The sequence below is a fragment of the Kitasatospora sp. NPDC056184 genome (genome assembly GCF_042268405.1).
Classification (GTDB): domain Bacteria; phylum Actinomycetota; class Actinomycetes; order Streptomycetales; family Streptomycetaceae; genus Kitasatospora.
Window position 1 is genome coordinate 1 of sequence record NZ_JBHJUI010000002.1, and the last position, 57,671, is coordinate 57,671.

Genomic DNA, 57,671 nt, shown 5'->3' on the forward strand with positions numbered 1-57,671 from the left:
GTGCGGCCCCGGCTCGGCGGGGCCGCACCACCGGACGTCAGCTGTTGTAGGCGCGACGCTTGTCCTCGCTGCTGCCGCCGCCCTGACCCTCGGTGAGAGCGGTGAGGTCGCCGATCTCGACCACGAGGTCGCCGTCCTCCGGGTCCGTGTTCTGCTGCTCGCTCATGAGTGCCTCCTTGAGAAACGAGGTGGGATTCCCCGGGGCCGCCCTGCAGCGGTCCGGGTTCGACCGCCCGTGAAGGGGGTCATTCCTGCTCCGGCGCTCGGGGCAGGAAGCTGTGGGGGTGGTGTGAGGTGCCTGGGGCTCGGCGGGAGGTGTTCTCGGCGCCGGGTGTATCCGAGCGCCACGGCGGCGGGAGAGCCGACGGACGGCGGCGCGGAGTGAGCGATGGGGATGGGTCAGCACCTGGCGTCGGGTCAACGGCTGGGCAGGGAGTTCCACCTCTGCCCAGACCCTCTTGCCGTGGCCGATCCGTTCGACGCCGTGGTTGAGGGCCAGGCGCTGGACCAGGAAAAAAGCCACGGCCGGACTCCTCGTCCGGCGTGGCGGAACGAGCAGCCGGAAGGTCGGCCGAGCCGTCGTGAACCTCGATCAGCAGCCGCTTTCGAACCGGGTGGATGTGCAGGCCGACCGTCAGGGTCGTTCCGGTGCCGTGTTGGACCGCGTTGGCCACGAGCTCCGAGGTGATCACTGCAAGGGCGTCCTTGGTGCAGTCGTCGAGGCTGGCTGGCTGTGAGTTTGGTTGGCGGCCCGTTGCCGATTGAAACCCTTGAAACCCGAGCCGGGAGGCGAGGCGCATGGCGCGTGGGCGGACGGCGAATCAGAAGCTGGCACACTTGCTCATGGAGTGCCGGTGGAAAAGCAACGGCGAGTTCGCCCGGTCGGTCAACCGGGTCGGAACCGAAGCCGGGTTCAGGCTCAGGTACGACGAGTCGGCCGTCTCCCATTGGCTCGCCGGAACCCGTCCCATGGCGAAGTACCGTCAAGTGGTCGTGGAGGTCCTGAGCCGGCGCCTCGGGAGGGTTGTCACCGCATTCGAGGCCGGTTTCGTGGATCAGCCTGATGAGCAGGAGCAATCCGTAGACATGATGAAAGGGCTACTTGATCTGGGGAGCGCTGATATGGATCCATCGCGCCGAGGCGTCCTCGCGGCCGGCCTCTACTCGGTCGCGCTGGCCGTTCCCGGGTGGCCGGATGTGGTGGGCCGGTTCGAAAGGCTGAGGGCCGATCCGCACAGCAGGATCGGGATGGGCGAGGTCGAGTCCGTCGTGGCGATGACGGAGCGGATCAGCGAGATTGACGACCAGTTCGGCGGGCGGACCGCACGGCCGATGGCGGCCGCGTTCATGGTCAACAACATCGTCCCGTATCTTCGCGCCACCGCCTCGGATGGAGTGCGCAAGGCGATGCTCTCCGCGGCGGCCGATCATCTCTATCTCACGGGATACATGGCCGTGGACGAGCGCTTGGACGCGCTCGGGCAGCACTACTACACCAAGGCGCTGGAACTTGCGCTCGCAGCGGGAGATCACCTCACCTACTGCACCACGCTGCGAGGCATGAGCGTGCAGGCCGTCGACCTCGGTCACGGTTCGCAGGCGGTGAGGCTCGCGGAAGCCGCGTCGAGCGCGTCTCCGCAGGCTGGGCCACGGATGCGTGCGTTTCTGGCGGGTCAGCAGGCGCATGCCCTCGCCCGGACCGGCGACCGTGCCGGGGCGCTGGCGATGCTGCGTGCGGCCGAAACCGCGATGGAGCAGGCCGAGTCCAGGGCCAAGGCCCACGGCTCGTACGATCCCGCGTCGCTCGCCTATCACGTGGCTCAGGTGAACCACGAACTGGGTGACCGGGAAGGCGCGATCAGGGCGCTGCAGCGTTCGGAGCGGATCAGGCCTGCCGTGTATCGGCGGGCCCGGGTTCGCCATCGGGCGATGCTTGCCGAGTGGCAAGTCGAAGTCGGCCGGCTCGAAGAGGGCGTCCGGAACCGGCACTTGGCCCTGGATGACTACCCGCAGGTGCGGTCGGGGCGGGCGGATGACCGGTTCAGGGCGATGATCGCTGCGACCGGGCCGCACGGCCGCAGTGTGCGGGTGCGTGAACTGCTGGAGCGGGCCCGGCCGATGGTGCCGGGGCGGGTGGGCTGAATCAGTCGAGCAGGGCGGTGAGTTCGGCGTCGAAGAGGACCTCGGGGTCGAACCGCATGCCGGTGAAGTGGCCGGCGAGTTCGAGGGACAGGACGCCGTGGAGGCGGGTCCAGAAGGTCAGGAAGAGGGCGAGGGCCTCGGGTGGGGCGGGGTGGTCGGCGGCCCAGGTGCGGTGGTCGGCGAGGTGGGTGCCGAGGGGGGTGGGGGCGGTCGGGGCGGCCGGGTGGAGGGTGGCGGCGCAGGCGTCCAGCAGGGTGGTGGCGATCTCCTGGGAGATGGCGGTGGTGTCCTCGGGGGCCTCGTAGCCGGGGATCGGGGTGCCGTAGACCAGCAGGTAGCGCTGGGGGTCGGCGAGGGCCCAGTCGCGCAGGGCGTGGGCGAGGGCGGTCAGGTCGGCGCCGTCGGAGGCGGCCGCGGCGAGGGTGTCGGCGAGGCTGCGGTAGGCCTCGCGGACGAGTTCGGTGATCAGCTCGTCGCGGTTGGCGAAGTAGCGGTAGAGGGCCGGGCCGCTCATGCCCATCTGCTTGGCGATCGCGTTGAGGGAGAGCGCGGAGGCGCCGGCCGTGGCGATCTGCTCCCAGGCGCGTTCCATGACCTCGGCGCGGACCTGGGTGCGGTAGCGCTCGCGGGGGGTGGTGGGGTCTGACTCGGCCATGGTTAGAAGGTATCACGGAAGCTATTGACTGTTGGATCGGTGAGGAGTTAGAACTTCTAACGAGAGAGATGGCCTCTAGGGAAGGAAACGCCATGTCGGGAATCCGGGCTGCCGTGATCACCGTTCCGCTCGCCGCCGTGCTGCTCGCCGGGGCCGCGGTTCCGGCCGGGGCGCACCCCGTCAAGGGGCTCACCTGCCGGGGCGCGGGCGTCGACCCCGCCGCGCAGGTGCGGTACCGGACGGAGGCGGTGATCGACGCTCCGCTGGGCGTGATCTGGAAGCTGCAGACGGACGTGGACCGCTGGCCGTCCTGGCAGCAGTCCGTCACCGGCGCCGAGCGCCTCGACCACGGCCGCTTCCGGGCCGGGTCGGCGTTCCACTGGACCACCCCGGTGCCGCCCGGGACCGGGATCCCGGCCACCGGTCTGGACATCACCTCGACCGTGCGGCAGGTCGGGGAGGGGTCCTGCATCCGCTGGACCGGTCCGGCGGTGGGGGAGGGGGTGCACATCGACGGCGTGCACGTCTGGACCTTCAGCAGGGTCGCCGGCGGGGTGAAGGTGAGCACCGAGGAGACCCACACCGGGCCGCAGGTCGACGGCAACGTGCCGATGGCGACCGCGATCCTCAGGGCGGGCCTGGAGGGGTGGCTGGCGGACCTCAAGGCCGCCGCCGAGGCGCAGGCGTCCGGGTGGACGCCTGCGCCCCGGTCGTGATCAGTCGGACAGGCGCTCCGCCGCCTCGTCGTCGCTCAGCGCCTCGATCTCCGCGATCAGCAGCTCCTCGACCCGGGCGGCGAGCGCGGCGGCCGTGGAGAGCTCGAAGGCGTCGCGGATCGGGACGTCCAGGCCGACGCCCGCGCGGATCCGGGCGACGACCCGGGTGACCAGCAGCGAGTCCCCGCCGAGTTCGAAGAAGTCGTCGAGGACGCCGACCCGCGGCACCCCCAGGACCTCCTGCCACAGCTGGGTGACCAGCTGCTCGGCGTCGGTCCGCGGGGCCACGTACCGGCTCGCGGCGGCCGCGGCCGGCTCGGGGAGGGCGGCGGTGTCGAGCTTGCCGTTGAGGGTGAGCGGCAGGGTGTCGAGGAGGACGACCGTGTCCGGGACCAGGTAGGCGGGGAGCCGTACGGCGAGGTGCTCGCGCAGCACGCCGGGGTCCGGCTCGGCGCCGGGGGCCGGGACGGCGTACGCGACCAGGCGGCGGCCGCCGAGCACGACGGCGGCGGCGCGCAGCACGTCCGGACGGGCGGTCAGGGCGGTCTCGATCTCGGCCGGCTCGATCCGGTAGCCGCGCAGCTTGATCTGCTCGTCGGTGCGGCCGAGGTAGTCGAGGGTCCCGTCGGTGCGCCAGCGGGCGCGGTCGCCGGTGCGGTACATCGTCCCGTCGGCGAACGGGTCCCCGACGAACGCGGCGGCCGTCAGGTCGGGACGGCCCAGGTAGCCGCGCGCCAGGCCGGTGCCGCCGATGTGCAGCTCGCCCTCCGAGCCGCGCGGCAGCAGGGCGCCGCGCTCGTCCAGCACGTACAGCCGCACGCCCGGCAGCGGGCGGCCGAGCGGCGGGCGGCGCCCGGCGTCCGGGGCACCGAGGTCGGCGGCGGTGACGATGACGGTGGCCTCGGTCGGGCCGTAGGTGTTGACCAGCCGCACCGTGTCGCCGTGCCGCTCCCGCCAGCGGGCGACGGCGTCGGCGCGGGCCTCGGAGCCGCCGAGCACCACCAGCCGCAGCGCGGCCGGCCACGGGGTGCGCTCGTCGTGCGAGACCAGCTCCTCCCAGTAGGCGGTCGGCAGGTCGAGCACGGTGACCGACGGGCCGTGCGGGCCGCGCAGCAGCTCGGGCAGGGTCCGGCCGCCGCCGGGGAGCAGGACGACGCACGCGCCGCCGGCGAGGGCGGGCCACAGCTCCTCGGCGTGGGTGTCGAAGCCGATCGAGGCGAACTGGACGATCCGGTCCCCGGGCGCGAGGCGGTAGCCGTCCGGGCCGGCCATCCAGTCGACCCGGGCGGCCAGGGCGGCGTGGTCGACGGCCACCGCCTTGGGGGTGCCGGTGGAGCCGGAGGTGTAGAGGACGTAGGCCAGGCCGGCCCGGTCCTCGGACGCCGCCGGGCCGGCGCCGGGCAGGACGCGCAGGCCCTCGCCGTCCTCGTCGGTCAGCAGCAGGACGGCGCCGGACTCGCGGACCATCAGCCGCCGCCGCTCCTCCGGGTGGGCCGGGTCGAGCGGCAGGTAGCCCGCGCCGGCCTTCCAGATCGCCAGCAGGGCCGTCACCAGCTCGAAGGAGGGCGCCAGCCGGACGGCGACCAGCTGTCCGGCGACCGGGCCGAGCCGCTCGGCCAGTTCGGTCGAGCGGCGGTCCAGCTCGGCGTAGGACAGGGTCCGGCCGTCGCACTCCAGCGCCGGGGCGTCCGGGGCGGCGGAGGCCCGTTCGGCGAAGCGGGCGAGGACGGGGCGGACCGTGGACGGAACGGCGGGACCGGTGCCGAGGGCGAGCAGCTCGGCGCGCTCCTCCGCCCCGATCAGCCAGTCGCCGTGCAGCGGCACCGCGGCGTCCTCGACGGCGGCGGCCAGCAGCGCGCGGCAGCGGGTGCCGAGCGCGGCCACCGTCGCCGGGTCGAGGACCTCCCGGTCGTACGAGAAGGAGAGCGTCAGACCGCCGTCCGGGGTGCGCCAGCTGTCCAGCAGCAGATCGGTCTTGGCGCGCTCGAAGCCGGAGTCCATGGAGGCGGTGCGCACCCCGGCGGGCAGCGGTGCGCCGCCCTCCTCCCCGGTCAGGTCGTACTGGCTCTGGTGGACGAACACCGCCTGGTAGAGCGGCGCCGCGCCGGCCTCGGCGGGCAGGTCCAGGTGGGCGGCGAGCCGCTCCAACGGGACGTCCTGGTGGCTCAGCGCACCCAGGGTGGCGGTGCGGACGCGGTGCAGCACGGTGCGGAAGCCGGGCTCGCCGGTGAGGTCGGCGCGGAGCACGCCGGTGCGGGCGAAGTAGCCGATCAGCTCCTCCTGCGCCGCCTCGGTGCGGCCCGCGAGCGGGGTGCCGACCACGAAGTCGGTGCTGCCGGTCCAGCGGGCCAGCACGCACTGGTAGGCGGCCAGCAGCACCATGAACGGGGTGCAGCGCTCGCGCCGCGCCAGCGCGTCCAGCGCCGCCGTCAGCTCCGGCTCCAGTGCCACCGCGGCGAAGCCCGCGGGGTGCCGCGGCTCGGCCGGGCGGGGGTGGTCCAGCGGCAGCCGCAGCCGGCCGGTGCCGGCCAGCTTCTCCGCCCAGTAGCGGAACGCCGTCTCGGCGCCGCCCGCCGCCGCGCGCTCCTGCTCGGCGCGCGCGACGTCGCCGTACCGCACGGCGAGCGGCGCGAGGTCGGCCGGGGCCTCGCCGAGCGCCTCCCGGTACAGCGCGAGCAGCTCGCGCCAGAGGATCTTGAACGACCAGCCGTCCGAGACGATGTGGTGGACGACCAGCATGAGCGCGTGCTCGTCCGGCCCGGAGGAGACCAGGACGGCGCGCAGCGGCGGGCGTCCGGCGAGGTCGAAGGGCGTGTTGACGGTGGGGCGGCAGGCCTCGGTGAAGTCCTGTTCGCCGGCTCCGGGGGCGAGCGCGACCAGGTCGAGCGGGACGGGCGCGGGCGCCTCGACCAGTTGGACGGGCGCCTCGCCGTCCAGGGCGAAGCGGGTGCGCAGCGGTTCGTGCCGGGCCGTCACCCGGTCCAGCGCGGTGCGCAGCGCGGCGACGTCCAGCGGGCCGCTCCAGCGGCGGCTCAGGTACATGTTGAAGCCGGCGTCGGCGGGGTGGAGCTGCTGCAGGAACCAGAGCCGGCGCTGTTCCTCGGTGAGCGGGTGGACGGCCTCGGCCGGGCGGGCGGCGCCGAGGGTCCGGTCGGTGGTGGTCATCGGGCGGCGGCCTCGGTTCCGGTACGGCGCGCGGGCGCGGCGGAGGGATCGGCGGAGGGTTCGGCGGGGAGGGAGTCGGACGGGGGCACGGCCTCGGCGCGGGCCGAGAGGGTGGCCAGGCCGACCAGGTCGTCGGGCTCGGCGTCGGGCACGTCGCGGTCGAAGTGGCGCAGCGCCGGGACGGCCAGGCAGACCGCCACGAGCAGGGCCATGGCGAGACCGAACAGCAGGTAGAGCAGGCCGATGCCGCGGCCCTCGCCGGTGCCGATCAGGCGGCCGACGGTGTCGGCCAGCGCGCCGTTCTCGTCGATCCACGGCTGGACCAGACGCGGCCCGAGCGGGGCGACGACGGCGAAACCGACCGGGAGGGTGGACCAGGCCACCATGGTGTTGACCGCGATCACCCGGCCGTGGAAGCGCAGCGGCACCTTGGTCTGCACGATCGTCGCGTAGACGCCGTTGACCAGGCCCAGCGTGTACGCCATGCCGAACGCGCCGAGCGCCACCGGCCAGACGCTCGGGCGCAGGCCGGTCACCAGGCAGGCGGCGGCCAGGCCGAGGGTCGAGAACAGGACGCCGCGCAGCCGCAGCCGGCGCGGCCCGCCCCAGATCAGCAGGGTCAGACCGCCGAGCACGGCGCCGAGCCCGGCCGCGACCGAGACCCAGCCCGCGGCCGCGAGCGGGGCGAAGGAGAGCACCAGCGGGGTGGTGAGCAGGAACAGCGGGGACAGGAAGATGTTGAGCACCGCGAAGAACAGCAGCATGGCCCGGAAGTGCCGGCTGCCGAGCGCCCGCCGGAACCCGGCCCGGATCTCGGCGGTGACGCTCTCGCGGCGCCGCGCGGCCATCACGTCGGGGAAGCGCACGGCCAGGGTGACGCCGGTGGCGACCACGTAGCTGGCGACGTCCATCACGAGGATGCCGCCGAGGCCGAGCGCCGACAGCAGACCGACCGCGAACAGCGGGACCAGGAACTGGGCGAGGCCGAAGGCCATCTGCACGACGCCGTTGGCACGGCCGAGGAAGCGCTTCGGGACGAGCTGCGGCACGGCCGAGTTCCAGGCCAGCCGTTGGAAGGTGAGTGCCGTCGACAGCATCGCGATCAGCACGTACGCGTGCCAGACCTGGAGGGAGTCGGCGAGGTAGAGCAGCAGCATCACCGCCTGGGTGAGGCCTGCCGCGACGTCGCCGTACAGCATGATCCGGCGGCGGTCGCCGCGGTCCACGAGGGCGCCGGCGATCGGCGCGGTGAGGATGCCGGGGACGAGGCCGCAGGCGGCCAGCAGGCCGAACTGGGCGAGCGAGCCGGTGGTGAGGTAGATCCACACCGGGAGGGCGAACTCGGTGAGCGCCGAGCCGATCATCGAGATCTGCTGGCCGGCGGCGACACCGAGGAAGCGGCGCATGGTCGGGCGCACCGCGGTGGACGCGGCGGGGGCCTGTGCGGCGTCGCGGGACAGCCCGGCCAGCCACCAGGTGGCGCCCTCGGTGCGCCGGTGCCGGTCCTCCTCGCCGTCCGCCACCGAGCGGTGCACGGTGGTGAGGATCTCGGCGAGTTCGGCGGCCCGGTACTTGAGGTAGAAGTGGCCCGCCTCGTCGAGCACCACGACACCGGTGGTGTCGCTGAGCCGGTGCCACTCGTGGTACCGCTCCTCGTAGAACTCGGTGGCCGGGTCCCGGTCGCCGCAGACCGCGTAGACCGGGGCGTTGATCCGGCCGTCCTCGCTCTCGAACAGCCGGGTGAAGTACTGCTCGGCCTCCCGGGTGCCGATCCGCCGGTTGGCGACCATCAGCCGCAGCTGCTCGGTGCCGACCTCGTCGGTGTCCAGGCCGGCCGCCGCGAGGGCGTTGATCATGCCCTGGTCGCTGCGGAGCCTGTCGGCGGTGCGGGCCCACCACTCGCCGACGGCGGCGCCGCGGCCGCGCGGGCGGGCGAACGGGAAGATGCCGCCGAGGTGGATCGCGTCGATCTCGCGGCCCGCGGCCTCGACCCGCCGGGCGATCTCGACGGCGAGCCGGACGCCGACCCCACAGTGGCCGTACAGGACGATCCGGCCCTCGACGTTGTCGAGGATCTCCTGGGCGCAGCCGGCCGCCACCTCGTCGACGTCCATCGCCTCCTCGCCCAGCTCGTGGCCGGGGACGGCGAGCGAGTGCAGGGCCCAGTCGGCGGGCAGGGCGTCGGCGAGCGGCTTGTAGATGAGCGCGCTGCCGCCGCCGTACGGCGCGCAGACCAGGCTCGCGCCGACCTTGCGGCCGGGCGGGGTGAGCAGGTGCAGCAGGCTGCGCGGTCCGCGGTCGGCGTGCGGGTCGCTGACCAGGGCGGCCAGCCGGCGTACGGTGGGGTACTTGAAGAGGTCCATCACCCCGACAGGGGTGGGGAGTTCGGGGTAGCGGCGGCGCAGCTTGGCGACCACCTGGGTGGCCAGCAGGGAGTGCCCGCCGAGCTCGAAGAAGTCGTCCAGAGCGCCGACCCGGGGCACGCCCAGCAGCTCGGCCCACAGCGCGGCGAGGAACTCCTCGGCCTCGCCCTCGGGTTCGACGAACTCGCCGCTGGCGGCGGGTTCCTCGGGCTCGGGCAGGTTGCGCCGGTCGACCTTGCCGTGGGCCAGCAGCGGAAGCCGCTCCAGCACCACGAAGCGGGCCGGGACCATGTAGTCGGGCAGCACCTCGGAGAGGGTGTCGCGCAGCTCGGCCGCGGCCGGGGCCGGGCCGTCGCCCGGGTGCTCCAGGTAGGCGACCAGGGTCTGCCGCAGCCCTTCGCCGCGGGCCAGTACGACGGCCTGGGTGATGCCGGGCAGGGCGGTGAGGGCGGCCTCGACCTCGCCGGGCTCGACCCGGTAGCCGCGCACCTTGATCTGGTCGTCGGCCCGGCCCAGGTAGTCGAGCGTGCCGTCGGCGCGCCAGCGGGCCAGGTCGCCGGTGCGGTAGAGCCGGTCGCCGGCGGCGCCGAACGGGTCGTCGACGAAACGCTCGGCGGTCAGGTCGGGGCGGCCCAGGTAGCCGCGGGCCAGCCGGTCGCCGCCCAGGTACAGCTCGCCCGTGACGCCCGGTGGCACCGGCTGCATCGCCCCGTCGAGGACGTAGCAGCGGGCGCCGGCGAGCGGGGTGCCGATCGGGGTGCTGCCGGGGCCGGCGGCCTCGGCGGTGACCTCGTGGACGGTCACGCCGACGGTCGCCTCGGTCGGGCCGTAGTGGTTGAAGACCGCGCACCGGCCGAGGGCGGCGAGCTCGGCGGCCCACGGCCAGGCCGAGGCCTCGCCGCCGAGCACCAGCGCCCGGCGCGGCAGCAGCCGCTCCATCGGGGCGTCGGCGCCGAGCGCGGCCAGGTGGGAGGGCGTCATCTTGAGGTAGTCGAGCTCCAGGCGCTCGATCCGCTCGGCGAGTTCGGCGCCCGCGATGCGGCGCGGCAGCAGGTGGACCCGGCCGCCGGTGCTCAGCGCGAGGTAGAGCATGGTGATGCTGAAGTCGAAGGAGAGCGACTGCAGCAGCCCGTAGCCGGCCCCCGGTTCGATCCGCAGCCGCTCCCGCACCCCGGCCAGGTAGTTGAGGATCTGGCGGTGTTGGACGGCGACGCCCTTGGGGGTGCCGGTGGAGCCGGAGGTGTAGATGACGTAGGCGAGTTGCTCCGGCCCGGAGGTCTCCTCCAGCGGCCGCGGGTCGCGCTGCGCGGGGTCGGCGTCCAGCAGCAGCGCGGCGCCCCCGTAGCCGGGGAAGCGCTCGCGCAGCGCCGAGTCGGTGAGCAGCACCCGCACGTCGGCGTCGGCCACCAGGTGGGCGAGGCGGGCGGGCGGCTGCTCCGGGTCCAGCGGCAGGTAGGCGCCGCCGGCCTTCAGGACGGCGACCAGGGCGACGGCCAGATCGGGCGACTGCTCCAGGCAGACCGCGACCCGGTCGTCCGGCCCGACGCCGAGCGCCCGCAGCCGGCGGGCGAGGCCGGTGGCGCGCTCGTCCAGCTCGCGGTAGTCGACGGTGCGGCCCTCGAACTCCAGGGCCGGGCGGTCCGGGTGGGCGCGCGCGGTGTCGGCGAGCAGGGCGGTGAGGGTGCGCGGGCCGTCGGCCGGGTCGGGCAGCGCCGGTCCGGCCGCCCACCGCTCCAGGACGTCCTGCCGCTCGCCGGGGGTGAGCAGCGGCAGCCGGGACACCGGCCGCTCCGGGTCGGCCACCGCCGCCGCGACCAGCAGCTCGAAGCGCTCGACCAGCTGCCGCACGGTGGCGGCGTCGAACAGGTCGGTGCGGTAGGTGACCAGCCCGTACAGGCCGCCGTCGGACTTCTCCCGCAGGTAGAAGGCGAGGTCGGTGCGGGTGGTGGCGGCCTCGTGCCCGAAGCCCTCGGAGGCCGGCACGCCGGGGGCGTCGGGGGCGGTGGCGGCGCCGCGGTCGCCGTAGTTCTGGAAGGCGAAGCTGACCTGGAAGACGGCGGAGCGGCTGACGTCGCGCTCGATGTCGAGGTCGGCCACCATCTGCTCGAACGGCACCTCCTGGTGGGTGTACGCGTCGAGGGTCGTGCCGCGCACCCGGCCCACCAGCTCGGCGAAGCCGGGATCGCCCTCCAGCCGGGCCCGGATCGGCAGCATGTTGACGAACAGGCCGACCATGCCTTCGAGTTCGCGGTGGAGGCGGCCGGCGACGGCCGATCCGATCGCGAAGTCCCGCTGCCCGGCGTGCCGGCCGAGCAGGGCCTGCAGCGCGGCCATCAGCACCATGTACCCGGAGGCGTTCGAGGCGCGCGCCAGGGCGGCGACGCCCCGGCCGAGTTCGGGGCTCCAGTGGAACTCGGTGGCGGCGCCCTCGAAGGTCACCACCGGCGGCCGGGGCCGGTCGGTGGGCAGCTCCAGGGCGGGGACGTCGCGCAGCTCCTCGCGCCAGTACGCGCGGGAGCCGGCCAGCGCCTCGCCGGCCAGCCGCTCGCGCTGCCAGCACGCGTAGTCGCCGAACTGCACGGGCAGTTCCGGCAGCCGGTCCGGGGTGCCGTGCGCGTGCCGGGCGTAGAGCGCGTCGAGTTCGCGGTGCAGCAGGTCGAGCGACCAGCCGTCGCTGACGATGTGGTGCATGACCAGGGCGAGCACGTGCTCGTCCGGGGCGGTGCGCACCAGCAGGGCGCGCAGCAGCGGGCCGGCGGCGAGGTCGAACGGCTCCGCCACCCGCGCGCCGAGCTCCCGGGCGGCGCGGGCCGCCGGGTCCGGGTCGTCCGCCGCGTCGACGAACTCGGCCGCGCACGGGGCCGGTTCGGCGATCCGGACCTGCGCGGTGCCGTCGGGGGTGGCGGGGAAGGACATCCGCAGCGCCTCGTGCCGGGCGAGCAGGTCGGTGAGGGCGGCGTCGAGCGCGGTGCGGTCGAGCGGGCCGCGCATCCGGCGGGCCGGGGCGAGTGTCCAGGCGGTGGAGCCGGGGGCGAACTGGTCCATGAACCAGAGCCGTTCCTGGCCGCTGGAGAGCGGCACCTCGGCGCCCGGGGGCCGGGCGGGGACGGTGCTCGCGGGGGTGGGTCCGGTGGCGTCCGCGGAGCCGGCCGCGGCGGCGCGCAGCCGCTGGGCCAGCAGGGCGCGCTTGGTCGCGGACAACCCGGCGGCGGGGTCCTGGAGGTCGGTCATCGGGTGTTCCATTCGGCGCACGTCAGGGCGGTGGGCGTCGTGCCGTCGGGCGGGGTCGCCGCGAGGCCGGGCCGCCGCGGGGAAGGGGAGGCGAGGGCGCAGGGAGGGAGACGCGGGAGCAGGGAGACCGCGGGCGCGGGGCGCGGGCGGCGCGGTGGTGACCGCGCCGCCCGCGGGTCAGCGCAGTTCGCGGACGGCCGCGGCGATGCCGAGCGGGGTCGGGGTGGCGAAGAAGACGTCGAAGTCCAGCTCGACGCCGAGCAGGTCGCGGATCCTGGCGGTGATCTGGATGATCGTCAGGGAGTGCCCGCCGAGTTCGAAGAGGTCCTCCTCGGGGCCGAGGTCGGGCAGCCGCAGCACCTCGGACCAGATCCCGAGGACGGCGGTGAGCACCTCGTCCCGGTCCTGTGCGCCGTCGGGTGCGGCGGCGGCCGTCTCGACCGGCACCGGCGGGACGGGCAGCGCGCGCCGGTCCAGCTTGCCGTTGGGCGTCAGCGGCAGCCGGTCGAGGACCAGGAAGCGCTGCGGGACGGCGGCGCCGGGCAGCTTCTGCTGGAGGAAGGCGCGGAGTTCGGCGGGGGCGGGGGCGGCGCTCCCGGCGGCCGGGACGAGGTACCCGGCGACGAACGGCTCCTCGCCGTCCTCCTCCCGGTGCACCGCGGCGGCGGCCTCGGCGAGGGCCGGGTGGGCGAGCAGCGCGGACTCGATCTCGCCCAGCTCGATCCGGTGGCCGCGGATCTTGACCTGGTCGTCCAGCCGGCCGAGGAACTCCAGGTCGCCCTCGGGGGTCCAGGCGACCAGGTCGCCGGTGCGGTAGAGCCGGTCGCCGGGCGCGCCGAAGGGGTCCTCGACGAAGCGCTCGGCGGTCAGCTCGGGCCGCCCGAGGTAGCCCTCGGCGAGGCCGTCGCCGCCCAGGTACAGCTCGCCCGGCACCCCGATCGGCAGCGGCCGGCGCCGGGCGTCCAGCACATGGGCGCGGGTGTTGGCGATCGGCCGGCCGATCCGGACGGCCTCGGGGGCGGCCGGGAGTTCGGCGCAGGTGGACCAGATGGTGGTCTCGGTCGGTCCGTAGACGTTGAGCAGCCGGTCGGTGCCGGCCCGCAGCTGCCGGGCCAGCGGCAGCGGCAGGGCCTCGCCGCCGACCAGGCCGGTCAGCCCGGACGGCAGCGGTCCGGCGCCGAGCAGGACCCGCCAGCCGGAGGGGGTGGCCTGGACGTGGGTGACGCCCTCGCGCTCGACCAGGGCGCGCAGCCCGGGCCCGTCGACGGCCAGGCCGTCGGGGGCCAGCACCAGCCGCCCGCCGGTGGTCAGCGGCAGCAGCAGTTCGAGGGCGGAGATGTCGAAGGAGAGCGAGGTGAGGCCGAGCCAGACGTCCCGGGGGCCGGAGCCGAGCCGGTCGGCGAAGGCGGCGAGCAGGTTGACCAGTGCCCGGTGGCCGATCTCCACGCCCTTGGGGCGGCCGGTGGAGCCGGAGGTGTAGAGGACGTAGGCGAGCCGGCCCGGGGCGGTCCCGGCGGGCGCGGGCGCGTCCCCCGCCGCCGGGAGGCGGAGCACGGCCGGGGCGGCGGCGGCCACCTCGGGCGCCGGCTCGCGGTCGGCCAGCAAGAGGGCGGCGCCGGAGTCGGCGAGCACGAAGGCCAGCCGCTCGGCCGGGTAGCCCGGGTCCAGCGGCAGGTAGCCCGCGCCGACGGCGTGCACGGCGAGCAGCGCGGCCGGCAGGTCGGCGGTGCGGGCGAGGTGCAGGCCGACCAGGTCGTCCCGGCCGATGCCGGCCGCGGTCAGCGCGCCGGCGAGCCGCTCGGCGCGCTCCAGCAGCTCGCGGTAGGTGAGCCGCTGCTCGCCGGCGACCACGGCGAGCGCGTCCGAGGCGGCGGCGGCCCGCTCGCGGACCAGGTCGAGCACGGTCCGCTCGGCCGGGTAGGCGTGGGCGGTGTCGTTCCAGGCGGTGGTGACCAGGCGCTGCTCGGCGGCGTCGAGCAGCGGCAGGTCGCCCAGCGCCGTGCCGGGGTCGGCCGCGGCGGCGGCGAGCAGGGTGGCGAGGTGGCCGGCGACCCGCCGGGCGGCGGGCGCGGCGAGCACGGCCGGGTCGTACTGGAGGGAGAAGTCGATCGCCTCCGCGTCCTCGACGGCCTGCAGGTGCAGGGTGTTGCGGGCCGCGTGGTGGAAGACCGCCCAGTCGACCCGGGTCCCGCTGCCCGGGAAGACCGGCTCGGCGGTGGTGCGGCGGCGGTAGCCGAAGGAGACCGGGGCGAGCCCGGCCCGGGGGGTGAGTCCGGGCACGGCGGTGCCGAACGGGACGGCCCGGTGGGCCGAGACCAGCCGGACCTCGCGGCGCACGGCCCGGGCGTAGGACGCGAAGCCGCTGTGCCCGTCGGCGTCGGCCGGGGCGTACACGGGCAGCTCGTTGACGAACAGGCCGATCGCCTCGTGCTGCCCGGGGCGGCGGGTGCCGAACGGGACGGCGACCGGGACGGCCTCGCCGCCGTAGCGGTGCAGCAGGCCGTGCAGGGCGGCGAGCAGGAACTCGAAGACGGTGACCCCGGCCTCCCGGGCGGCCCGCGCGACGGCGGCCCGGCCGGGGCCGTCCAGCCGCCAGGTGACGGCCTCGCCGGGGCCGGCGTCGGTGGTGGCCCGCGCGCCGCCGGGCAGCACCGGGTCGGTGGCGGCGGCCCAGCGGGGGCCGTGGAAGGCGGCGGCCGCCTCGACGAGGGCGGCGTCGGGCTCGCGGGGGGCTTCGGCGGCCACGGCCGCGGCGGGCTCCCCACCCGCGAGGGCGGCGGCGTACGCGGCGGCCAGGTCGGCGACGAGCACGTCCTTGGAGTTCCCGTCGAAGACCGCGTGGTGGGCGACCACCAGCAGCTCGGCGCCGCCGTCCGGCCGCTGGTGCAGGGTGAACCGGGCGAGCGGTCCGGCGGCGAGGTCGAAGGGGAGGGCGAGCTCCTCGGCGAGCCGCTTGGCGATCGCCTCGCCGCTGTCGGCGGCCGTGTCGAGGACGGCGAGCGCGGGGGCCCGTCCGGCGGGTATCCGGTGGACCACGCCGTCCCGCTCGACCAGGGCGGCCCCGAGCGCGGGGTGCCGGGCCGCGGTGGCGGCGACGGCGCGGGCGAGCGCCGCGGTGTCGATCCGGTCGAAGGCGAGGCGCAGGGCGAGGTGGAAGACCTCGGGAACGTGCGTGAGTCTGCTGGTGAGCCAGATCCCGTGCTGGGCGGGGGAGGCGGGCCCGGTGGCGTCCGTCGCTCTCACGGGTTCCCCCGCGGCGGAGGCGGGGTCGGGCCGGTTGGGGGAGTCGGACATGCTGTGCTCGATTCGGGAGTCGGAGACGGAGCTGCGGGGCACCCGTCCGAGCGGTGTCCGTGGCGGCGCGGACGCGGCACGGCGCGGTCGGGCGGCGCGGCTGCCGAAGGGTGGCCGGCCCGCCCCGCGGACCGGTCGGCAGGACGCCGAGGCATGGCCGGCCCGACTCCCAGGATTCCCCCCTGAAGCGTCAGGCGATCCGATCCTCTCCCCCGTTCGAAGATCATTGGCCTGGACCTGCCGAGAGATTTCCACAGACCACATGCCTCGTCAAGGGTTGTCCACGACCTGGCCGGTGCCTGCCGACGGTTCGTCAACTACCTTCCTTTTCCGGGATTCCCGGGAATTTGAAGGAGTGCCGTCAAATACCGTGCGGAGGGTGCTGTCAAGAGTTCTGCGCCGGGTGTCGCCGGGGGTGGCGAGTGCGGGCCAAGTTGTCTGTACAGCTCAGGGTTCATTGTCCGTCACCGACGCGCCATCGAACCCGCCGCTCCCGTCCACCTGGGGCCCGTACACATAACGGGTCTGGACCAAAGCGTCCGACCACCCCCGCTGTGTACAAGGAGCCACCCCCGATGAGTCCGAAGCCCGAACTGTCGCGCCGCACCCTGCTCGGCGGCGCGGCGGCGGCCGCCGTGCTGTCCGCCCTCCCGCTCAGCGTGCGCGAGGCGCTCGCCGCGCCGGCCCGCCCCGGCCGGCTGGCGGACATCCAGCACGTCGTGGTGTTCATGCAGGAGAACCGCGCCTTCGACCACTACTTCGGCACCCAGGCCGGCGTCCGCGGCTTCGGCGACCGCACGGCGGTGCGCGGCGTCAACGGCCGCTCGGTCTTCCACCAGCCCGACCCCGGCCGCAAGGAGGGCTACCTGCTGCCCTTCGCGATGAACGCCGCCCACACCAACGCCTACCAGCAGGGCGCCCCCGCGTTCGGCTTCGTCGACTCGATGAAGGCCTGGAACGACGGCCTCGCCGACGGCTCGGTCACCCGCCGCTCCGGCGGCTGGCTCGGCCAGGGCTACTACGAGAGCGCCGACATGCCCTTCTACCACGCGCTCGCCTCGGTGTTCACCACCTGTGACGCCTACTACGCGTCGGTGCAGTGCAACACCAACACCAACCGCGACCACCTCATGACGGGCACCAGCGGCGGCACCGTCCGGGACACCCCGGTCACCGACAACACCGAGATCCCCGGCGGCTACGAGTGGACCACCTACGCCGAGCGCCTGGAGAAGGCCGGCGTCAGCTGGAAGACCTACCAGGCGCTGGACAACTTCGACGACAACGCGCTCGCCTGGTTCACCCCCTTCGTCAAGGCCGAGCCCGGTGAGCCGCTCTACGAGCGCGGCATGCGCGCCGTCGGCGACCCGGCCAAGAAGAACGACCCCTTCGCGATGGGCGACGCCCTGGTCGAGGCCTTCGCCGCCGACGTCCGGGCCGACACCCTGCCGCAGGTCTCCTGGATCGTCGCCCCCGCCGCGCTCTCCGAGCACGCCAACTACGCGCCGCCGAACGGCGAGCACCTCACCGCCCGGCTGCTGGCGGCCCTCGCGGCCGAGCCCGAGGTGTGGCAGAAGACCGTCTTCATCCTCAACTACGACGAGCACGGCGGCTTCATGGACCACCAGCTGCCGCCCGTCCCGCCGCTGGCCGCCGGCCGCGGCAAGTCCACCGTGCCGGTCGACGGCGAGGTCGTCGTCCGGGTGAGCAAGGGCGGCTCCAGCTACCACCGGGTGGTCGGCCAGGACGGCAGGTACCGGGTCAAGGCCGCCGACGGCTCGCTGACCTGGTCCGACACCCTGCCCGCAGGCGAGACCCTGGTCTCCGGCCCCTACCCGATGGGCCTGGGCGTGCGGGTGCCGATGGTCGTCGTCTCGCCGTGGACCCGCGGCGGCGTCGTCGACTCCACCGTCTACGACCACACCTCGGTGCTGCGCTTCCTGGAGCAGCGCTTCGGCATCCAGGAGCCCAACATCAGCCCCTGGCGGCGCTCGGTCTGCGGCGACCTCACCAACGTCTTCGACTTCTCCGGCCGCGACCCGCGCTGGCCCGAGCTGCCGGACACCAGCGGCAACCGCCAGAAGGTCACCGACACCGGCAAGCTGCCCGCGCCCACCGTGCCCAACCCGCAGGTCTTCCCGCAGCAGGCGCGCGGCACCCGGGCCGCCCGCCCGGCCCCGTACAACCTGATCGTCAAGCCGCGCCTCAAGGGCGACCAGCTGACCGTCGACTTCATCAACCAGGGCAAGCAGGGCGCCGTCCTCGCCGTCTACCCGGAGCCCGGCACCCCGCCGCGCCACTACACCGTCGGCGCCAAGTCCCGGCTCTCCGACGTCTGGACGGTCGGCCGCGACGGCTACGACCTGCGCGTGCACGGCCCCAACGGCGCGCTGTGGCACCTGCGCGGCACCGTCGACGCGCCCTACGAGATCTCGCTCTCCGAGGAACACGACGGCAAGGTGCTGGAGGTGGACGTGATCAACCGCTCGCGCACCGCCCAGACCTTCCTGGTCGGCGACCTCGCCTACGGCGACGGCCTGCGCGAGGTCCGGGTCGCCGCCGGCGACGACAGGACCGTCAACGTCAAGGTCGGCCCCGAGGGCTGGTACGACGTCGCCGTCGGCGTCCGCGGCGAACTGGGCTTCCGCCGCCGGATCGCCGGCCGCTTCCCCTGGGACGGCGAGCGCCTGCTCACCGACCCGGCGATGGGCCTGGCCGACCCGCTGGCCGTGGACGTCGCGCTCAAGGCCGCCTCGACCACCATCGACGAGGCGATCCTGCTGCCCGGACGCCCGGCCCGGGTCACCGCCCGCTTCACCGCCGCCACCGCGCTCACCGCGCTGGAGGCGCAGCCGGTCGTCCCGGCCGGCTGGACGGTCGCCGCCGTCACCGCCGCGCCCGCCTCGCTCGCCGCCGGGGCCACCGCCACCGCCGAGTGGGACGTCACCCCGCCCGCCCAGCTGCCGGACGGCGCCACCCACCGCGTCCTGGTCACCGCCCGGGCGCAGGCCGGCGACCGCTTCGCCGTCGCCGACGGCGAACTCGCCGCCCGCACCGCGCCGGTGATGGCCGGCCACCTGCTCGGCGAGGACTTCGAGTCGCTGGCCGGCGCGCTCCAGCCGGTCGGCGGCGTCCTCGGCTGGACGCCGCAGGCGCCGCAGGGCTGGTCGGTGGTCAACGCGCCGGGCATGCCGCAGGGCACCACCCGCCTCCAGGGCTGGACCTTCCACGCCAAGCGCGAGTGGTCGAGCCCGGCCGGCCAGGACCGCGGCAACTTCACCCGCGGCCTGGGCATCCTGGCCGTCGCCGACCCGGACGACTGGGACGACACCGGCTCGCCGTCCAAGAAGGGCGTCTTCGACTCGACCCTGGTCTCGCCCGCCGTGCCCGTCCCGGCCGGCGCCGCCACCCTGTACCTGGGCTTCGACTCGCACTACCGGCAGGAGGCCCCGCAGAAGGCCGCGGTCACCGCGGTGTTCGACAACGGCACCGAGACCCGCCTGGTGTTCTACAGCTCCGACGCCACCGGCAACGACAACGCCGGCAAGGACGTCCAGAACACCTTCGTCGCCAAGCAGTTCGCCGTCCCGGCGGGCGCCCGCAGCGTGACGCTGAAGTTCCGGATGTACGACGCCGGGAACAACTGGTTCTGGGCCGTCGACCACATCCGGCTGGACACCAAGCCGATCACCGGCTGACGTCCCGCGCGCAGCGCGCCGACGGCCCACCGGTCCGGCACCGGGGGCCGTCGGCGCGTTCGGGCCCGGCCGGGGCGCAGGCGGGAGCGCGCATATGCCGGAAACAAGTGCGCCGGCGCACTGTCAACCGTCGCGAACGCGTCGCGCGCCGCCCCGCGCCGGGCCGGAAAGCCACTGGCCGTGTACATGATCACCCCGGTAGGAATGGGTGACCGGCGCGGATCGCCCGCGCCGTGGAGAGGAGCCGCTCCGTGTCCCGTCTTCGTGCCGCCGCCCTGGCCGTCGGCTGCGCCGCCGCCGCGCTGACCCTGACCACGACCACCGCTCAGGCCGCCCCCGGCGACACCCAGAACGTCTGCGCCAGCCAGCTCACCCCCAGCGGCTGGGTCGACGTCCAGTGGTGGAACGACCTGAGCTGTTCCTCGACCTTCAGCCCCAACAAGAAGCAGATCAAGCAGGTCGCCGGCCTGCCGATCGGCACCACGCTCACCGTCTGCGCGTCGACGTACCAGCCGGCCGGCTGGGTGCAGCTCTCCTCGTTCTACACCAGCAGCTGCAACTACTCGGCCGTGCCGAGCCTCAACAACAACGCCTGGCAGATCAAGCGCGTCTCCTGACGCCTCGCGGGCGGCGTGCCGACGGCCCACCGGTCCACCACCGGTGGGCCGTCGGCGTGCCCCGGGCCCGGCGGCGCCAGACTGGGCGCACCCCGTCCACGACCCACCCGGGAGACCACCGCCATGCACCAGCGACTGCTGCGCCTCACCGGCGCCGCCACCGCCGTCTACGGACTCGCCGTCGCCCGCCGGCCGGCCCTGCTGGCCCGCCCCTCCGGCCTCACCGCGCCCGACGGCTCGGTGCCCGCCCCGGTTGCCGCCTGCCTGCGCCCGCTCGCCCTGCGCGACGCCGCCTGCGGCCTCGCCATGGCGCTCGCCCCGAACGACGCCGCACTGCGCACCGCCACCGCCGTGCGGATCGCCTCCGACCTCGGTGACGCCGCCCTGCTCGCCACCGCCCTCCCGGCCCGCCGGCACCGGGTGATGGCGGTCGCCGTCTCGGTCGGCTGGGGCGCGCTCTCGGTGGCCGGGCTCCTGGCGCGGCCGCGGGCCCGAGGTCTCTCCACCCGTCAAGTCTCTTGACGGTCGAGAGATATGATCCGGGCTGTCCGCACCCCGCCCAGTCCAGTCCGGAGGGCGCCCCGCCATGCCCGCTGACCGTCCCGCCCCCGCCGCCGCGCCGCCGGCCCCGTCCGCCCGGCGGCGCCGCGCCCGGCTGCTCGTCCCGCTCGCCCTGCTGGTCGTCTGGCTCGGCCTCGGTGGCGCCTTCGGCTCCTACGCGGGCCGGCTCGGCGAGGTCGCCACCAACGACCGGGCCGCCTTCCTGCCCCGCAGCGCGGAGTCCACCGAGGCCGCCCGGCTCGGCGCCGGCTTCCGGGCCGGCGACTCCCTGCCGGTCGTCCTCGTCTGGGAGAGCCGCACCGGCCCCCTCGACGACACCCGCCGCGCCGCCGCCGAACAGGCCCTGCGCTCCGCCGCCGCGCTGCCCGGCGCCACCGGACGCGTCTCGCCCGCCGTCCCCGCCGCCGACGGCCGCGCCCTGCAGGGCGTCGTCCACCTGCGCGCCGACCTCGGCCGCGAGACCGGCGACACCGTACGCGCCGTCCGCGCACTCGCCGAAGGCGTCCCCGACACCACCGTCGGCCTGGCCGGGCCCGCCGCCATCCTCGCCGACCTCGGCGGTGCCTTCGCCGGCATCGACGGCCTGCTGCTCGGCGTCGCCCTCGGCGTGGTCCTGCTGATCCTGCTCGCCGTCTACCGCGCCGTGCTGCTGCCCCTGCTGGTCATCCTCGGCGCCGTGTTCGCCCTCGGCATCGCCTGTGCCCTGGTCTACCTGCTCGCCGACCACGGCCTGGTCACCGTCGACGGCCAGGTCCAGGGCCTGCTGTCGATCCTCGTCATCGGCGCCGCCACCGACTACGGGCTGCTGCTCTCCGCCCGCTTCCGCGAGGAACTGCACCTGCACGGCGACCGGTTCGCGGCCATGCGCACCGCCTGGCGGCAGTCCGTCGAGCCGATCACCGCCTCCGGCGCCACCGTCGCGCTCGGCCTGCTGGTGCTGCTGCTCTCGGACCTGACCAACAACCGGGCGCTCGGCCCGGTCGGCGCCATCGGCATCGGCTGCGCCGTGCTCTCCGCGCTCACCTTCCTGCCCGCGGCCCTGGTGCTGGCCGGGCGCGCCGCCTACTGGCCGGCCCGGCCCGCCGCCGACGGCCGGGCCCCGGTGCACGCCGTCTGGGCCCGGGTCGCGGCCCTGGTCGCCCGCCGCCCGCGCGCCCTGTGGGCGGCGAGCCTGGCCGTGCTGGCGGCGCTGGCCGCCCTCGCGCCCACCCTGGACGCCGGCGGCGTGCCGCAGAGCGAACTGTTCGTCAAGGCCCAGCCCTCGGCGGCCGGCCAGCGGCTGCTCTCGGCGCACTTCCCCGGCGGCAGCGGCAACCCCGCCGTGGTGATCGCCGCCGCCGACCGCTCCGAGGCCGTCACCGCGGCGGCCGCCGCCGTCCCCGGCGTGGCCGCCGTGCGCGCCACCACCGCCGGGGCGCCGGGCGGCGCGCCCCTGGTCGTCGACGGCCGGGTCCGGCTGGAGGCGACGCTCACCGACCCGGCCGACAGCGACCCGGCGATCGCCACCGTCCACCGGCTGCGGCAGGCCGTGCACGCCGTCCCGGGCGCGGACGCGCTGGTCGGCGGCTACACCGCCCAGCAGGACGACACCCGGACCACCGCCGCGCGCGACCGCACCCTGATCACCCCGGTGGTGCTGCTCTGCGTGCTCGCCGTCCTCGTCCTGCTGCTGCGCTCGCTGCTCGCCCCGGTGCTGCTGGCCGGCACCGTCGCGCTCTCCTACCTGGCGACGCTCGGCGTCAGCGCGGTGGTCTTCCCGCACGTGTTCGGGTTCTCCGCCGTGGACCCCTCGGTGCCGCTGTACGGGTACGTGTTCCTGGTCGCGCTCGGGGTCGACTACAACATCTTCCTGATGACCCGGGTGCGCGAGGAGGCGCTGCGCTCCGGCACCCGGGAGGGGGTGCTGCGCGGGCTCACCGCGACCGGCGGGGTGATCACCTCGGCCGGTGTGGTGCTGGCCGCGACCTTCGCCGCGCTGGGCGTGATCCCGCTGGCCTTCCTGGCCCAGATCGCCTTCATCGTGGCCTTCGGCGTGCTGCTGGACACCCTGCTGGTGCGCTCGCTGCTGGTGCCCGCGCTGGTCCGGGACCTCGGCGACCGGGTCTGGTGGCCGGCCCGCACCGGGCGCGCGGTCCCGCGGTCGGTGCCGGTGGAGCCGGAGCCGGCCGGTGCAGGCGTCGGCCCGGGGGTCTGAGCGCGGGCGGTGCACGGCGGGCGGTGGGCGGTGCACGGCGGTCGGTGCGCGGTGCACGGCGGTCGGTGCGCGGAGGGCGGCACCGTTAGGCTGAACGGGTTAGCCCGACCTCGCACGCAACCGGAGAACACGCCTTGGCGGAACAGGGGGAGCCGCGCGGCTCCGGTACGCCGGAGCTCGGCCGTCGGCTGCAGGACCTCGCCTCCGAGATGAACCTGCTCGGCCACGGCTTCGCCGCCGCGAGCGGCCTGCACACCACCGACGTGCAGGCCCTGCTCGCGATCATGCGCGCCGGTCCGGCGCCCCACGGCGCCCCGGACGGCACGGCCGGCGAGGACCCCACCGCGCCCCCGGGCATCACCCCCGGGCGGCTCGGCGAGGAACTCGGCCTCTCCTCGGGCGCGGTCACCGCCGTCCTGGACCGCCTGGAGCGGGCCGGGCACATCCGCCGCACCCGGGACGCGGCGGACCGGCGGCTGGTCCTGGTGCACTACCTCCCGGGCGCCGGCCGGATGGCGGCCGAGTGGTTCGCGCCGGTCGCCCGCCGCACCGAGACGGTGCGCGCCGAGTTCACCCCCGCCGAGCTCGCCGCCGTCGCCCGCTTCCTGGACCGGATGACCGTCGAGCTGGAGGAGCTGCGCCACTCACGCTGAGCCGCCCGCCGACCCGTCCCGGCCGTCCCGGCCGTCCCGGGGTGCGCGCGCCGCCTGCTCGGTGATCCGCCGGGCCATCCCGCCGAAGACCACGGCGTGGAACGGCGCCACCGCCCACCAGTACGCGTGCCCCGCCAGCCCGCGCGGGTGGAACAGCGCCCGCTGCCGGTAGCGGCTCCCGCCCGCGCCGTCCGGCGCGACCGAGAGCTCCAGCCAGGCCGGTCCGGGCAGCCGCATCTCCGCACGCAGCCGCAGCAGCCGCCCCGGCTCGATCTCCTCCACCCGCCAGAAGTCGAGCGACTCGCCGACCCGCAGCCGCGCCGGGTCCCGCCGCCCCCGGCGCAGCCCCACCCCGCCGACCAGCCGGTCCAGCCAGCCGCGCACGGCCCAGCCGAGCGGGAAGGAGTACCAGCCGTTCTCCCCGCCGATCCCCTCCACGACCCGCCACAGCGCCCCCGGCGCGGCGTCCACCCGCAGCTCCCGGACGTCCTGGTAGAGGCTTCCGCCGGCCCAGTCCGGGTCGGTCGGCAGCGGGTCGCTCGGGGCGCCGGGGAGCGAGGCGGAGGACCACCGGGTGGCGACGTCCGCGTCCCGGATCCGCCGCAGCGCGAGCCCGACCGCCGCGTCGAAGCCGATGCCGCCGCCCGGGGGCTCCGGCAGGTACCGGTCGAGGTCGTGCTCGCCGCGGACCACCTCGTACCGCAGCGACTCCACCAGCGGCCGGGCGATCGACCCGGGCACCGGCGTCACCAGGCCGACCCAGAGGCTGGAGAGCCGCGGGGTGAGGACGGGGACGGCGAGGATCAGCCGGCGCGGCAGCCCGGCCACCGCCGCGTAGCGCTCCATCATGCGCCGGTACGTCAGCACCTCGGGACCGCCGATGTCGAAGGCGCGGTTCACCCCGGGCGGCAGGCCGGCGGCCCCGACCAGCAGCCGCAGCACGTCCCGGACGGCGATCGGCTGGATCCGGGTCTCCACCCAGCGCGGGGTGACCATCACCGGCAGGCGCTCGGTGAGGTACCGGAGCATCTCGAAGGAGGCCGACCCCGAGCCGATGATCACGGCGGCCCGCAGCTCGGCGGTCGGCACGCCGCTGTCGCGCAGCACCCGTCCGACCTCGACCCGCGACCGCAGGTGCGGGGAGAGCCGCCCGGCCGGGACCCCGGCGGGCGCGAGCCCGCCCAGGTAGACGATGCGCCGCACCCCGGCGGCGGCCGCCGCCCGCCCGAAGGCCGCGGCGGCGGCCCGGTCGGTGGCCTCGAACCCGGCACCGGTGCCGAGCGCGTGCACCAGGTAGTAGGCGACGTCGATCCCGGCGAACGCGCCGTCCAGGCTCTCCGGACGGGTGACGTCCCCGGCGGCGACCTCCACCCGCCCGCGCCAGGGATGGTCCCGCAGCCGGTCCGGATCCCGGACCAGGCACCGCACGCCGTGCCCGGCGTCCAGCAGCTCCGGCACCAGCCGGCCGCCGATGTACCCGGTGGCCCCGGTGACCAGGCAGCGCAGCGGGCGAGGCGGAGCGGGGTCTGCGGCATCGGTCACGGCGGCTCCCGGAAGGCGGTCGGCCATCGCCACGATGATCGCCGCCGCGGACCGCACCCGCACCTGCAGCGGCGCGGCCCGACCCCCGCGGGCGCGGGGAGGAATGCTGCCGAGCCGCTGGAGATGGTGTTCTTCTGCGACCCCTCGCCCCTGCACTGCCCGAGCTGTGACACCGAGTACAGGCCCTGCTCACCGTCAGCAGCGGGGAGTGGGAGGGCGGAAGCGGCAGCTGGATTCCTCTCGAAGACCGCATCCCCCCGGAGCGCGTCGGACTGCGCAGGCCCTCCGATCCGCCGATGGTGGAGATCGGCAGGGGCTACAACATGCAGATCTGCATCTGCCCGGCGTCGTTCGACCATCCACATCTCGAAGTCATGCAGTGAGTCCTGCGGTGCTTCGGCAGTGCGAGTTCCAGTGCCCGGAGCAGCGCCTACTGGGCGGTGTTCTTGACGTTGGGCTGGGTCTTCTGGTTGTAGATCTCCTGGCCGTCCGCGTTGTAGGCGTGGACGTAGGGGGCCGGGGGGAAGGAGTTCCCGGGGCCGGCGGCGATGGCCGCCGTGTGGACGAAGGCGCCGCCCGCCATGACGGCCGGGTACTGCGTGGGGTCGTCGCCGTAGCTGACGGTGACCTTGGCGACGTCGGGCGTGTAGTGCCCGGCGCCCAGCGAGAGGTACTGCCCGGCACCGGCCGGCGTGCCGAAGCCGTCGAAGAACTCGATCAGGTGGCCGGCGCCCCACAGGCGGTCGTTGATGAACGTCGGGGGGACGGACCGGCTGGCGCCCTGGTCGCCCTTCGACTCGCACTGCACGTACTGGCCGGCGGAGTCGACGGCGACGACCACCCCGTCGGTGTCCGCCGAGGCGACGGGGGTGCGGACCGCGATCACCGCCTGGTACTGCGACGCGTCGGAGCCCAGGCACGAGCCCAGGATCCCGGCGACGGCCCCCGCGTCGATCGGGACCGTCGCCGTACTGGTGACGGCGGAAGCCGCCGAGGGGCGGGGGGAGGCCGACCCGGAGGAGGCCCCGGTGGTGGCCGCTCCTTGCTGTGGTTCCGATGAGTGGTGCGGTCCCGCTGGGTGCAGCGCGGACGGGAGAGTCAGGCACAGGGCCGCCGCGGTGCAGGCCGCGGTCACGCCCAGGGCACGCCGGCGGTGGCGGCGCCGTTCGGCGCGTCGGCGGACCTCCGCAGCGGGCAGGGTCGGTGCGGACATCTGCGTGCCGAGCAGCCGCAGCCGGTCGCCGAGGGGGTCGTGGATGGGGTCAGACACGGAGCTTTCCTTCCTCGCTGGTCGGGGTCCGGTCGGCGAGTACGGCCGCGAGCGCGGCCCGGCCGCGGGCGAGGCGGCTCTTGACGGCGCTGACGCCGGCGCCGGTCTCGGCCGCGACCTGCTCGACGGAGAGGTCGCACATGTGGTGCAGGACCAGGGCGCTTCGCTGCGCCTCGGGCAGGTCGCGGAGTGCGGCGACCAGCATCAGGTGCTCCTCGGTGGGCGGCTCGACGACGGGTGGTTCCTGGCGGTGGTGGCGTCCGGCTAAGTGCAGGCCCCGGGCCAGGCGCCGCCAGCGGGAGTGGGCCAGCCGCCGGGCCGTGGTCCGGATCCATGCCTCCGGGGCGTCGTCCGGGTCGAGGGTGCGCCTTCGGTCCCACGCGCGGATGAAGGCCTCCTGGACCACGTCCTGCGCCTCGGACCAGTCGCCGGTCATCGCGTAGAGCTGCCCGGTCAGGCGGGAGAAGGACGCGGCGTAGAACGCGTCGAACTCCTGTGGCGTCATCAAGGGGGCCCCTCCTCCGGACTGTCCGTCAGCTCGCGGCACAGTCGGCCCGCGAGGAGGCGTGTCCCGGCCGCGGCGGTGAAGCCGTGCGGCCTGGGCGGAACCTCCCGCTCTGTACGCACGAGAGCGGTTCCGGCGTTGCGCCCGCGGCCTATGACCTGGATCACGTGTGCGGGGCGCGACCCGCCGGACGCCGGGAGGCGTACAGGGGTGCCGGCGTCAACCGGACGCCTGCAGGAAAGGACACGGATTCATGCGCATCCGCCCGATCACGCTCATTGCCGCCACCGCCGTAGCCATCGCGACCGCGGGGGGAATGGCCACCGCCGCGACCGGCACCTCCACGCCCGCCCCCGCGGCCCACAGCGAGCCCTCCGCCGCGCCGGCCGCCACGGCCTCCGCCGACGCCCCGGCCGACGCCCCGGCGGTCTCCGGCAAGGGCTCCGTCGTTACCGGTGGGACCGCCACCCCGGTCGCTTCCGCCGTCACCAGTACGGTGACGGTCCCGATCGACGCGGGGGCCGTCGCCGGGATCCTGGGCTCGTGCCTGGGCTCCGACGCGTCGCAGTACCAGGCGGTGATCGCGGTCCGCACCCCCGTCGCCTCGGCGGACACCGACGGGGTGGTCGTCGCCGTCGACTCCGCCGGCCAGTACGTGCAGTGCGAGGCGAAGGGCGACCAGGGCGCCAGCCGGTCCGTCCCCCCGACGTTCATCAACGACCGCCTGTGGGGCGCCGGCCACCTGATCGAGTTCTTCGACAGCTTCGGCACGCCGGCCGGTGCCGGGCAGTACCTCTCGCTGGGCGCCGGGCACTACACGCCCGACGTCGCCAAGGTCACCGTCAGCTACGGCGACGACCCGACGCAGTACCCGGCCGTCATGGCGGGCGGCGCGTTCGTCCACACGGCGGCCATCGCCGCCGGCCCCGGGAACTCCTTCCCCCCGGCCCCCTACGTCCACGCCTACAACGCGGACGGCCAGGAGATCTACAACCAGAAGACCCAGCCCAACGTCAAGAACACCGCCCAGTAGGCGCTGCTCCGGGCACTGGAACTCGCACTGCCGAAGCGCCGGAGTAGCACGGGAGTCGCGCGGCGGATGACCATGCGCCGCGCGACGACCGTGGCGGACGGGGAGCGGGAGAAGGCCGCGACGCTGCTGCGCCCCCCTCCCGGGTAATCCGCCAACGGCCGATGTGACCGATGTCCGGGGGAATGGAAAGGCTGCCGGAATATCGACCGGGCCTCGATGCTGTACGAACTACTGGCGCCGGGCGTGTCGCCGCGCCGAAGTGAGTCATCAGATGTAATGTTTAGCTGTCAACTTAAATCCGCCTGGTGGGGCGCCCGCCCCACTGCACGGTACGACCCGCCACGGGCCGTGAGCACAACAGGTGAAGAGGACAGTTCACATGAAGGCTGCACGCTACTACGACCGCGGTGACATCCGTATCGAGAACGCTCCGGAGCCCGCGGTCCGGCCGGGCACGGTCGGCATCGACGTCGCGTACTGCGGGATCTGCGGTACCGACCTGCACGAGTACCTCGACGGGCCGATCTTCGTACCGCCGGCCGGCCACCCGCACCCGGTCTCCGGCGAGGCCGCCCCCGTGACCCTCGGCCACGAGATGTCCGGTGTCGTGTACGCGGTGGGCGAGGGCGTCGAGGGCCTCAAGCCGGGCGACCGCGTCGTCGTCGAGCCCTACATCCTGCGCCCCGACGTCGACACCAGCGAGAACAACCCGGTCTACCACCTCTCGCCCGACATGAACTTCATCGGCCTGGGCGGCCGGGGCGGCGGGCTCGCCGAGAAGATCGTCGTCGAACGCCGGTGGGTCCACCCGGTCGGCGACATCCCGCTGGACCAGGCAGCCCTCATCGAGCCGCTGTCGGTCGGGTACCACGCCTTCGAGCGCTCGGGTGCCAAGGCGGGCGACTTCGCCCTCGTGGGCGGCGCCGGCCCCATCGGGCTGCTGACCTGCGCGGTGCTCAAGGCGATGGGCGTCGAGGTCGCGGTCTCGGAGCTCAGCTCGCTGCGCCGGCAGAAGGCGCTGGACACCAAGGTTGCCGACCACGTCATCGACCCCGCCGTCACCGACGTCGCGGAGGAGGTCCGGCGCCTCACCGGCGGCAAGGGCGCGGACGTCGCGTTCGAGGCCACCTCCGTCAACGTCGTCCTCGACACGCTGTTCGACGCCGTCAAGCCGGGCGGCGTGATCACCGTCATCTCGATCTGGGGCAAGCCGGCGTCGCTCGACATGCAGAAGCTCGTCCTCAAGGAGGTCGACCTGCGCGGAACGATCGCCTACGTCAACTCCCACCCGCAGACCATCAAGCTCGTGCAGGAGGGACGCGTCGACCTGGCGCCGTTCATCACCAAGACCATCGGGCTGGACGACCTCGTCTCCGAGGGCTTCGAAACCCTCATCCACCACAACGAGACGGCCGTGAAGATCCTGGTGGACCCCCGCCTCTGACCCCCGCGCACGCAGGCCTGCGCGCCGGGAGCGCGCGGGCCGGCGGCAACGGACCTCCGCTGCCGCCTCCCCAGGAGCGGGGCATCCGCGACCGACACCCCGGTCGCGGATGCCCCGCTCCTCTTGGTGCAGTCGGCCGGTCGCGAGCAGGCGTTCGTCCTGGCGATCGCCGCCGCCCGAAGACGGCTCCGGCCCAAGGTGATGATCCTCGCCCGCGCCGCCGGATCGGCGGGCGCCTTCCGCGCGCCCGCCGGCCCGGCGGTGTGAGACCGGCACGCCGCCGCCGGGAAGCTGCTAGCGTGCGCGGACCGGCACAGGGCACCTGGCACCGCGGCGCGGGCCGGGCGAAGACGGGTGCGGCCAACAGGCCTGACTGCTGATCAACATGCGTACGGAAGGGTGATCGTGCACAGCGTGGAGGACCTCGCCACTGATCTTGAATCGCTCCGGCAGGCGGCCACCTCCCTCGCTGCCGTCCTGCGCGCCACCGCCGACGGGGTGGACTCCGGTCTGCCGGTCGCGGAGGACCTGGACGGGCCCGTCAGCGCGTACAGCACGTCCCGGGACAGGCTGGCAGCGCGCTTGGCGGAGGCTGCCGGAGGCGCTGTCGAGGAGTCGGCGCGGTGGACGTTCGACGACCTTGAGCGCCTGCAGGGGCTCGTCCGTACCGCGGAGCGGGAGGCGAGGAGCCGCCAGGCGCGGGTCGAGGACCTGCGTGGACGCGTCGCGAAGTACGACGCCCTGCTGGCCTCCGAGGACGATGCGGAGGCCAGGGTCGCCCTCTCGATGGTCCGTGACGGCTACCTCGCCCAGCTGGCCTCGCTGGGTGCCGTGCCGGCCCAGGCCGCGCGGGGGGCGGCCGCGGAAGGCGCTGCGGACGCAGCGCACCAGCACGAGGCCGGGCCCGGCGCCGGGGGAGTGGAGGACGGCTCGTCCGACGGCGGGCTCTCCGGTACGGCGGACAGCCCGCAGGCCACCGCGGCCGGTACCCCGTTCGCGGACGGCCCGGCCGCCGGGGAGAGCGGGAGCGCGACGGGCGGGCAGCCCCCGGCGGAGGACACGGCGCCGGAGCACCGCGTCGAGAACGCCGTGCCCGCCGTCCTGCCGTGGTCGGGCACCGAAGCCGTCGCGGGCCCCGTGGCCGGGCTGATCGCGCAGGGGCGCCTGGCCGAGGCGTACTGGTTCACGCGGGGATCCGACGAGACGGACCTGCGGGCCGAGACCATGGCCTTCGTCGAAGCGGCGTTCACCTGCACCAACGAGCCGGCCGGTACGGCGGTGCTGTCCGCCTTCAACCGCACCGCGAGCGACTTCCGCGACGACCGGAGCGCGCAGGTCGCCGCCGTGGTGGCATCGCTGCGGGCCGGGCTGACGGCCGGCTGGCCCAACGAGATCCTCAACCAGGCCGACTACGCCGCAGGGCTGCCCGAGGACTGGTCCGCGTTCGTCGACGCCGCGGTTCACACCGTACGGCACTGCCAGCGGGTCAGCCCCGCTCCGGGCTGGCTCGTCCACACGAGTCCGGGCGTGACACGGGAGCAGATCAGTGCCCAGGCCCACGAGCTGATCACCGATCTGCCCCGGCGCCGCACCAGCTACGAGCGCGCCACCCAGGTGCTCACCCGCCTCGCGGCCGCCGACCAGCCGCTGGGCCGGACGCTGCAGGTGATCGCGGACTGGGCGGACGGCAGGGCAACCTCCGGCGACCTCGACGCCGTCGCCGACCTGATACCTTGGCTGGACCCCGACCGGCTGATCACCGACGCCGATCTGCTCGTGCGCAACCCGAAGCAGGCTCGCGAGCCCATTGAGGCCAAGGCCCGCCGGTCGCTGCTGCGGGCGATCACCGGTGTCAGCGACCTCCTCGAACAGGCCCGCAACATCGCCGCGTCCCAGGCCGGCACGCGGCCCGACATCGCCGCGACCCTGCGCTCCGCACTCGCCACCGCCGCGGCCGCCCAGCCCCTGCCCGGCGTGGAGGGCGCACTGCTGGAACTGCTGTGCCGCTGGCTGCGCGGCGACGCCCCCGTACGTGAGCACCAGTTCGGCGCCCGGGCGAACGGCTTCCCCGAAGACCTTCGCGACTACCGGCCCGACAGCCGGCCCCTGCTCGCCCTCACGGGCCTGGCGCGTCACGCGGACGGAAGCCCCGCCCCCGACGCGGCCGACTTCGCCTCCGCCCTGCTCCCCCTGCTCGAACAGGCCGACGCCCACAGCGCGGGCCTGGCCCACTGCGCCCTCGGCGACGTCCACCTCGCCGAAGCCCTGACCGCCGCCGTCCTGCAGGACGCCGTGCCCTCGGCGCGTGCCGACGAGCCCATGCCCGACCTCACCACGGCCATCGACGCCGCCCACACCGAGTGGAGCGCGCGCATGCGGACCCACCACGCCGCCGCATCCGGGCTGCTGGCCGAACTGCGCATCCAGCGCAGCCTGGACCCCGCCACCGAGCGCGAACTCAGCGGCGAGCTCGAACGCCTGGAACGGCCCCGTCCGGCCGGGGCGTACCGGCCGGCGATCGAGGAGATCGGCGCGCTCAACGAGCGGATGCACACCGCGGTGCGTGCCTACGCCGTCAAGCTCCGCGAAGAGTTCGCCGCGCTCGACCTCGACGAGGCCACGCGCGCGGAGGTGGACAAGCTGCTGGAGCTGCACGACACCGCCACCGCGGAGGAGTACCTGGCGCTGATCAAGCACGGGGAGCCGCTGCCCGACTGGGGCACGGTGGACTGGGGGGCCGACCTGACCGCGTTCTCCACCGGGCTGGGCCTCGAAGCCGAGAACGGGCGCCTCCAGCAGGGCTACAGCGCCCGTCCGTGGGCACTCCACTACGCCGACCGCAACGAGCTCACCGAGACCGTGGGGCCCGCGCTGGAGGCGTGGGACGCGCTGTGCGACTCCTCGGTCCGCAACCAGGAATGGCAGCGCCACCTGCCCCGGGTGCTGCGCCTGCTCGGCCTGGAGGCCGGGCCGGCCGCCCTCGCCCACGCCGGCGGCGCGGTCGGACAGATCCGCGCCACCCTGCGCGCCCAGGTCATCGAGTCCCGCCCCGGCTACGTCGCCTCGCTCGGCTCGCACGCCCAGGGCCGCTACAACATCGTCATCGTCGCCGACCGGCAGGTCGGGCGCAGCGTCCTGGACCTGCTCGACGAGACCGACCGCACCGCCACCCTCATCCTCTACCTCCACCCGATGGACCTCGCCGCGCGCCGCGCCCTGGTCGCCCGCGCCCGCACCGGCATGCGCCAGGCCCTCGTCGTCGACCCGGCCGTCATCGGCTGGATCGCCGCCCGCTACCCCCGCAGCTTCCGCGCCACCCAGCGCGTCACCCTGCCCTGGAGCGCGTTCAACACCTACACGCCCTTCGTCGCCGGCCTCGTGCCGCCGGAGGTCTTCTACGGCCGCCGCGACGAGATGACCCAGGTCGTCGACCCCTCCGGCAGCCTGTTCCTCTACGGCGGCCGCCAGCTGGGGAAGTCCGCGCTGCTGCGCCGCGTCGAGGCGACCTACCCCACCGAGCACAACCGCGCCGTCTACCTGGACCTCAACGCCCACGGTGTGGGCCAGGCCGAACCCGCCGAACGGATCTGGCCCGTACTCGCCAGGGAACTGCGCCGAATCGGCGTGCTGCCGGACAAGGCCAGGCGCCCCGACGACTCGCCCGAGACGGTGGTCGGCCATATCGAGAACTGGCTCGCCGGCAACACCGAGAGGCGGCTGCTGGTCCTCCTCGACGAGTCCGACGCCTTCCTGACCGCGGACGCCCGCTCCGTCCACGGCCGCGGCGGCGAGGTCACCTTCCCCAACGTCCTGCGCCTCAAGCGGCTCATGGAGAGCAAGGAGCGCCGCTTCAAGGTGGTCTTCGCGGGCCTTCACCAGGTCCAGCGCTTCAGCCACCTGTCCAACGTGCCCCTGGCCCACGGCGGCCCCGACGTCCTCGTCGGCCCGCTCAGCCCGGCCGAGGCGCAGCGCCTGGTGGTCGAGCCGATGGCCGCCCTGGGCTTCGTCTTCGAGCGCCCGGAGTTGGTGTGGCGGGTGCTGGCGGCGACGAACTTCATCGCCTCCCTGGTGCAGATCTTCTGCGACCAGCTCGTGTCCGCGCTGCGCTCGACGCCCGCGGCGGGGGCCACCTGGCCGGTGGTGGTGACCGAGGCCGACCTGCGGAGCGTCAGCGCCTCCGCGCACGTGCGGGCCCGGATCGCCGACCGCATGCGGATCACGATCAACCTGGAGGACCGCTACCGGGTCCTCGCCCTGGTGATCGCCCTGCGCAGCCTGGAGGACGGCTACCGCGACAGCTACGGCCCCGCCGAGCTCCTCCAGGAGGCGCGGGAGCGCTGGGCGGAGGGCTTCCGGGAGATGACGGTCGGCCAGATGCAGATCTACCTGCAGGAGATGGTCGGACTGGGCCTGCTGGTGCGGCAGCCCGGTGACGACCCGTCCTACGCGGTGCGCAGCCCCAACGTGGTCAGCATGCTCGGTACCCCCGAGGCCCTCGAACTCGAACTCACCGAGTCCGAGTTCCGCCTGCCCTACGAGTACAACCCGCGCTTCTCGCGCCGCATGGTCGGCCAGGGCTCCACCGGAATCCAGCGCTTCAGCCCCCTGACGGAGGAGCAGCTGCTCGCCGTCACCGGTCCGGGCGTCAGCGCCGTCTGCGTGACCGACGCCTTCGAGCCCGACCTCCTGACGAGCGCCGTGGAAGCCTACGCCGCCGCGCGGAACACCGTCGTGGTCCGCTCGAACGGTCCGGCCCTGAAGCAGCTCACCGCGGCCCCGCTGCCGGCCGACCAGCTGATCCTGGCCGACCTGCGCGGCTGCGGCCAGGATCAGCTGACCGAGGCCCTCGCCCTCCTGGGCGTGGGAGCCGGCACGGGTTCGGAGGGACCCGGTGCGGGCGCCCGCCGCGCCGTCCTGCTGGTCGACCCGGCCGGCGTCCACGGCCGCAGCGACGCCATCGGCAACGCGATCCGGCCGGAGCGCTGGAGCGCGGACAGCCTGCGGGCATGGCCGGAATGCCCGTTCGACACCCCCCTGCAGCGACGGCAGCTCGTCGAGGCCACCGGCGGCTGGCCGAGCCTCGTCGAGGTGATCGTCCACCAGGTCACCCGGTCCGGAACTCCTCTGGAGACCGCCTTGGCGAAGTTCCGGTCGATGACCGAGACCCCCGAATGGGGCCGCGCCCACCTGCGGCGGATCGGCCTCGACTCCCACCTCGCCCACCTCCTGACCGGCTGGACCCAGCTCCTCGACGAGCCCGAGCCCGACACCCCCGCGCGGATCGCCGACATCATCGGCGTCCCCGAGAGCCGGATCCTCGACCTGGTCGCACGGCTGACCGACCTCGGCGTCATCGACGAGGGCCCGCACGGCATCTCCCTCGACCCCGTCACGTTCCGCGCCCTCGCCACCATCACGGACGGTGAATGACCACCACCGGCCCCCTGACCGCCGCCGCCGACCAGGACCTGACCGCGCTGCCCGGCGTCCGCCACTGGACCCGGCGCGTCGCGGAGGACCTCGCCGCCGGCCACTCCTGCGTCGTGATGCTGCCGGCCCACGCGACCGTCCACGGCGAGGACCTGCTGCGGGCCGTCCTCGGCGTGCGCACCCCTCACAGGCGCATCCCCCCGCCCGATGCCCTGCCCGCGCCCCGGTCCGGGGAGGCCGGGGAGGACGACCCCGAGCCGCTGTGGTCCGGACAGCCGCCGATCCTCGCCGACATCGACGACACCTTCCTCGTCGACGCGATGACCGCCGCCTTCGGGAGCGACGCGGCCTTATCCTCCGCACCCGCGCCACCCCTGCCCCGGCCCCGCCCCGCATCCGACCCTCTCAACGGCCTCGAAGCCAGACTCGAGAGCCTCCTGCCCGCGCGGCCCGCCGACGGCGACCCGGCTGACGTCTACCAGCGCCTGGCCGCCGACCACGCCGATGGCTGCACCTACATCCTCAACGCCGGCGAGCACGACGACCCCGACGCCCTCACCCGCCTGCTGCTGCGCCTGCCGGCCACCGCCAAGGCCCTCGGCCTGCCACCCGAACAGCGCCCCAAGCTCCTCGTCGTCGCCACCACCGACCGCCTGCCCGCCACCGCGCCCGACGACCTGGTCCGCGCGGACGTGGCCGTCCACTGGTGGTGGGGAGCACTCGGCCGCCTCGACACCGCCTCCGTCACGGCCGTCAACCGGCCTCTGTCCGTCCGCACGGCCACGCACCGCGACACCGGCCGCACCCGCATCGGCGAATCCGTCACCCAAGCCTGCATCGTGGAGGTCTGCGGCCCCTACCTCGACCTCGCCGCAGCCCTCGCCGCCCACTGGCACGGACAGCCCGAATCGCTCCGAGCCGCCCTCACCGCCGTCTGCGCCGCCGGCCCGCCGACGCTCCCCGCCCAACGGGACCCGGCCCACCGCACCGGCGCGCTCGCCCACCAGCCCCCCGATGCCCTGCGCCCGCGCTGGAACAACGGCACGATCGAGGCCTGGGAAGGCCACCTGCGCGTCCACCCGGCCGCGCTGTGCACCGCCACTGGCGACACCGAGCTGAACAAGCTCCTGTGGGTCGCGCAGAGCCGCACCCTCCTGCCGCTCATCGATGACGCCCGCGACGCGCTGGTCACCGAAGTCCTGCCCACCTCGACCTGCCCCCCGCAACAACTGCTCGCCATGTACGGCGCCGACGGCGGCGACGGCGCCAACCTTCGGCCCGCCGGCGCCGACGAACGGCTCCAGGCCCTCGAACTCGGCCGGCTGTACTCGGCGAAGACCAACGGCCACCTCGTCTTCACCACCGGGCAGACCTCGACCCTGCTCACCCTGCGCAACGCGAGGAACGAGCTCTCCCACCGCCGACACCTGCCCGGAAAGACCCTCGACCAGCTCATCACCAAACTCAGCCCGTAGACCGCGATCACGCATCGGAGGCCGGACGCCGGCCGGGGCACCGCGCCGGTGCGGCGGAGCGTACGATCGGCGTCGACCGCGACGCACCCGGCCCACGAGGACTTCCGGTGACCCGATGACCACTGTCAACGTCCAGGGGGTCACCCTGGGCATCGAGTCGTTCGGTGACGACTCCGCGCCCCTCGTCCTGCTCGCGGGCGGGACGACGATGCTCTCCTGGCCCGACGCGCTCTGCGAGCGCCTCGCCGCCGGCGGGCGCCGGGTGGTGCGCTACGACCTGCGCGACAGCGGGGAGTCGACGACGGGGGATCCGCAGGCGCCCGCCTACACCCTGCGCGACCTCGCCGCCGATGCGGCGGCCCTCGCCGAAGCGCTCGGCGGGGCACCCGCCCACCTCGCGGGGATCGGTGTCGGCGGGATGGTCGCCCAGCTGGCCGTGCTCGACCATCCGGGCGCGTTCTCGGCGCTCACCCTGGTCGGCACCCGCGCGGTCGCCCCGGGCCCGCCGGACGACGACCTCCCCGACCACGACCGGGCGACGATGGGCCGGCTGTTCGCGCGACAGATGCCCGACTGGGCCGACCGTGAGGCGGTCGCGGAGTTCGCCGCCGCCGGTGCGGAGATCCGCGGCGACGACCCGGCCGCCGCGCACGCGACCGCCGCGCGCATCTGGGACCGCACGCCCGGCACCGCGGCCCCGGTCCAGCTGGCCAACCAGCTGGGCATGGTGTTCTCCAGGCTCGACTGCGCACCCCGCTGGCGGGAGCGCCTGCCGGAGATCGCGGTCCCCGCGCTCGTCGTCCACGGCCGCCGTGACCCGTTCTTCCCGGTCGGCAACGGCGAAGCGCTCGCGCGCGAGATCCCCGGGGCGCGGCTGCTCGTCCTCGACGAGGCCGCCACCGCGATCCCCGGCGCGGCGGTCGGCGCGCTCGCCGAGGCGATGCTCGCGCTCGGCCGGCGCTCGCGGTAGGCCGTCGGCGAGCGCTTCCACCGCGCCGCCGGTACCCGGTCCCTACCGGGGGGCGGGTCCGGCCGTCGTCCACGGCCGTCACCGCGGCCCCCGGCGGCGGCCGGGTGTCGCCCGTCCGGCGCAACGGAGCCGCCCCGGTCGGCGGGCGCGGCGCGGGCTCGGCGGAGCCGTCGGTGTCGGAGCGGCGTTGGGCGGGAGAGGTCCTTGGTCCCGTCGATTCAGCCCCTTGGCCCCTGGCGGATCGCCCGGTCGGGGGAGATGCTCCTGGTACAGCCGATCGGACGAGCAGGGGTCCGGTCGGACGGCGCCTTCGGACGAGGTGAACCGGCGTGCGGCATGCCACCGTCGAATCAGTGATGACCAGCCCAGTGGTCCGGGTCGCTCCCGAGACCGGTTTCCGGGAGATCGTCGCGCTCTTGGCCGAGTACGACATCACCGGGGTTCCGGTGGTGGACGGCGAGGGCCGGCCGCTCGGCATCGTCTCGGAGGCCGACCTGCTGCTCACCCTGGCCGCCCAGGAGGACGCGGGGAGTCACATGCCGCCGCCTGCCCTTCCCCGGACCGGCCCGGACGGCGCGGTCACGGCTGCCGATCTGATGACCGGACCGGCGGTCTGTGTCACCCCGGACGCCAGCGTGGTCGTGGCGGCCCGGCTGATGAGCCGGCACGGTGTGAAGCGGCTGCCGGTGCTGGACGAGGACGGCCGGGTGTTCGCCATGGTCAGCCGGGGCGACCTGCTGCGGGTCTTCCTGCGCGAGGACCGGGTGATCCGCCGCGAGATCGTGGAGGAGGTGCTCGGCCGGATCGAGGGCGTCAGCCCCGCCGAGGTGGGCGTCGAGGTCGACCAAGGGCGGGTGGTGCTCAGCGGCACCGTGCCCGAGCCGCACCTCGTCCCGATCGTGCTGAGCCTCTGCCGCTCGGTCGACGGCGTGGTGTCGGTGACCGACCGGCTGAGCGCCGACAGCTTCGGCGGCGCGGGCCCCGCGGGCTTCGGGGACGGCTCCGGGGGGCGCCCGGCGGGATCGGGGGGCGCGCACGACGGCGGCGCGCAGGGGAGCGGTACGCCTGCGCCCATCGGCTGACCCCGCGCGCCCGCGTGCCTGGCCTGCGCGCGCGCCGTGGCCGCGCCGTTCGCGCGGTGACTCCGCTGGACCCGGGGCGTCCGCTTCGAATATCGCGCTGCGTACCGGGTATCTCACCCAGCGTGTGCGGTGGTAGCGGGCCGCCGCGACGCCGGGTCCGGGGAGGCAGCCGTGGCCGTCGTGTTCGACGCGGATTTCACATCGACCAGCCAGTGGGTCGCGGGGCGCAGCAGCTCCTATCCCCGGATGGGGCCGACCAACCGGGGCGACCACAAACTCGACTTCCTCAGCCGCGCCTACTGCCCCGACGGCCTGTTCACTGCGACCCGGCGGCTCGGCGGGGACCTGTGGACGTGCAACCTGCTCACCACCGAGGGCAGCCCGGAGGGCTTCCAGGTGCGCACCGGCGACACCCTGAGTGCCGAGGTCACCCTGCCCGTCGAACTGGGCGCCTGGCCGGCGATCTGGACGTGGCGGGACGGCGGCAACGAGATCGACGTGTTCGAGTACCACCCCGACAACCCGGACCTGCTGGAGATCTCCAACCACGTCCGGGGCGGCTACCGGTACTGGCACGGGGCCGAGGCCGGGATAGCCCCCGGCGCGACCTTCGGCCTGCGGACCGTCCTCGGCGCGCACTCGGTGGACTGGTTCGTCGACGACACCCTCATCCACGCCGACCGCCGGGGCGTGGGCGCCGACTGGCACGCCTATCTGATCGTCAACCTGTCGGTCTCGGACGGCACCTACCACGCCCGCCCGCCGGCCTTCGGGCCGGACCGGCTCGGCTGGACCTGCCACAGCCTGCGGGTCGAGCGCGGTGCACCGGGCGACGGCGGATCGCCGCGGCGCGGCTGATCGGTGCGTCCGAGCAGCGCGTCCGAGCAGCGCCCGTGACCGGTGTTCGTGATCGGCGTTCGTGATCAGCGCTCGGGGGCGAACGTCGCCGTGATCAGACGGCGCGGCCCCGAGCGCTGGAACCAGACCACCCGCCGGTACGGGCCGATGTAGGCGGGGTGCGTCACGTAGAGGTCGTCGCGCGGCGCGGCCTCGTTGCCGGGCGCGAGCGCGGCGTCCACCGCCTCGGCGGCGATGGCCCCCAGCAGCGCGTGCGCGGTCGCCGCCGCGGCGTCGGGGGAGATGGCCAGCGCGGTGAGCTCGAACCAGAGCGCCGTCGAGACGTAGGCGATGGGGGAGAGGCCGAGGGCGGGATGGGGGCGGTGGTCCTGGTAACGGAGCAGCACCCCGGCCGCGACGAGGCGCTCGCGGTCGTCGGCCGGCGGGTGGTGGTTCATGGGGCGAACGCTACCCGGCCGGGCGCGGGCGGGGCCGGGTGCGGGGGTTTCGCATGCCCGGTTCCGCATGCCCGGTTCCGTGCGCCCGGTTCCTCACGCCGCTCCGACGGGCGCGGGCGCACGATGGTGGTGAGGCGCCGATCGCCCCGGTACGGGTCGGCCGTCACGGCCGCCGCCCGCAGGACGGGGTGGTGAGGAGGTCGTGATGACGCACTGGAACGGCCATGGTTACGGCCATGGGTTCGGGGGCTGGGGCCTGGGCCTGATGGCGTTGGGGCTGCTGCTGGTCCTGCTGGCGCTGGTGGCCGTCGTGGTGGTCCTGATCCGGCAGTCGCGGGCGGCCGGCCCGCCGTCCAAGGCGGCGTGGGCCGTCCGTCCGCCGGGTCCGCAGGGTCCGGTGGGGCCGGCGGACGGGGCGCCGCCGGTGCCGTTGCCCGAGCAGGTGCTCGCGGAGCGGTTCGCGCGCGGTGAGATCGACGCCGAGGAGTACCGGCACCGCCTGGACGTCCTGCGTTCCCCGGGCGGCGGACCGGCGTCCGGTGAGCCCCCGCCCTCGCCTCCGCCCCCAGCCCCGCCTCCGCCCGCGCCGCCGCCGTATCCGCCCGAGGGGCCCGGCGGCTGACGCGGAGGGGCCCGCCGCGCGTCCCCGCGCGACGGGCCCCGGTGATGACCGGTCTGCCGACCGCTCGACGTTGCCGAGGAGTCGGCTACTCGACGACGAGCTCGACCGGGATGTTGCCGCGGGTGGCGCGGGAGTAGGGGCACACCTCGTGCGCCTTCTTGACCAGCAGCTCGCCGGTCTCGCCGGCCAGCGCCTCGGGCAGCTCGACCCGCAGCACCACCGACAGGCCGAAGGCCTCGCCGTCGCGGCCGATGGACACCTCGGCGGTCACCGAGATGTCGCCGGTGTCCACCTTCGCCTGCCGGCCGACCAGGCCGAGCGCGCTGGCGAAGCAGGCGGAGTAGCCGGCCGCGAACAGCTGCTCCGGGTTGGTGCCCTGGCCGCTGCCGCCGAGGCCGGGCGGCATCGCCAGGGCGAGGTCGAGCTGCCCGTCGGAGCTGACGGCGCGGCCCTCCCGGCCGTTGGCGGTGGCGACCGCGGTGTAGAGCGCGTCCATGTCCGTTCCCTTCCGTCCTGCGTACGAAGTCTCGGTCCGGCGGTCCGGGAGGGCCGCCTGCCGGGACAAGTAGAGCACGCAATTCAATTGCGCACAACTCAATCGCGTATGCGACGTCGCTACCATGGATCCATGACCGAGCTGACTGATCTGCCAGACCTGCCAGACCTGCCAGACCTGCCAGACCTGCCGGACCTGCCGGACCTGCCCGACGACGCCGATCTGCTCCGTCTGGACCGGCAGATCTGCTTCTCGCTGAATGCCGCCTCCCGCGCCTTCGGGGGCGTCTACCGGGTGCTGCTCAAGGACCTCGGCCTGACCTACCCGCAGTACCTGGTGATGCTCGTCCTCTGGGAGCACGGCGAGCTGCCGGTCAAGCGGATCGGCGGGTACCTGCGGCTCGACTCGGGCACCCTCTCGCCGCTCCTCAAGCGGCTGGAGGCGGCCGGTCTGGTGCGCCGCGAGCGCAGCGCCGAGGACGAGCGCTCGGTCACCGTCGCGCTCACCGGCGAGGGTGCCGCCCTGCGCGAGCGGGCCGGCCGGGTGCCGCGTCGCCTGCTCGCCGCCACCGGCCTGCCCGTCGAGGAGCTCACCGCCCTGCGCGCGCTGCTCGACCGGCTCACCCTCGCGCTCGACACCGCCGTCCCGGGGCTCGCCGCGGAGGAGTGACGGGACCCGTCGGCGCGGGCGCCGCGGGTTGTGGCCGGGGCCGGGGTCAGCCCCCGGCCGGCTGCCAGCCGCCGAAGGGGCTGTCGGCTGCCGGGTCGATCTGCCGCGCCGTGCGCAGGACGGCGTCCGGCCCGAGTGCCAGGACGACGCGGCGGCCCGCGGCGTCGAGTGCCACGGTCGGCGCGCCGACGATCAGCCGGCCGAGGTCGGACCACTGCGCGTTGAAGCCCCGGGCGGCCGCGGACAGCGACGCCACGCTGATTCCGCCGGCGCCGTTGCGGATGGCCACGGTCGTCCGGCCGTCGCTCCCGGTCGCCGCGGCGACGCCCTCCAGGCCGCTCGGGCCGCCCAGCGACTCGGGCGTGGTGGTCCAGGAACCGTTCGGCCGCACGTAGCGGGTGACGACCTGGCCGGTGCCGGCCTGGTGGAAGAAGAGCTCCAGCCGGCCGTCGGCGGCGCGGCCCACGGTGATCGGTCCGGCCGGGGCCGGACCGAGGAAGGCGGTGTCCCGGGTGAAGGGGCCGCCGGGCGCCGACTGCCGCCAGTGCCCGATGCCCTCCCTGGTCGGTGCGAACAGCTCGATCCGGCCGTCGGCGGTGAGCGCGGCGGCCAGACCGTCCCGGACCCGGGTTCCTCCGAGGTCGGCCCAGGTGGCCGGCCACCCGCCGTCCGGCAGCTGGCCCAGCGCGCTGACCCCGCCGCCGGCGTTGCGGACGAACACGGTCAGCCGGCCGTCGCCGCCGAGGACCGGGACGGGGCTGCCGATGAACCCGGGGGTGGCGGGGTCGGGGTTGCCGAGCACCGTCCACTCGCCCCAGCTGTCCGGCGAGCTCTGGGCGACGGTGACGACCCGGTCGTCGCTCAGCCGGATGCCGAACAGGTGGATCAGCCCGGCGGCGTCCCGCACCACGCCGAGCGCGGCCGCGAGGCCCTCGCCGCCGGGGACGGGCACCGGCGCGCCCCAGTCGCCGCCCGGCTCGGACTCGCGCCAGGCCTGCACCTGGCTGTCGAGCACCGCGAAGGCGTTCAGGGCGCCGGTGCCGTCCTGGGCCGCCCAGGCGGTGCCGTTCGACCAGCGCGGATACTGCCGGGACGGGAAGTCCGCGTAGAAATTCGCCTCGTCCGGATTCGGCTGGGGGTCGTACTTGCCGGAATATCCGCTGCCGCCCGAGGGGCGCTTCGGCCCGAGATAGGCGAGAAAGGTCTTCTTCTTCTCCTTCGCGGTACTGGCGGGCAGATTCGGCGGGTCCATCCGGACGTTGTAGTCGCGGTAGTTCCGGAGAATCACCCGGCCGCTCCCGTCCGGTCCGTGATAACCGAGCGCGGCCTTTCCGGCGAATCGCGCGGCGGCGATGTGGTCGGTGTGGTCGGCGGGATTGAGCGGATTGCGGTCGTAGCCCTTCGGCACCCGCGGGTCCTGGGTGAGCAGCACCGTCGGGCGGAACCGTTCCATCAGTTCGGTCAGCGTCGCGACGAGTTCGTCGTGGGTGTAACTCTGGTGCGCGTACGCGAGGTCGCACGCCCCGTCCGCGGGCAGGCTGCCGAGGGTCGCCTGGTGGGAGGGCCCGCCCGGGCCCTCGGCGAAGAGGGTGTCCAGGGTGGCCCGGCCGCCGCCGGCGGGGTAGTTGGTGTCGCCGCCGTCGTGCAGCCTGAGGAAGACCAGCTGGATCTGCGGTGCTTGGTCCAAGGTGTCCAGTTGGACGATCTTTCCGCTGGTCAGCCGTACCGCGGCGGTGTTCCAGGTGGGCTCGGCCACCCCGGCCAGGCGGGCGTGCGCGGCCCGGGCCCCGGCGTCCCGGCTCTCCGAGTAGGCGCACGGGCTGGTGAACCGGGGGTCCGTCGTCTCGCCGCCGGTCAGGTAGACGGTGACGGACGGGGCCGCGTACTGCCGGTTCAGGTCCGGGTTCATGAAGAGGATGTCGTCGTCCTGGTGCGCGACGATCTGCAGGAAGGATTCGTCGCCCGCGACGGCGGGTGCGACGGCGGCGGCAGGCTCCACGAGCTCCGCCGGGGCGGCGCCGGCCGGTGCCTGGGGCGTGCTGAGGGCGGCCACCAGCACGGTCCCCACGGCCTTCGGAAATCGCATCGCACCCCCGGTCTCCTCGCCCCCGAGCAGGAGATCGGTGGTATCGCCCGGTCGGCCCGGAATGGACTATCCCCGGGGCGATCGGCCGGCGTCAAATCCCCCCTCGGCAAACCCCGCCGATCGTCGGGGGTGCGGGTCGGACGTCGCCTCATGAATCGCCCTTTGTCGGCAAAGCGCCGCTTAGTGGGAATTTCCATCGATATGCGGGCAAGTCGGGCATTCGGCGGCGGGTTTCCGGGGATGGGGAATTCGTGTGCGGACAACCCGGGCGGCGCCTCCGCGACGTTCGGCGGCAGGGGTCCCCGCGGCGGTTGGACGGCGGGCATGCCGACGCCCGGCCGGATCCGACCCGGCCGGGCGCTCAGGTGTCGCGGTCGGCGGCCGTCAGCCGGAAGTCCGCTCGTTCAGGCAGAGGATGTTGCCCTCGCTGTCCTTGAACCAGGCGGCGCGCATGCCCTCGGCCTCCGCGACGCCGCCGACGGTCTTCAGCCCGGGCAGGTCGTACTCCTCGAACACGACGCCCTTCCCGCGCAGGGCGGTCATCTCCGCGTCCAGGTCGGGGACCTTGAAACTGGCCAGGGTGTGGGCGGCCTGGCCGCCGCTGGGTGTCTCGTAGATGCCGAACTCGGTGCCGCCGCACTCGAAGGTCAGGTCGCCCTCCGGACCGGCGTCGGTGAGCTTGAGGCCGAGGGTGTCGGTGTAGTAGGACCTTGCCCGGGCCAGGTCGGCGGCAGGGATGATCGCCACCAGGGGTGCGTCTCCAAGCATGCTGATCGCCTCCTCGTCCTTCCAGCGTAGGTACGCCGGACCGCCGTCGGCCACGCCGGACGGCCGCCGGGTGCTCGCGGGGTGGCCGGTATCGCCCGATGTGTCCGGCGGGCGGCGGGGCGTCACGTCGGCGCGAGCCGCCAGAGCGACGTCACCTCGGCGGCGCGGGCGGCGCCGAGCGGATCACCGCCCCGGACACCGGTGCGCCGGGACGCCCCGGTCGCGCGGGGGTGCCGGGGGCGGGCGTCGAGGCGGCCGACGACGCGCAGGCCGGCGGCGGCGAAGGCGGTGTGCAGATCGGCGCGCGAGCGCAGGCCCAGGTGCTCGGCGAGGTCGGAGAGGACCAGCCAGCCCTCGCCGCCGGGCGCGAGCCGCTCCGCCAGTCCGTCGAGGAAGCCGTGCAGCATCCGGCCGCCGGAGTCGTACACGCCCTGTTCGAGGGCGGAGGTGGGTTCGGCCGGCAGCCACGGCGGATTGCAGACCACCAGGCCGGCCCGCCTGCCGCCCGGCGGGTAGAGGCCGCCGCCGGCCGGTCGGATGCGGTCGGTCAGGCCCAGGCGGCGCGCGTTGTCGCGGGCGCAGACCAGGGCGCGCGGGTTGAGGTCGGTGACCAGCACCTGTCCGACCCCGCGGCGGGCCAGTACGGCGGCCAGTACTCCGGTGCCGGTGCCGAGGTCGAACGCCGTGCCGCTGACCCCCGCGCCTTTCGGGCCGGGCGACGTGCCGGAGCCGAGCGCGGCGGCGGGCAGCGGCGCCCGGGCCACCAGGTCGACGTACTCGCCGCGGACCGGGGCGAACACGCCGTAGTGCGGGTGGACGCGTGCGCCGAGCGCGGGCACCCGCACGCCCCGTTCGCGCCACTGCCGCGCGCCGAGGGCGCCGAGCAGTTCCCGCAATGCGACCACCCGGGGCCCGTCGGGCGGGCCGTACGCCTCCCGGCAGGCCTGCCGGACGTCGGGGGCACGGCGCAGCAGGAGGGCGTGGTCGGCTTCCAGCTGCACCACGAGGCGGCCGAGCAGGCCCGCGGTCCGGGCCCGGTCGCGACGCTGCTCCCGGAAGGCCTGGCCCGGGGTCGCCGGGCCTGCGGTTCGCTGTCCGCGCGCCTCGCGTTCAGCCCGGCGGGCGAGGGCGGAGAGCAGCTGGCGGGCACCGTGGTAGTCGCCCTGCCAGAGCAGAGCGGTGCCCTCGGAGGCCACGTGGTGGGCGGCGTCGGCCCGCAACCGGTCGTCGGCGAGGACGACGCGGCCGGGCGGCGGTGTGCCGTTCTCACTGTGCCAGCGGGCGGTGAGGGCAGTGGCAGGGGTGAACGTGGTGACGGTGGTGACGGTCGTGCTGGTGTCGGTGTGGACGGTCGCGGACACCGGAACTCCTCGTGGTCGAACGTGCGGATGGGCACGAAGAACACGCCGACGAGGAGGGGAACAACGATGGGTCAGACGAGACGTGGCTCCCCGGTCGACGTGCGGACCGACAAGTCGCCGAGCACCAGGCCCGGTTCGGCGCAGCCTGCCATGAGCAGCCCTTTCCCTGGGATCGCGGATCACCTTCGTGATCACCGTGTCACGCGGTGTGGCCGCCCCGCAACCGGTTTTACCGCGCGGTGGGGCGTCACCAGCTGTGCGGGACGCGCTCCAGGACGCCGCCCGCGAAGACGTCGTACAGCGGCAGGGTCTCCAGGTGGACGTAGCCGATGTGGCAGTCGCAGACCGGGAGCGGGCAGGTGCGCGGGGCGAGGCGGGCGCGGTAGGAGCCGTCGTAGAGGTTGCCGAGTTCCTCGCGGACGAAGTGGCAGCGGCGGACGGTGCCGTCGCCGTCGACCGACACCACCGACTCGCCGGTCCGGCAGGGGCGGCCGGCGCTGGGGTGGGCGTTCCGGCTGAAGCCGAAGTGCGGGTCGAGGGCGGTCCAGTCGGCCGCTTCGGCGTCGGTGTAGGTGTACCCCTCGGCGGCGTTGATCCAGAGGTAGACGTCCGGGGACAGCTCGGCGCGCAGTCGACGGGCGGCCGCCAGGTGCTCCGGCCGGCCCACCACCCCGATGCTGTACCGCGCGCCCAGGGCGTCGAGTTCGCGGCACTTGGCGAGGAAGCGGTCGTGGTCGACCTGGCCGGGGTGGTAGGTGACCCAGAGCGCGAGGGTGTCGAGGTCCGCCTCGGCCAGCCAGCCGGTGCGGCAGCTCAGGTTGGTCTGGATGGCGACCCGCCGGACGTGCGGCAGCCGGCTCAGCCCGACCATGGCCCGGCGGTACCAGGACCGCACCAGCCCTTCGCCCCAGGGGGTGAACAGCACCGAGACGGTGTCACCGGTTCCGGCCCGGTCGGCCACCCAGCCGGTGAACCGCTCCAACGCGGCGCGGTCGGCGCGCAGTTGCTCCGGCGTGTCGCGCCGCTTGGCGAACGGGCAGTACGGGCAGTCGTAGTCGCAGGAGGCCAGCGGACCCCGGTAGAGGATGCCGAGGTCGAGGGGCTGTTCGTTCGGGGCGTCGGCGGAGGCCGGGCCGGTCGCGGGCATGCCGAGAAAGGTCATTTCGCCTCGTATTCGGCCATCAGCGTGCGCACCTCGGGTGAGAACAGCATCGGGCCGACGGCGTCCGAGTGCGCCAGGCCTTCCGGGGACAGCCGAAGGGCGGCGTCCGTGCCGTCCGCGAGCCAGCCGCGGGCCGCGAACGCCGCCAGCTCGGCCGGGAAGTCCTCGGCCGGCGTGCTGCCGAAGCGGGCCCGGTACTCGTCGAGCGCCAGCCCCTCGGCCTGGAGCAGCGTCTGCACGAGGTGCCGCCGCCGCGCCTCGGCCGGTGCCATCGCCCGGCCGACCACCGCGCGGTCGAAGGTCTCGGTGGCCACGTAGTCGTCGATGATGCGGCGCACCTCGGTGGCGTCCACCGCGTAGTCGAAGGAGTAGTGCAGCCGGGACGTGTAGGAGCGGGCGCCGCAGCCGAGGCCGACCATGCCGTCGGTCTGGCAGGCGTACTCGCTCACCCCGGCCTGCGGGGCGGCCGCCCGGCGGAACATCCGCATCGACACCTGCTCGTAGCCGCTGGCGAGCAGGTGGTCACGGCCGGCCCGGTAGAGCGCGAGCCGGCGGGCGTCCCACTGGACCGGGCTCTCCGCCTCCCCGCGCCGGGCGAGGCCGGTCAGCGGGCGCACGTAGAGCGGGTAGAGGTACAGCTCCTCGGGCCGCCAGGCCAGCGCGGCGTCCAGCGAGCGGAGCCAACTGGCCTGGGTCTGGCCGTCGATGCCGTAGATGAGGTCGATGTTGAGGACCGGGAACCCGGCGTCGCGGATCCGGCCCAGCGCGGCCTCGACGTCGGCGCGCTTCTGCGGGCGGACCGCCGAGCGGGCCTCCGCGTCCACGAAGGACTGCACGCCCAGGCTGAGGCGGGTGGTGCCCCGCTCGGCGAGCACCGCGAGGCGGTCGGCCGTGGCGGTGGCGGGGGAGGCCTCGACCGACAGCGGGACCGCCCGCAGGTCGGCGCCCATCCGGTGCTCGGCGATGTCGCAGAGCCGCTCCAGTTCGGCGGCGCTCAGGTACGTGGGGGTGCCGCCGCCGAACGCGGCGAGCGCGAACCGGGCGCCGTCGTCCAGCGCCGCGCGCACGGCGCCCGCCTGCCGGTCGAGGGCGTCCAGGTAGGCGGTGGTCAGGCCGTCCGGACCGCCGATCCGGGTGAACAGGTTGCAGAAGCCGCAGCGCACCTCGCAGAACGGGATGTGCAGGTAGAGGGAGAGCGCGTGCTGCGCCTCGCCCTGCCACAGCTCGCGCAGCGGCGGGCGGTCGGGCAGCTCGCGGTAGGCGGTCTTGTGGGGGTAGGCGTAGACGTACGACTGGTACGGGGGCACGTACGGTGGCTCGGCCGCCGGTGCGGGACCGGGGGCGGCAGGTGTGTCCCGGGCCGGCCGGGCGGGGGCGGTGGTCATGCGGTCTCCTCGGCGGGCGTGGCGGAGGGCGGGGTGCTCGCGGGGAGCGTGAAGTGGGCGTACGGCACCGTCCAGACCACCTCGTGGCCGATCCGGTGGCCGGTGTAGCCGTCCTCGCCGTAGGCCGTGCCGTGGTCCGAGCAGACGATCGCGAAGCACGGCCGACGGGCGCTCATCGCCGCGAACAGCCGGCCGATGTGGGCGTCCACGTACTCCAGGGCGGCGGCGTGGCTGGCCCGGCTGTCGCCGTGCTCGCGCGTCGCCCCGGGCAGGTGGAACCAGTTCGGCTGGTGCAGTGCCGTGACGTTGACGAAGAGGAAGAGCGGCTGTCCGGCGGGCTGTTCGGCGGTCACCTGCTCGGCGCGGGCGACCTGCTCCTCGAAGGAGGTCGGCGAGGGCACGCCCATCTCCGGCGACCAGTGGCTCTCCTGGAACAGCCCGGGCAGCACCGAGCCCAGCGGGCCCTGCTTGTTGAAGAAGCCGACGCCGCCGATGCAGACCGTCCGGTAGCCGGCGGCGGCGAGCGCGCCCGGCAGGTCCGGGGCGTCGAACACCCAGGTGCGCGGCGCGGTGCTCTCCGAACCGGCGAACCGGGCGGCGAACAGGCGGGGGTGCGGCCCGTCGGGCGAGGCCGGGGTCGGCAGGAAGCCGGCCAGGATCGCCTGGTGGGCGGCGTAGGTGAAGCTGCCGGGGGAGTGCCGCCGCTCCCAGCGCCCGCCGGGCAGGTGCGCCGCCAGGTGGGGGATCCGTCCGGCGGCGGCCAACTCCTCGGCGACGTCGAAGCGCAGGGTGTCGAGGGTGACGAGCAGCAGGTCGTGGCTGCCCACCACGGCGTTCATGTCGGGGGACTCGGCCGGGTGGGTCGCGGCGGCGGTGCGGGTACTGGGCTGGTGGTTCATCGGTGCTGTTCCGTAGGTGGGTGGATCATCGGGTGCGGGTGCGGGTGCGGGTGCGGGTGCGTGGACGGAGGGGGCGGGAGCGGGGGCGCGCCGAGCGCGGCGAGTTGGGCGGCGTAGGTGTCGAGGCCCTCGGCGGGGCCGCCGGGCAGGCCGGTGAGGCCCGGCAGCAGGTCGCCGAAGGCGTTGACCTCGCCGACCACCGTCCGCCGCCACGCCGCGGTCGGCAGCACGTCGACGCCGACCATCGGGGAGTGCGGGAAGCAGGCGGCCGCCCGCTCCGCGGTCTCCAGCACGTCCGGCCAGGCCGGTCCGGCGGCCTCCCGGGCGAGCTCCAGGCTGCCCCGGGCGCCGCCGAGATGGAGGTTGGTCATCGGCTGGGCGCTGGTGCGGACCACCGCGTGGGTGGCCCGCCCGGCGACCACGACGACCCGCAGATCGGCCGAGCGGCCTGCCTGGGAGGCCTTCGGCACCCACTGCTCGACGTGCAGGCCGTCCGGGGCGAGCCGGTCGACCAGCTCCGCGACCAGCCGCTCCTCCTGGTAGCGGCGGACCCGCAGCGAGTTGTGCAGCCGTCCGTCGGCGAGCTCCACCGAGGTGGTGGCCCGCAGCTGGCCGCGCGGGCCGAACTCCAGCGCCACCACACCCGACGCGGAGGAGCCGTGGGACGGTTTGACGAAGACCCGGCGCAGCCCGGCGGCGTCCAGTCGGGCGCGGAGGTCCTCCCAGCCCGTGACGGCCGCCCCGTCGAGGGCGCGCGGCACCGGCACGCCGGCGCGCGACAGCAGCGCGTGCGCCCGCCGCTTGTCGAACATCACGGCGATCTCCTCCGGGTCCCCGAGCAACCGCACCCCGGGGGCGGCGGCCAGCGCGCGCAGCGCGGCCGTCATCCCGGCGTACCAGGCGGCGCCGCCCTCGACCCGGGTCGGCGCGTACTGCGCGCCGAGCGCCGGTCCGCGCAGCAGCGCGTCCACGGCCTCCTCCTCGCCGGGCGACTCGATCCGCAGCACGGTGCCCTCGGGCAGCCGGTACGCGCCGCGCAGCAGGTCGAGCCAGGGCAGCACGGCGGGCTCGGGCAGCCCGGCGGCCCGGGCGGCGGCCGCGAACAGCGTCACCCGGCGGTGGCCGGGGTTGCCGAGCACGGTCAGCCGCCCGTCCGGCGCGAGCCGGTGCTCCGGCCGGGCCGGGCGCGCAGCCCGGGCCCGGCCGGAGCTCTGGGGGGTCGTCGTCAGCATCGCCGCCCGCCTACTCGGCCACCGCGACGTAGCGCCACTCGTCCTCGTCGTCCTCCTCGGCCTCGGAGAGGTCGACCTCGACGCCCGGCAGGGCCTGGCGCACCCGCTCCTGCATGGCGTCGGTGAGGTAGTGGTGGTGCAGGTCGAGGGCCTTGAGGTGGGTGAGCGGCTGGCCGTCGAGCAGCGCGGCCGCGCCGTCGTCGCTCAGCACGCCCATCGCCAGGCTCAGCGACTCCAGCTGCGGCACCACCGGGGCGTGCGCGACGGCGGCGGCGATCTCGTCCTGGAACTCGCTGTTCTCCAGGCCGAGGTGGCGCAGCGACGGCAGCCGGGTGCCGGCCAGGATCGGCGCGATGTCGTCGATCGTCGCGTCGCCGCCGTACTCGTCGACGCCGAACCACAGCTCCAGGCGCTCCAGCGCGGGCAGTTCGCTCGCCGCGACCGCCCGCACCACGTCGTCCGGCAGCCCGCCGCTCTCGAACCGCAGGTCGGTCAGCCGGTCGTGCCGGACCGGGTTGAGCACGAGCCCGTTGCCGCCGCGCACCACCAGCTCGGTGAGCTGCGGGAACGCCTTCAGCACCGGGGTGACGTCCGACATCTCCAGCCAGGAGATCTCGCAGTCCTCGGACGTCACGTCGGCGATGTACAGCGCCTCCAGGGCGGGGAACCGGCCGGCGTCGGCGACGATCCGGTCCAGCGTCTCGCGCACCGGCACGTAGTCCCGCATCCACCAGGGGCCGATGAGCAGGGCGCGGACGGCGGCGGGGTCGACCGCGGCGAGGAAGGCCGACCAGAGCTCGTCGAAGCCGTGCTTCGAACCGTAGCCGACGGACAGCCGCCAGGCGGCGGCGTCCGCCGCCGGCAGCTCGTCGGTCAGCGAGTGCCGGTCGTGCCGACCGGGCTCGTTGAGCGAGAGGTTGACGACCGGCAGGTGGAAGTAGTGGCCGGCGGTGGTGATGTACACGGGTGCCCCCCTGGACGGCATGGCTGGCGCTGGTGCTTGCGTGGGTACGGGTGACGGACGGACGGGTGGACGCGGGCGCGGGCTACTCGGCGACGGCGACGTAACGCCACCGGTCGTCGGGCTCGCCGGCGCCGGAGAGGTCGATCGCCACTCCCGGCAGGGCCTCGCGCAGCCGCTGCTGCATGGCGTCGGTGAGGTAGTGGTGGTGCAGGTCGAGGGCCTTGAGGTGGGTGAGCGGCTGGCCCTCCAGCAGTGCCGTCGCGCCCTGGTCGGTGAAGACGCCCATCGACAGGTTCAGCGACTCCAGCCGGGGCACCACCGGGGCGTGCGCGACGGCGGCGGCGATCTCGTCCTCGATCTCGCTGTTCTGCAGGCCGAGGTGGCGCAGCGCGGGGAAGCGCGCGCCGTCCAGGAACGGCTCCAGGTCGGCCAGCTCGGTGGTTCCGCCGTAGTTGGCCACCCCGAGCCAGAACTCCAGCCGCTCCAGAGCGGGCAGCTCGCTCGCGGCGACCGCCTGCGGCACCTCGCGGGGCAGGCCGCCCGACTCGAACCGCAGCGCCCGCAGGTGCTCGTGCTTCACCGGCTGGAGCCCCATGCCCTCGCTTTCGCCCTCGCCCTCGACCGATTCCTCGCAGCTGCCGCGCACCACCAGTTCGGTGAGCAGTGGGAAGGTCGTCAGCACCGGCGTCACGTCGACCATCTCGATCCAGGAGATCTCGTTCTCCTCGAACGTGATGTCGCCGATGAACAGGCCGCGCAGGGCGGGCAGCCGTTCGGCGGCGCCGAGGATCGCGGCCAGCGGCCCGGCGAAGCTCTCCGGGCCGTCCTGCGACCACTCGCCGATCACCACGGCGGTCACCCGGGAGGTGTCCACGCGGTCCAGGAACTGCTGCCAGCGCGCGGTCCAGTCCTGGTCCGCCTCGAACTCGACGGCGATCTTCCAGGCCGCGGCGGCGGGCTCGGGCAGCTCGGCGCCCTCGTCGACGGCCGTGACGAAGTCGAAGACGGGCAGGCCGTGGAACTCCTCGATGTGGTTGTTGACCGTCATGCGCTGCTCCTCGGGGGGTCGGTGCGGGCCGAACAAGTGTCTACCAGCCCGGACCGACAATCCGGTGCCCGGGGCGTCGCCCGGGCGCGTTGCACACGCCTCCCGCGTGCCCCGCCGGCCCCGTTCGGCACAGCCTTCACCGGGGCACCGGGCGCCGTTGTCAGACCCCTGCCCTATGGTCCGGGGCGTGGGATTCCGATGCGTCGTCGAGTCGGTGAGGGAGAGCTGATGTTCCGCCAGGGAGATGTGCTGATGGTGCCGGTGGTGGAGGCGGAGGTGCCGGCCCGGGTGGAGTCGCTGGCCGCGCAGCCCCGGGACGCCCGGGGCCGGCTGGTGCTGGCGCTGGGCGAGGTCACCGGGCACGCGCACGCGGTGGTCGGCCCGGGGGAGCTGCGGCGCGAGTCGGGGCCGTTCGGCACGGCGTGGCTGCACCTGCCCGAGGGCGGCCGGGTGGTGCACGAGGAGCACGCGGCGATCCCGCTGCCCAAGGGCTGGTACCGGGTGGTCCGCCAGCGCGAGTACGCGCCGGGCGCGGTGCGCGTGGTCGCCGACTGACGGACGGTGGCGCGCGCGTGGGCGCGCGGACGCCAGGGACAGGACGAGGGCGGGCGCGCGGCGCCCGCGGCACGGTCGGGCGGGGTGCCCGGGCGGGAACGGAGAGTGTGATGGTGACTGGACAGACGGCACCGGCCCCCGTGGCGGGCGGGCCCGCCGAGGTGACGGCCCGCTGGCGGGCGGCCGCCGCCGCCACCGGCCCGGCCGACCGGGCCGAGGTCGAGCGGGCGGTACGGGCCGCCTACCGGGCCGCGGGCCTGGCCGAGCCCGCCGCCGTGCGGTGGTTCGGCTCGCCGCTGGCGGCCGCCGAGGCGGCGCTGGAGCTGCGCGCGGCGAGCGCGGTGACGGTGCGCGAGGCGGTGCGGACCCTGCCCTGGGAGGCGGTGCGCCGACAGGCCGTCGAGCGGACCGGCGCGCTCGGCTGGGCGCCGCTGTGGGCGCTGACCGGCGGCGAACTCGGCCCGGTGACCAATGTGCTCGCCGACCGGATCCGCGGCGCCGTCCTCGACCGGCTCGCGCCCGAGCCGGACACCGAGAACGACGAGGACGACGTGATCGAGGCCGCCCGCGAGCGCCGGACCGCCGCCCGGATCGCGCTGCTCGACGCCGTCCGCGGCCAGCACGACGCCCCCTGGTTCGCCGCCCTGGAGGCGGCCGGGGTGCTCGGCCCGTCGCCGGACGCGCCGGGCGGCCCCGCGGGCGAGGCCGTCGCCGCGCTGGCGGACGTCGCGCGCGGGGCCGGCTGGTGGTGGCCGTATGCGGACGTGGCGCTGGTCAGCGAGCGCCCGGTGGCGCTGCACCGCGACGAGGCGGGCCGGCTTGACCGCGCCGACGGCCCGGCCCTGGCGTACTCCGACGGCTTCGCCCTGCACGCCTGGCGGGGCATGCCCGTGCCCGCCGAGTTCCTCGCCGGGCTGGGTACCGTCACCGTCGAGCGGATCCGCACCGAGGAGAACGCCGAGCTGCGCCGCGTCCTGCTGGAGCACTACGGCTACGAGCGGTACCTGGCCGACTCCGGCGCCGTCCCGGTGCACCAGGACGAGACCGGTGTGCTCTGGCGGATCGACCTGCCCGACGACGAGGCGGTGGTCATGGTCGAGGTGGTCAACTCGACGGCCGAGCCCGACGGCACCTTCCGCACCTACTGGCTGCGGGTGCCGCCCAGCACGCTCACCGCCCGCGCCGGGGTGGCCTGGACGTTCGGCATAACCGAGGCGGAGTATCACCCGCAGCGCGAGACCTGAGCGGGTGGTGCTCCGCCGGGCAGCCGGCCGGGACGGCGGCTCGGCCCGGGGCGGCGGGGCCCGGTCAGCGGAAGGCGGCGGCGTTCCGGCGGGCCCAGGCCGCGAAGGGCGTGGCCGGGCAGCCCAGCAGCCGTTCGACATCGGGGCTGACCCGCCGTTCGGCGGCGGTCGGTTCGCCCAGGATGTCGAGGGTGCCGTCCGCGACGCCCTCCGGCATGACCGCCAGCAGGTGGCCGCGGGCCGCCTCCCGGCTGAGCTCGGTGAACGCCACCGGTTCGCCGAGCGCGTCCCCGAGCGCGGCGGCCTGCTCGCGCGGCGACACCGGCGCCGGGCCGGTCAGCACGTACGTCCGGCCGGCGTGCGCGGAGGCCTCCGGCGAGCCGGCGGCGCCGCCGCGCAGGACGGCCGCGGCCACCTCGGCGAGGTCCTGCGGGTCCACGGTCGGAAGGGCGACGTCGCCGAACGGCGCGGCCACCGTGCGGTGCGCCCGTACGGGCTCGGCCCAGGCGAAGGCGTTCGAGTGGAAGCCGCTGGGCCGCAGGATCGTCCAGTCGAGCCCGGACCGGCGGACGGCCTCCTCGAACGCGCGCAGCCCGGCGTGCGAGGCGGCCCGCGGCCGGGTGCCGGTCGCCTGGGAGGAGAGCAGGACCACCCGGCGCACCCCGCCGGCCGCGGCGGCGTCGAGCAGCGCGTCCGGCGCGGCGCCGGCGCCGTCCAGCAGCAGTTCACCGGAGAGGAGGAGGAACAGCGCGTCGGCCCCGTCCAGCGCGGGGGCGAGGCTGCCGGCCTCGGCGAGGTCGGCCCGGTGATGTCGTACGCCCTCCGGGAGCATGCCGTCCCCGGGACGGCGGGACACCGCCGTCACCCGCTCGCCCAGCGCCGCCAGCGCACCGACCAGCGGCCGTCCGATGGTGCCCGTCGCACCCGTCACCACGATCACGATGTCTTCCTCGTTCCTTGACAACAGCATCAGAGAGAACGGCCGGACGGCCGCTCGGAGAAGGGGAGTTGGCGCTGCCCGGGAGGCTGTCCCCGGGCTCGCGGAACGACGCTAACAGGGTGCGTACAGTAGGTACCTAGAGGAAAGTGACCCGGTGTCGAGGGGGCGGAACGGGTGAGCGGCACGCAGTGGCCGACCGGTGGAGCGGCGGGCGAACCGGCGGACGGGGGGCCGCCGGACCCGGCGCTGGCGTGCCCGATCGGCCCGGTCGTCGACCTGGTCTTCAGCCGCTGGACCACCCCGATCCTCTGGACGCTCAACGAGTACGGCCGCCAGCGGTACGTCGAACTGCAGCGCAGGGTCGCCGTCATCACGCCCAAGGTGCTGACCCAGCGGCTGCGGCAGCTGGAGCGCGACGGCCTGGTCCGGCGCACCTACCACGCGGAGGTGCCGCCGCGGGTCGAATACGAGATCACCGATCTCGGGCGCAGCCTCGCCCCGCTGTTCGCCGGCCTGGCGGAGTGGTCCGCCACGAACCTGGACCGCGTCGAACGGGCCCGCCGGGCGTACGACGGCGTGACCGCCCCCTGACCCTCACCCCACGGTCGATTCGGACGCACTGCTCGTCGCCCGGCAGCCGGTCACCGAGGGCACCGCGGGTGAGGCCGAGCAGGACCTGATCGACGAGTTCAAGGAACTCCACGGAGGCGCTCTGCCCTTCGCCGACCTTCGGAACAACGCCCGAAGGGCTCCGGAGACGACCACGGAGGGCGAGGACGGCGCGGGCAGGGCCGCCGGGGCCGTCGGGAAACCGGGTCGACGCGGTGACCCGGGGGCGGCACCCTGCCGGCATGGAGTTCTTCACCTACCACCGGGACCGGCCCCACTCGCCGGCACTGCGCGCGGAGCTGCTGGAGGAGCACCGGTCCTACATGGACGGCTTCGCCGCGGAGATGATCGCCCGCGGCCCGACCCTGTCCGAGAGCGACGGCACCCCCACCGGCAGCGTCCACATCCTCGACCTGCCGGACCCCGCCGCCGCCCGCGCCTTCGCCTTCGACGAGCCGTGCTACCAGGCGGGCGTCTACCGGGACGTCCTGCTGCGGCGGTGGCGCAACCTCCTGGGGCGCACCATGGCGGAGTTCCCCGGCGGCCGCACCGGCGGCAACCGCTACCTGGTGCTCGGTCTCGGCGCCGGTGCGGCCGCCGACCTCACCCCGCCGCCGCCCGGACGCGACGAGCTGATCGCCTACGGTCCGCTCCTCTCCGACGACGGCAGCGCCTGGCTGGGCACCGCCGCCCTCCTGCGCGCTCCCGACCCGGACACCGCCCGTGCCGTCCTGACCGAGCACCACTACGCCGCGGTCGAGGTCCACCGCTGGCAGTTCGGCGGCCGGGCCTGACGGGGACCGACGCGGCCGGGGGAGCCCGGGCACGCGGCACCGCCCGCGCCTGGGACGGGCGCGGGCGGTGCGGGTTCGGTGGGGCGGTGGGGTCAGTGGACGTCGATGCCGTCGAAGGAGCCGATGATGGCGTCGCCGCCGACGTTGGTGATCTCGCCCCCGGCGAGCTGGTTGCCGGTGCCGATGACGGTGATGGTCGTGGTGTTGACCGTCACCTCGTCGGCGAAGGCCTGGGTGGGCAGGGAAACGGCGCCGACGGCGGCAATGAGGACGGCGAGCGTACGGACGGTGCGGTACATGGTGCATATCCCTTCGTGAACCAACGGTGCTTCGAACCCTAGATACCGGTGCGGCGTCAGGGATAGGAATATCACCCGAACGGATTGATGTGCGTGTCGGGCTGGCTGGCTTCATCGTTAAACACCTCGGGCATTTCGGCCTGGCGAATAAATGATCATCAGGCTTGTTTGCGAAGTCGGAAAACCGGATTGCGTGCCCAGGGGCGCGCTGTCACAGTGCTCCTACGGTCGGGCTCCGACCGGACCGGGGGACGGGAGGGCTGGGACGGTGTCACGATCGCCCGCCGAACTGGCGGCGGCCTACGACCGGCCGCCCTACCGCACACCACCGCCGCCGCCACGGGAGCGGCACGAGGTGGTCCTGGACGTGCTGCTGCCCTGGCGGCTGGCCGGACGGGTCTACGGCCCGTACCGGATGATGCGGCTGACCGCCTCCGGGGTCACCGCCGTCGTGGGCGCCGAATTCCTCGGCCCCGTCGCCCAGCCGATCGCGACCAGGATCGCCGCGGAGGCGCTAGACCCGCTCGTCGAACGCCTGTTGACGCTGCGGGCCCTCCTCGGCCTCGGCATCGTCCTGTACCTCGTCCGCGCGGTGACCGGTACCTGGACGTCCGGCGACCTGCTCACCGAACTGCTCGGCGTGGACAGCGTCGTCATGCTGCTCACCGGTCCGATCGCGTTGGTGCTGGGCTGCGTGCCGTTGGTCCTGCTGGCCTATCCGGGCACCCGGCGGCGGGTGGGGCGACTGATAGCGCGGCCGTTGCTGGTGGGGGTGTTCACCGCCGTCGTGTTCGTCGTCATGATGCGGTCGGCCTTCCTGCCCCTGGCCGGGCTGCTCCTGCTCTGGCTGGCGCCGTTCAACCTGTGCGTGCTCTACCTCGTGCACCGCAACTCCTTCGCCGTGCGGGCCCATCCGCTGGTGAGGCCCCTGGTCGCGGTGCCGCTGGTCTGGTTGACCGCCCTCGGGCACGTCCTGTTCGTCGATACGAAGGGGGCGTCCACCCACGGCCCGGCGCTGGTCGCCCTGCTGGCGGGCCCGGTCGGGGTCACCGTGACCGCGGTGATCGAGATCGTGCTGCTGCGGCGCCGGCACCGGGTGGGATTCCGCGGCCCCCTCGGGGAGCCTCCGGGCGCCGCCGGGTCCCGGGCGTGACCGTCGAAGGGGGCCGTCAGCCGGCGCGGCCGGGGCCGGCGGCACGGGCG

General features: G+C 74.9%; 43 protein-coding genes. 22 read left to right on the plus strand and 21 right to left on the minus strand.

The features are described from left to right. Positions 1-37: 37 nt before the first annotated feature. A complete protein-coding gene (locus ACFC0B_RS05125) occupies positions 38-166 on the minus strand; it encodes an albusnodin family lasso peptide (protein WP_376082423.1) in 129 nt (42 codons plus the stop codon). Positions 167-798: 632 nt separating this feature from the next. On the opposite strand from ACFC0B_RS05125, the gene ACFC0B_RS05130 reads away from it, so the two are divergent. Beyond that, positions 799-2,142, plus strand: coding sequence for a tetratricopeptide repeat protein (locus tag ACFC0B_RS05130; RefSeq protein ID WP_376082426.1), 1,344 nt, complete (start codon positions 799-801; stop codon positions 2,140-2,142). A 1-nt stretch (position 2,143) separates the two neighbouring features. Here the strand turns inward: ACFC0B_RS05130 and ACFC0B_RS05135 are convergent, their stop codons facing one another. After that, on the minus strand, positions 2,144-2,797 hold the full coding sequence (locus ACFC0B_RS05135; RefSeq protein ID WP_376082428.1) for a TetR/AcrR family transcriptional regulator: 654 nt from the start codon (positions 2,795-2,797) through the stop codon (positions 2,144-2,146). Positions 2,798-2,889: 92 nt separating this feature from the next. Here ACFC0B_RS05135 and ACFC0B_RS05140 point away from each other — a divergent pair, with 92 nt between their 5' ends. Continuing rightward, entirely contained in the window at positions 2,890-3,513 is a 624-nt protein-coding gene (locus tag ACFC0B_RS05140; protein ID WP_376082431.1) for an SRPBCC family protein, read from the plus strand. Here the strand turns inward: ACFC0B_RS05140 and ACFC0B_RS05145 are convergent, their stop codons facing one another. The 3 genes from ACFC0B_RS05145 to ACFC0B_RS05155 all read right to left on the minus strand — a co-directional run bounded on the left by ACFC0B_RS05145 (position 3,514) and on the right by ACFC0B_RS05155 (position 15,515). After that, positions 3,514-6,678, minus strand: a complete 3,165-nt coding sequence (locus ACFC0B_RS05145) for an amino acid adenylation domain-containing protein (RefSeq protein ID WP_376082434.1) — start codon at positions 6,676-6,678, stop codon at positions 3,514-3,516. It lies immediately after the preceding gene. Further along, complete coding sequence (locus ACFC0B_RS05150; protein ID WP_376082436.1) at positions 6,675-12,272, minus strand: amino acid adenylation domain-containing protein; 5,598 nt, start codon at positions 12,270-12,272, stop codon at positions 6,675-6,677. The genes ACFC0B_RS05145 and ACFC0B_RS05150 overlap by 4 nt, the downstream gene beginning before the upstream one ends. A gap of 177 nt (positions 12,273-12,449) precedes the next feature. Next, positions 12,450-15,515 (minus strand): amino acid adenylation domain-containing protein, encoded by a 3,066-nt coding sequence (locus tag ACFC0B_RS05155; RefSeq protein ID WP_376082438.1) that lies wholly within the window; start codon positions 15,513-15,515, stop codon positions 12,450-12,452. 626 nt (positions 15,516-16,141) lie between these two features. Between ACFC0B_RS05155 and ACFC0B_RS05160 the strand changes: the two genes are divergently transcribed. From ACFC0B_RS05160 to ACFC0B_RS05180, 5 genes are all read left to right on the plus strand, one after another. Further along, positions 16,142-19,264, plus strand: a complete 3,123-nt coding sequence (locus tag ACFC0B_RS05160) for a phosphocholine-specific phospholipase C (RefSeq protein WP_376082441.1) — start codon at positions 16,142-16,144, stop codon at positions 19,262-19,264. A 251-nt stretch (positions 19,265-19,515) separates the two neighbouring features. After that, positions 19,516-19,881, plus strand: a complete 366-nt coding sequence (locus ACFC0B_RS05165) for a hypothetical protein (RefSeq protein WP_376082443.1) — start codon at positions 19,516-19,518, stop codon at positions 19,879-19,881. A gap of 123 nt (positions 19,882-20,004) precedes the next feature. After that, positions 20,005-20,403 (plus strand): hypothetical protein, encoded by a 399-nt coding sequence (locus ACFC0B_RS05170; protein WP_376082446.1) that lies wholly within the window; start codon positions 20,005-20,007, stop codon positions 20,401-20,403. Between the two features lie 64 nt (positions 20,404-20,467). Then, a complete protein-coding gene (locus ACFC0B_RS05175) occupies positions 20,468-22,636 on the plus strand; it encodes an MMPL family transporter (RefSeq protein ID WP_376082449.1) in 2,169 nt (722 codons plus the stop codon). Between the two features lie 134 nt (positions 22,637-22,770). Further along, the gene (locus ACFC0B_RS05180) at positions 22,771-23,289 is read left to right on the plus strand and encodes a MarR family winged helix-turn-helix transcriptional regulator (RefSeq protein WP_376082452.1); all 519 of its coding nucleotides are present in this window, start codon (positions 22,771-22,773) and stop codon (positions 23,287-23,289) included. Here the strand turns inward: ACFC0B_RS05180 and ACFC0B_RS05185 are convergent. The 3 genes from ACFC0B_RS05185 to ACFC0B_RS05195 form a co-directional block, all read right to left on the minus strand. After that, positions 23,281-24,831 (minus strand): SDR family oxidoreductase, encoded by a 1,551-nt coding sequence (locus ACFC0B_RS05185; RefSeq protein WP_376082455.1) that lies wholly within the window; start codon positions 24,829-24,831, stop codon positions 23,281-23,283. The two genes, ACFC0B_RS05180 and ACFC0B_RS05185, sit on opposite strands and share 9 nt — an antisense overlap. Before the next feature lie 430 nt (positions 24,832-25,261). Next, a complete protein-coding gene (locus ACFC0B_RS05190; RefSeq protein WP_376082457.1) occupies positions 25,262-26,101 on the minus strand; it encodes a hypothetical protein in 840 nt (279 codons plus the stop codon). Next, complete coding sequence (locus tag ACFC0B_RS05195) at positions 26,094-26,606, minus strand: SigE family RNA polymerase sigma factor (protein ID WP_376082460.1); 513 nt, start codon at positions 26,604-26,606, stop codon at positions 26,094-26,096. The genes ACFC0B_RS05190 and ACFC0B_RS05195 overlap by 8 nt, the downstream gene beginning before the upstream one ends. Positions 26,607-26,859: 253 nt before the next feature. On the opposite strand from ACFC0B_RS05195, the gene ACFC0B_RS05200 reads away from it, so the two are divergent. From ACFC0B_RS05200 to ACFC0B_RS05235, 8 genes are all read left to right on the plus strand, one after another. Continuing rightward, the gene (locus tag ACFC0B_RS05200) at positions 26,860-27,639 is read left to right on the plus strand and encodes a hypothetical protein (protein WP_376082463.1); all 780 of its coding nucleotides are present in this window, start codon (positions 26,860-26,862) and stop codon (positions 27,637-27,639) included. Between the two features lie 379 nt (positions 27,640-28,018). Then, entirely contained in the window at positions 28,019-29,083 is a 1,065-nt protein-coding gene (locus ACFC0B_RS05205) for a 2,3-butanediol dehydrogenase (protein ID WP_376082465.1), read from the plus strand. 126 nt (positions 29,084-29,209) lie between these two features. Beyond that, positions 29,210-29,350, plus strand: coding sequence for a hypothetical protein (locus ACFC0B_RS05210; protein WP_376082468.1), 141 nt, complete (start codon positions 29,210-29,212; stop codon positions 29,348-29,350). 138 nt (positions 29,351-29,488) lie between these two features. Beyond that, positions 29,489-34,513, plus strand: a complete 5,025-nt coding sequence (locus ACFC0B_RS05215; protein WP_376082470.1) for a hypothetical protein — start codon at positions 29,489-29,491, stop codon at positions 34,511-34,513. Beyond that, positions 34,510-35,988, plus strand: a complete 1,479-nt coding sequence (locus ACFC0B_RS05220) for a hypothetical protein (RefSeq protein WP_376082473.1) — start codon at positions 34,510-34,512, stop codon at positions 35,986-35,988. Before ACFC0B_RS05215 ends, ACFC0B_RS05220 begins: the two co-directional genes overlap by 4 nt. Before the next feature lie 115 nt (positions 35,989-36,103). Then, positions 36,104-36,958: an alpha/beta fold hydrolase gene (locus ACFC0B_RS05225; protein WP_376082475.1), complete on the plus strand. Its 855-nt coding sequence runs from the start codon at positions 36,104-36,106 to the stop codon at positions 36,956-36,958. Positions 36,959-37,314: 356 nt separating this feature from the next. Beyond that, on the plus strand, positions 37,315-38,040 hold the full coding sequence (locus ACFC0B_RS05230) for a CBS domain-containing protein (RefSeq protein ID WP_376082478.1): 726 nt from the start codon (positions 37,315-37,317) through the stop codon (positions 38,038-38,040). 171 nt (positions 38,041-38,211) lie between these two features. Beyond that, positions 38,212-38,898, plus strand: a complete 687-nt coding sequence (locus ACFC0B_RS05235; protein WP_376082481.1) for a beta-glucanase — start codon at positions 38,212-38,214, stop codon at positions 38,896-38,898. 65 nt (positions 38,899-38,963) lie between these two features. Here ACFC0B_RS05235 and ACFC0B_RS05240 read toward each other — a convergent pair whose 3' ends face one another. Beyond that, positions 38,964-39,335 (minus strand): hypothetical protein, encoded by a 372-nt coding sequence (locus ACFC0B_RS05240; protein WP_376082484.1) that lies wholly within the window; start codon positions 39,333-39,335, stop codon positions 38,964-38,966. A gap of 205 nt (positions 39,336-39,540) precedes the next feature. Between ACFC0B_RS05240 and ACFC0B_RS05245 the strand changes: the two genes are divergently transcribed. After that, on the plus strand, positions 39,541-39,957 hold the full coding sequence (locus tag ACFC0B_RS05245) for an SHOCT domain-containing protein (protein ID WP_376082487.1): 417 nt from the start codon (positions 39,541-39,543) through the stop codon (positions 39,955-39,957). Positions 39,958-40,042: 85 nt separating this feature from the next. Here ACFC0B_RS05245 and ACFC0B_RS05250 read toward each other — a convergent pair whose 3' ends face one another. Then, positions 40,043-40,453: an organic hydroperoxide resistance protein gene (locus ACFC0B_RS05250; RefSeq protein WP_376082489.1), complete on the minus strand. Its 411-nt coding sequence runs from the start codon at positions 40,451-40,453 to the stop codon at positions 40,043-40,045. A gap of 132 nt (positions 40,454-40,585) precedes the next feature. On the opposite strand from ACFC0B_RS05250, the gene ACFC0B_RS05255 reads away from it, so the two are divergent. After that, positions 40,586-41,122 (plus strand): MarR family winged helix-turn-helix transcriptional regulator, encoded by a 537-nt coding sequence (locus tag ACFC0B_RS05255; RefSeq protein WP_376082492.1) that lies wholly within the window; start codon positions 40,586-40,588, stop codon positions 41,120-41,122. 46 nt (positions 41,123-41,168) lie between these two features. Here ACFC0B_RS05255 and ACFC0B_RS05260 read toward each other — a convergent pair whose 3' ends face one another. From ACFC0B_RS05260 to ACFC0B_RS05300, 9 genes are all read right to left on the minus strand, one after another. After that, a complete protein-coding gene (locus ACFC0B_RS05260) occupies positions 41,169-43,208 on the minus strand; it encodes a PIG-L family deacetylase (RefSeq protein WP_376082495.1) in 2,040 nt (679 codons plus the stop codon). 384 nt (positions 43,209-43,592) lie between these two features. Next, positions 43,593-43,976 carry a VOC family protein gene (locus ACFC0B_RS05265; RefSeq protein ID WP_376082497.1) on the minus strand — a complete coding sequence of 128 codons (384 nt, stop codon included), beginning with the start codon at positions 43,974-43,976 and terminating at the stop codon, positions 43,593-43,595. A 122-nt stretch (positions 43,977-44,098) separates the two neighbouring features. Further along, complete coding sequence (locus ACFC0B_RS05270; RefSeq protein WP_376082500.1) at positions 44,099-45,337, minus strand: methyltransferase; 1,239 nt, start codon at positions 45,335-45,337, stop codon at positions 44,099-44,101. 247 nt (positions 45,338-45,584) lie between these two features. Beyond that, positions 45,585-46,484 carry an STM4011 family radical SAM protein gene (locus ACFC0B_RS05275; protein ID WP_376082502.1) on the minus strand — a complete coding sequence of 300 codons (900 nt, stop codon included), beginning with the start codon at positions 46,482-46,484 and terminating at the stop codon, positions 45,585-45,587. Positions 46,485-46,495: 11 nt separating this feature from the next. Continuing rightward, positions 46,496-47,884, minus strand: coding sequence for an STM4012 family radical SAM protein (locus ACFC0B_RS05280; RefSeq protein ID WP_376082505.1), 1,389 nt, complete (start codon positions 47,882-47,884; stop codon positions 46,496-46,498). Then, a complete protein-coding gene (locus ACFC0B_RS05285; RefSeq protein ID WP_376083582.1) occupies positions 47,881-48,723 on the minus strand; it encodes an STM4013/SEN3800 family hydrolase in 843 nt (280 codons plus the stop codon). The genes ACFC0B_RS05280 and ACFC0B_RS05285 overlap by 4 nt, the downstream gene beginning before the upstream one ends. Positions 48,724-48,779: 56 nt before the next feature. Further along, a complete protein-coding gene (locus ACFC0B_RS05290; RefSeq protein ID WP_376082507.1) occupies positions 48,780-50,015 on the minus strand; it encodes an STM4014 family protein in 1,236 nt (411 codons plus the stop codon). 10 nt (positions 50,016-50,025) lie between these two features. Further along, positions 50,026-51,000, minus strand: a complete 975-nt coding sequence (locus tag ACFC0B_RS05295) for an STM4015 family protein (protein ID WP_376082510.1) — start codon at positions 50,998-51,000, stop codon at positions 50,026-50,028. 61 nt (positions 51,001-51,061) lie between these two features. Beyond that, positions 51,062-52,027, minus strand: coding sequence for an STM4015 family protein (locus tag ACFC0B_RS05300; RefSeq protein ID WP_376082512.1), 966 nt, complete (start codon positions 52,025-52,027; stop codon positions 51,062-51,064). Positions 52,028-52,255: 228 nt separating this feature from the next. Between ACFC0B_RS05300 and ACFC0B_RS05305 the strand changes: the two genes are divergently transcribed. Together ACFC0B_RS05305 and ACFC0B_RS05310 are read left to right on the plus strand one after the other, a co-directional pair. Beyond that, positions 52,256-52,582 carry a hypothetical protein gene (locus tag ACFC0B_RS05305; protein WP_376082513.1) on the plus strand — a complete coding sequence of 109 codons (327 nt, stop codon included), beginning with the start codon at positions 52,256-52,258 and terminating at the stop codon, positions 52,580-52,582. Between the two features lie 110 nt (positions 52,583-52,692). After that, on the plus strand, positions 52,693-53,826 hold the full coding sequence (locus tag ACFC0B_RS05310) for a DUF6745 domain-containing protein (RefSeq protein ID WP_376082516.1): 1,134 nt from the start codon (positions 52,693-52,695) through the stop codon (positions 53,824-53,826). 64 nt (positions 53,827-53,890) lie between these two features. On the opposite strand, the gene ACFC0B_RS05315 is transcribed toward ACFC0B_RS05310, so the two are convergent. Next, positions 53,891-54,766, minus strand: a complete 876-nt coding sequence (locus ACFC0B_RS05315) for an SDR family oxidoreductase (RefSeq protein WP_376082518.1) — start codon at positions 54,764-54,766, stop codon at positions 53,891-53,893. A gap of 246 nt (positions 54,767-55,012) precedes the next feature. Here ACFC0B_RS05315 and ACFC0B_RS05320 point away from each other — a divergent pair, with 246 nt between their 5' ends. Beyond that, positions 55,013-55,357, plus strand: coding sequence for a winged helix-turn-helix transcriptional regulator (locus tag ACFC0B_RS05320; RefSeq protein ID WP_376083584.1), 345 nt, complete (start codon positions 55,013-55,015; stop codon positions 55,355-55,357). Positions 55,358-55,617: 260 nt separating this feature from the next. Next, positions 55,618-56,169, plus strand: a complete 552-nt coding sequence (locus tag ACFC0B_RS05325; protein ID WP_376082521.1) for a YciI family protein — start codon at positions 55,618-55,620, stop codon at positions 56,167-56,169. Positions 56,170-56,261: 92 nt separating this feature from the next. Here the strand turns inward: ACFC0B_RS05325 and ACFC0B_RS05330 are convergent, their stop codons facing one another. Continuing rightward, on the minus strand, positions 56,262-56,468 hold the full coding sequence (locus ACFC0B_RS05330; protein WP_376082524.1) for a hypothetical protein: 207 nt from the start codon (positions 56,466-56,468) through the stop codon (positions 56,262-56,264). Between the two features lie 268 nt (positions 56,469-56,736). Here ACFC0B_RS05330 and ACFC0B_RS05335 point away from each other — a divergent pair, with 268 nt between their 5' ends. Further along, positions 56,737-57,621 (plus strand): hypothetical protein, encoded by an 885-nt coding sequence (locus ACFC0B_RS05335; protein WP_376082526.1) that lies wholly within the window; start codon positions 56,737-56,739, stop codon positions 57,619-57,621. Positions 57,622-57,671: the final 50 nt, after the last annotated feature.

Coding starts and splice junctions, on each gene's coding strand:
- ACFC0B_RS05125 (WP_376082423.1), bottom strand. CDS start 166: ATGAGCGAGCAGCAGAACACGGACCCGGAGGACGGCGACCTCGTGGTC.
- ACFC0B_RS05130 (WP_376082426.1), top strand. CDS start 799: ATGGCGCGTGGGCGGACGGCGAATCAGAAGCTGGCACACTTGCTCATG.
- ACFC0B_RS05135 (WP_376082428.1), bottom strand. CDS start 2,797: ATGGCCGAGTCAGACCCCACCACCCCCCGCGAGCGCTACCGCACCCAG.
- ACFC0B_RS05140 (WP_376082431.1), top strand. CDS start 2,890: ATGTCGGGAATCCGGGCTGCCGTGATCACCGTTCCGCTCGCCGCCGTG.
- ACFC0B_RS05145 (WP_376082434.1), bottom strand. CDS start 6,678: ATGACCACCACCGACCGGACCCTCGGCGCCGCCCGCCCGGCCGAGGCC.
- ACFC0B_RS05150 (WP_376082436.1), bottom strand. CDS start 12,272: ATGACCGACCTCCAGGACCCCGCCGCCGGGTTGTCCGCGACCAAGCGC.
- ACFC0B_RS05160 (WP_376082441.1), top strand. CDS start 16,142: ATGAGTCCGAAGCCCGAACTGTCGCGCCGCACCCTGCTCGGCGGCGCG.
- ACFC0B_RS05170 (WP_376082446.1), top strand. CDS start 20,005: ATGCACCAGCGACTGCTGCGCCTCACCGGCGCCGCCACCGCCGTCTAC.
- ACFC0B_RS05175 (WP_376082449.1), top strand. CDS start 20,468: ATGCCCGCTGACCGTCCCGCCCCCGCCGCCGCGCCGCCGGCCCCGTCC.
- ACFC0B_RS05195 (WP_376082460.1), bottom strand. CDS start 26,606: ATGACGCCACAGGAGTTCGACGCGTTCTACGCCGCGTCCTTCTCCCGC.
- ACFC0B_RS05200 (WP_376082463.1), top strand. CDS start 26,860: ATGCGCATCCGCCCGATCACGCTCATTGCCGCCACCGCCGTAGCCATC.
- ACFC0B_RS05205 (WP_376082465.1), top strand. CDS start 28,019: ATGAAGGCTGCACGCTACTACGACCGCGGTGACATCCGTATCGAGAAC.
- ACFC0B_RS05220 (WP_376082473.1), top strand. CDS start 34,510: ATGACCACCACCGGCCCCCTGACCGCCGCCGCCGACCAGGACCTGACC.
- ACFC0B_RS05225 (WP_376082475.1), top strand. CDS start 36,104: ATGACCACTGTCAACGTCCAGGGGGTCACCCTGGGCATCGAGTCGTTC.
- ACFC0B_RS05230 (WP_376082478.1), top strand. CDS start 37,315: ATGACCAGCCCAGTGGTCCGGGTCGCTCCCGAGACCGGTTTCCGGGAG.
- ACFC0B_RS05240 (WP_376082484.1), bottom strand. CDS start 39,335: ATGAACCACCACCCGCCGGCCGACGACCGCGAGCGCCTCGTCGCGGCC.
- ACFC0B_RS05245 (WP_376082487.1), top strand. CDS start 39,541: ATGACGCACTGGAACGGCCATGGTTACGGCCATGGGTTCGGGGGCTGG.
- ACFC0B_RS05250 (WP_376082489.1), bottom strand. CDS start 40,453: ATGGACGCGCTCTACACCGCGGTCGCCACCGCCAACGGCCGGGAGGGC.
- ACFC0B_RS05255 (WP_376082492.1), top strand. CDS start 40,586: ATGACCGAGCTGACTGATCTGCCAGACCTGCCAGACCTGCCAGACCTG.
- ACFC0B_RS05260 (WP_376082495.1), bottom strand. CDS start 43,208: ATGCGATTTCCGAAGGCCGTGGGGACCGTGCTGGTGGCCGCCCTCAGC.
- ACFC0B_RS05265 (WP_376082497.1), bottom strand. CDS start 43,976: ATGCTTGGAGACGCACCCCTGGTGGCGATCATCCCTGCCGCCGACCTG.
- ACFC0B_RS05275 (WP_376082502.1), bottom strand. CDS start 46,484: ATGCCCGCGACCGGCCCGGCCTCCGCCGACGCCCCGAACGAACAGCCC.
- ACFC0B_RS05280 (WP_376082505.1), bottom strand. CDS start 47,884: ATGACCACCGCCCCCGCCCGGCCGGCCCGGGACACACCTGCCGCCCCC.
- ACFC0B_RS05285 (WP_376083582.1), bottom strand. CDS start 48,723: ATGAACGCCGTGGTGGGCAGCCACGACCTGCTGCTCGTCACCCTCGAC.
- ACFC0B_RS05290 (WP_376082507.1), bottom strand. CDS start 50,015: ATGCTGACGACGACCCCCCAGAGCTCCGGCCGGGCCCGGGCTGCGCGC.
- ACFC0B_RS05295 (WP_376082510.1), bottom strand. CDS start 51,000: ATGCCGTCCAGGGGGGCACCCGTGTACATCACCACCGCCGGCCACTAC.
- ACFC0B_RS05300 (WP_376082512.1), bottom strand. CDS start 52,027: ATGACGGTCAACAACCACATCGAGGAGTTCCACGGCCTGCCCGTCTTC.
- ACFC0B_RS05305 (WP_376082513.1), top strand. CDS start 52,256: ATGTTCCGCCAGGGAGATGTGCTGATGGTGCCGGTGGTGGAGGCGGAG.
- ACFC0B_RS05310 (WP_376082516.1), top strand. CDS start 52,693: ATGGTGACTGGACAGACGGCACCGGCCCCCGTGGCGGGCGGGCCCGCC.
- ACFC0B_RS05325 (WP_376082521.1), top strand. CDS start 55,618: ATGGAGTTCTTCACCTACCACCGGGACCGGCCCCACTCGCCGGCACTG.
- ACFC0B_RS05330 (WP_376082524.1), bottom strand. CDS start 56,468: ATGTACCGCACCGTCCGTACGCTCGCCGTCCTCATTGCCGCCGTCGGC.